Source organism: Ancylobacter sonchi (assembly GCF_018390695.1).
Taxonomy (GTDB): Bacteria; Pseudomonadota; Alphaproteobacteria; order Rhizobiales; family Xanthobacteraceae; genus Ancylobacter; species Ancylobacter sonchi.
Map to the genome: position 1 here is coordinate 1 of NZ_JAHBGF010000011.1, position 55,971 is coordinate 55,971.

48 protein-coding genes, 1 tRNA gene and 1 pseudogene (1 of these 50 only partly in view) are annotated in these 55,971 nt (G+C 68.4%); 24 read left to right on the top strand and 26 right to left on the bottom strand.

Going from position 1 to position 55,971, the window contains the following annotated elements; translation table 11 throughout:
• From KHC28_RS03465 to KHC28_RS03480, 4 genes and pseudogenes are all read right to left on the bottom strand, one after another.
• Positions 1-167: pseudogene (locus KHC28_RS03465) on the bottom strand (NAD(P)(+) transhydrogenase (Re/Si-specific) subunit alpha); the annotation flags it as partial.
• 8 nt (positions 168-175) lie between these two features.
• Entirely contained in the window at positions 176-469 is a 294-nt protein-coding gene (locus KHC28_RS03470; RefSeq protein WP_214006945.1) for an aa3-type cytochrome c oxidase subunit IV, read from the bottom strand.
• A gap of 144 nt (positions 470-613) precedes the next feature.
• Complete coding sequence (locus KHC28_RS03475; protein WP_214006946.1) at positions 614-1,543, bottom strand: heme-dependent oxidative N-demethylase family protein; 930 nt, start codon at positions 1,541-1,543, stop codon at positions 614-616.
• A gap of 150 nt (positions 1,544-1,693) precedes the next feature.
• Positions 1,694-3,535: a M3 family oligoendopeptidase gene (locus KHC28_RS03480; protein ID WP_214006947.1), complete on the bottom strand. Its 1,842-nt coding sequence runs from the start codon at positions 3,533-3,535 to the stop codon at positions 1,694-1,696.
• A gap of 203 nt (positions 3,536-3,738) precedes the next feature.
• On the opposite strand from KHC28_RS03480, the gene KHC28_RS03485 reads away from it, so the two are divergent.
• Positions 3,739-4,506 carry a histidine phosphatase family protein gene (locus tag KHC28_RS03485; protein WP_214006948.1) on the top strand — a complete coding sequence of 256 codons (768 nt, stop codon included), beginning with the start codon at positions 3,739-3,741 and terminating at the stop codon, positions 4,504-4,506.
• A gap of 81 nt (positions 4,507-4,587) precedes the next feature.
• On the opposite strand, the gene KHC28_RS03490 is transcribed toward KHC28_RS03485, so the two are convergent.
• The 3 genes from KHC28_RS03490 to cpdR form a co-directional block, all read right to left on the bottom strand.
• Positions 4,588-4,857 (bottom strand): hypothetical protein, encoded by a 270-nt coding sequence (locus KHC28_RS03490; protein WP_214006949.1) that lies wholly within the window; start codon positions 4,855-4,857, stop codon positions 4,588-4,590.
• A gap of 394 nt (positions 4,858-5,251) precedes the next feature.
• Positions 5,252-5,326: transfer RNA gene (locus KHC28_RS03495), tRNA-Val, on the bottom strand.
• Positions 5,327-5,461: 135 nt separating this feature from the next.
• Positions 5,462-5,821, bottom strand: coding sequence for a cell cycle two-component system response regulator CpdR (cpdR, locus tag KHC28_RS03500; protein WP_214006950.1), 360 nt, complete (start codon positions 5,819-5,821; stop codon positions 5,462-5,464).
• 249 nt (positions 5,822-6,070) lie between these two features.
• Between cpdR and KHC28_RS03505 the strand changes: the two genes are divergently transcribed.
• Both KHC28_RS03505 and hisN read left to right on the top strand, forming a co-directional pair.
• Entirely contained in the window at positions 6,071-6,955 is an 885-nt protein-coding gene (locus KHC28_RS03505; protein ID WP_214006951.1) for an N-formylglutamate amidohydrolase, read from the top strand.
• A gap of 3,301 nt (positions 6,956-10,256) precedes the next feature.
• Positions 10,257-11,042 carry a histidinol-phosphatase gene (gene hisN / locus KHC28_RS03510; protein WP_214006952.1) on the top strand — a complete coding sequence of 262 codons (786 nt, stop codon included), beginning with the start codon at positions 10,257-10,259 and terminating at the stop codon, positions 11,040-11,042.
• Positions 11,043-11,108: 66 nt separating this feature from the next.
• Here hisN and KHC28_RS03515 read toward each other — a convergent pair whose 3' ends face one another.
• Positions 11,109-12,062 (bottom strand): alpha/beta fold hydrolase, encoded by a 954-nt coding sequence (locus KHC28_RS03515; protein WP_214006953.1) that lies wholly within the window; start codon positions 12,060-12,062, stop codon positions 11,109-11,111.
• Positions 12,063-12,193: 131 nt separating this feature from the next.
• Complete coding sequence (locus KHC28_RS03520) at positions 12,194-12,589, bottom strand: hypothetical protein (RefSeq protein WP_246564258.1); 396 nt, start codon at positions 12,587-12,589, stop codon at positions 12,194-12,196.
• A 269-nt stretch (positions 12,590-12,858) separates the two neighbouring features.
• On the opposite strand from KHC28_RS03520, the gene KHC28_RS03525 reads away from it, so the two are divergent.
• Positions 12,859-13,332, top strand: coding sequence for an Hsp20 family protein (locus tag KHC28_RS03525; RefSeq protein WP_214006954.1), 474 nt, complete (start codon positions 12,859-12,861; stop codon positions 13,330-13,332).
• Positions 13,333-13,536: 204 nt separating this feature from the next.
• Here the strand turns inward: KHC28_RS03525 and KHC28_RS03530 are convergent, their stop codons facing one another.
• Complete coding sequence (locus tag KHC28_RS03530) at positions 13,537-14,550, bottom strand: hypothetical protein (protein ID WP_214006955.1); 1,014 nt, start codon at positions 14,548-14,550, stop codon at positions 13,537-13,539.
• A 498-nt stretch (positions 14,551-15,048) separates the two neighbouring features.
• On the opposite strand from KHC28_RS03530, the gene gltB reads away from it, so the two are divergent.
• Both gltB and KHC28_RS03540 read left to right on the top strand, forming a co-directional pair.
• Positions 15,049-19,791, top strand: coding sequence for a glutamate synthase large subunit (gltB, locus tag KHC28_RS03535; protein WP_214006956.1), 4,743 nt, complete (start codon positions 15,049-15,051; stop codon positions 19,789-19,791).
• A gap of 185 nt (positions 19,792-19,976) precedes the next feature.
• Positions 19,977-21,401: a glutamate synthase subunit beta gene (locus KHC28_RS03540; protein ID WP_214006957.1), complete on the top strand. Its 1,425-nt coding sequence runs from the start codon at positions 19,977-19,979 to the stop codon at positions 21,399-21,401.
• A 367-nt stretch (positions 21,402-21,768) separates the two neighbouring features.
• On the opposite strand, the gene KHC28_RS03545 is transcribed toward KHC28_RS03540, so the two are convergent.
• Positions 21,769-22,017, bottom strand: a complete 249-nt coding sequence (locus tag KHC28_RS03545; protein ID WP_214006958.1) for a hypothetical protein — start codon at positions 22,015-22,017, stop codon at positions 21,769-21,771.
• A gap of 3 nt (positions 22,018-22,020) precedes the next feature.
• Here KHC28_RS03545 and KHC28_RS03550 point away from each other — a divergent pair, with 3 nt between their 5' ends.
• Positions 22,021-22,569 (top strand): glycosyltransferase family protein, encoded by a 549-nt coding sequence (locus tag KHC28_RS03550; RefSeq protein ID WP_214006959.1) that lies wholly within the window; start codon positions 22,021-22,023, stop codon positions 22,567-22,569.
• Positions 22,570-22,601: 32 nt separating this feature from the next.
• Here KHC28_RS03550 and KHC28_RS03555 read toward each other — a convergent pair whose 3' ends face one another.
• Together KHC28_RS03555 and KHC28_RS03560 are read right to left on the bottom strand one after the other, a co-directional pair.
• Positions 22,602-23,942 (bottom strand): GAF domain-containing protein, encoded by a 1,341-nt coding sequence (locus KHC28_RS03555; RefSeq protein ID WP_214006960.1) that lies wholly within the window; start codon positions 23,940-23,942, stop codon positions 22,602-22,604.
• On the bottom strand, positions 23,939-24,424 hold the full coding sequence (locus tag KHC28_RS03560) for a hypothetical protein (protein WP_214006961.1): 486 nt from the start codon (positions 24,422-24,424) through the stop codon (positions 23,939-23,941). Before KHC28_RS03560 ends, KHC28_RS03555 begins: the two co-directional genes overlap by 4 nt.
• 184 nt (positions 24,425-24,608) lie before the next feature.
• Between KHC28_RS03560 and KHC28_RS03565 the strand changes: the two genes are divergently transcribed.
• Positions 24,609-25,457 (top strand): arylamine N-acetyltransferase family protein, encoded by an 849-nt coding sequence (locus KHC28_RS03565; RefSeq protein WP_214006962.1) that lies wholly within the window; start codon positions 24,609-24,611, stop codon positions 25,455-25,457.
• Positions 25,458-25,461: 4 nt separating this feature from the next.
• On the opposite strand, the gene KHC28_RS03570 is transcribed toward KHC28_RS03565, so the two are convergent.
• Positions 25,462-26,910, bottom strand: a complete 1,449-nt coding sequence (locus KHC28_RS03570; RefSeq protein ID WP_214006963.1) for an SGNH/GDSL hydrolase family protein — start codon at positions 26,908-26,910, stop codon at positions 25,462-25,464.
• 138 nt (positions 26,911-27,048) lie between these two features.
• Positions 27,049-28,365 carry a lytic murein transglycosylase gene (locus tag KHC28_RS03575; protein WP_246564260.1) on the bottom strand — a complete coding sequence of 439 codons (1,317 nt, stop codon included), beginning with the start codon at positions 28,363-28,365 and terminating at the stop codon, positions 27,049-27,051.
• 318 nt (positions 28,366-28,683) lie between these two features.
• On the opposite strand from KHC28_RS03575, the gene galU reads away from it, so the two are divergent.
• A complete protein-coding gene (gene galU, locus KHC28_RS03580) occupies positions 28,684-29,574 on the top strand; it encodes a UTP--glucose-1-phosphate uridylyltransferase GalU (protein ID WP_214006965.1) in 891 nt (296 codons plus the stop codon).
• 33 nt (positions 29,575-29,607) lie between these two features.
• Here galU and KHC28_RS03585 read toward each other — a convergent pair whose 3' ends face one another.
• The 3 genes from KHC28_RS03585 to clpB all read right to left on the bottom strand — a co-directional run bounded on the left by KHC28_RS03585 (position 29,608) and on the right by clpB (position 33,835).
• Complete coding sequence (locus KHC28_RS03585) at positions 29,608-30,060, bottom strand: NfeD family protein (RefSeq protein ID WP_312893068.1); 453 nt, start codon at positions 30,058-30,060, stop codon at positions 29,608-29,610.
• Between the two features lie 11 nt (positions 30,061-30,071).
• Positions 30,072-31,061 (bottom strand): SPFH domain-containing protein, encoded by a 990-nt coding sequence (locus tag KHC28_RS03590; RefSeq protein WP_376772592.1) that lies wholly within the window; start codon positions 31,059-31,061, stop codon positions 30,072-30,074.
• 158 nt (positions 31,062-31,219) lie between these two features.
• On the bottom strand, positions 31,220-33,835 hold the full coding sequence (gene clpB / locus KHC28_RS03595) for an ATP-dependent chaperone ClpB (RefSeq protein ID WP_214006966.1): 2,616 nt from the start codon (positions 33,833-33,835) through the stop codon (positions 31,220-31,222).
• Positions 33,836-34,104: 269 nt separating this feature from the next.
• Here clpB and KHC28_RS03600 point away from each other — a divergent pair, with 269 nt between their 5' ends.
• The gene (locus KHC28_RS03600; protein WP_214006967.1) at positions 34,105-34,734 is read left to right on the top strand and encodes a hypothetical protein; all 630 of its coding nucleotides are present in this window, start codon (positions 34,105-34,107) and stop codon (positions 34,732-34,734) included.
• A 15-nt stretch (positions 34,735-34,749) separates the two neighbouring features.
• Here the strand turns inward: KHC28_RS03600 and ubiG are convergent, their stop codons facing one another.
• Entirely contained in the window at positions 34,750-35,502 is a 753-nt protein-coding gene (gene ubiG, locus KHC28_RS03605) for a bifunctional 2-polyprenyl-6-hydroxyphenol methylase/3-demethylubiquinol 3-O-methyltransferase UbiG (protein ID WP_214006968.1), read from the bottom strand.
• Positions 35,503-35,691: 189 nt separating this feature from the next.
• On the opposite strand from ubiG, the gene KHC28_RS03610 reads away from it, so the two are divergent.
• The 5 genes from KHC28_RS03610 to KHC28_RS03630 all read left to right on the top strand — a co-directional run bounded on the left by KHC28_RS03610 (position 35,692) and on the right by KHC28_RS03630 (position 42,930).
• Positions 35,692-36,945 (top strand): aspartate kinase, encoded by a 1,254-nt coding sequence (locus tag KHC28_RS03610; RefSeq protein ID WP_214006969.1) that lies wholly within the window; start codon positions 35,692-35,694, stop codon positions 36,943-36,945.
• Positions 36,946-37,042: 97 nt separating this feature from the next.
• Complete coding sequence (gene ptsP, locus KHC28_RS03615; protein WP_214006970.1) at positions 37,043-39,310, top strand: phosphoenolpyruvate--protein phosphotransferase; 2,268 nt, start codon at positions 37,043-37,045, stop codon at positions 39,308-39,310.
• Positions 39,307-40,401 (top strand): peptide chain release factor 1, encoded by a 1,095-nt coding sequence (gene prfA / locus KHC28_RS03620; RefSeq protein WP_214006971.1) that lies wholly within the window; start codon positions 39,307-39,309, stop codon positions 40,399-40,401. Before ptsP ends, prfA begins: the two co-directional genes overlap by 4 nt.
• A gap of 3 nt (positions 40,402-40,404) precedes the next feature.
• Positions 40,405-41,259, top strand: a complete 855-nt coding sequence (prmC, locus tag KHC28_RS03625) for a peptide chain release factor N(5)-glutamine methyltransferase (RefSeq protein ID WP_214006972.1) — start codon at positions 40,405-40,407, stop codon at positions 41,257-41,259.
• Positions 41,260-41,895: 636 nt separating this feature from the next.
• Positions 41,896-42,930 carry a DUF4167 domain-containing protein gene (locus KHC28_RS03630; protein ID WP_246564263.1) on the top strand — a complete coding sequence of 345 codons (1,035 nt, stop codon included), beginning with the start codon at positions 41,896-41,898 and terminating at the stop codon, positions 42,928-42,930.
• A gap of 203 nt (positions 42,931-43,133) precedes the next feature.
• Here KHC28_RS03630 and KHC28_RS03635 read toward each other — a convergent pair whose 3' ends face one another.
• Positions 43,134-43,964: an MOSC domain-containing protein gene (locus KHC28_RS03635; RefSeq protein WP_214006974.1), complete on the bottom strand. Its 831-nt coding sequence runs from the start codon at positions 43,962-43,964 to the stop codon at positions 43,134-43,136.
• A 166-nt stretch (positions 43,965-44,130) separates the two neighbouring features.
• On the opposite strand from KHC28_RS03635, the gene thpR reads away from it, so the two are divergent.
• The 5 genes from thpR (at position 44,131) to KHC28_RS03660 (ending at position 47,217) form a co-directional block, all read left to right on the top strand.
• On the top strand, positions 44,131-44,664 hold the full coding sequence (thpR, locus tag KHC28_RS03640; protein WP_214006975.1) for an RNA 2',3'-cyclic phosphodiesterase: 534 nt from the start codon (positions 44,131-44,133) through the stop codon (positions 44,662-44,664).
• Between the two features lie 93 nt (positions 44,665-44,757).
• Positions 44,758-45,153: a YkvA family protein gene (locus tag KHC28_RS03645; RefSeq protein WP_214006976.1), complete on the top strand. Its 396-nt coding sequence runs from the start codon at positions 44,758-44,760 to the stop codon at positions 45,151-45,153.
• A gap of 220 nt (positions 45,154-45,373) precedes the next feature.
• On the top strand, positions 45,374-45,886 hold the full coding sequence (locus KHC28_RS03650) for an invasion associated locus B family protein (protein ID WP_214006977.1): 513 nt from the start codon (positions 45,374-45,376) through the stop codon (positions 45,884-45,886).
• 111 nt (positions 45,887-45,997) lie between these two features.
• Complete coding sequence (gloB, locus tag KHC28_RS03655; RefSeq protein ID WP_214006978.1) at positions 45,998-46,771, top strand: hydroxyacylglutathione hydrolase; 774 nt, start codon at positions 45,998-46,000, stop codon at positions 46,769-46,771.
• Between the two features lie 17 nt (positions 46,772-46,788).
• Positions 46,789-47,217 (top strand): cupin domain-containing protein, encoded by a 429-nt coding sequence (locus tag KHC28_RS03660; protein ID WP_246564265.1) that lies wholly within the window; start codon positions 46,789-46,791, stop codon positions 47,215-47,217.
• A gap of 12 nt (positions 47,218-47,229) precedes the next feature.
• Here the strand turns inward: KHC28_RS03660 and yddG are convergent, their stop codons facing one another.
• Positions 47,230-48,111, bottom strand: coding sequence for an aromatic amino acid exporter YddG (gene yddG / locus KHC28_RS03665; RefSeq protein ID WP_214006980.1), 882 nt, complete (start codon positions 48,109-48,111; stop codon positions 47,230-47,232).
• 53 nt (positions 48,112-48,164) lie between these two features.
• Between yddG and KHC28_RS03670 the strand changes: the two genes are divergently transcribed.
• Complete coding sequence (locus KHC28_RS03670) at positions 48,165-48,605, top strand: hypothetical protein (protein WP_214006981.1); 441 nt, start codon at positions 48,165-48,167, stop codon at positions 48,603-48,605.
• On the opposite strand, the gene phbB is transcribed toward KHC28_RS03670, so the two are convergent.
• The gene (gene phbB, locus KHC28_RS03675; RefSeq protein WP_214006982.1) at positions 48,580-49,305 is read right to left on the bottom strand and encodes an acetoacetyl-CoA reductase; all 726 of its coding nucleotides are present in this window, start codon (positions 49,303-49,305) and stop codon (positions 48,580-48,582) included. The two genes, KHC28_RS03670 and phbB, sit on opposite strands and share 26 nt — an antisense overlap.
• 188 nt (positions 49,306-49,493) lie before the next feature.
• Positions 49,494-50,672: an acetyl-CoA C-acetyltransferase gene (locus tag KHC28_RS03680; RefSeq protein ID WP_214006983.1), complete on the bottom strand. Its 1,179-nt coding sequence runs from the start codon at positions 50,670-50,672 to the stop codon at positions 49,494-49,496.
• A 235-nt stretch (positions 50,673-50,907) separates the two neighbouring features.
• Here KHC28_RS03680 and phaR point away from each other — a divergent pair, with 235 nt between their 5' ends.
• The gene (phaR, locus tag KHC28_RS03685) at positions 50,908-51,492 is read left to right on the top strand and encodes a polyhydroxyalkanoate synthesis repressor PhaR (protein ID WP_214006984.1); all 585 of its coding nucleotides are present in this window, start codon (positions 50,908-50,910) and stop codon (positions 51,490-51,492) included.
• A gap of 67 nt (positions 51,493-51,559) precedes the next feature.
• Here phaR and KHC28_RS03690 read toward each other — a convergent pair whose 3' ends face one another.
• The 3 genes from KHC28_RS03690 to mtgA all read right to left on the bottom strand — a co-directional run bounded on the left by KHC28_RS03690 (position 51,560) and on the right by mtgA (position 54,549).
• A complete protein-coding gene (locus tag KHC28_RS03690; protein ID WP_246564305.1) occupies positions 51,560-53,260 on the bottom strand; it encodes an EAL domain-containing protein in 1,701 nt (566 codons plus the stop codon).
• 247 nt (positions 53,261-53,507) lie between these two features.
• On the bottom strand, positions 53,508-53,693 hold the full coding sequence (rpmF, locus tag KHC28_RS03695; RefSeq protein WP_018387408.1) for a 50S ribosomal protein L32: 186 nt from the start codon (positions 53,691-53,693) through the stop codon (positions 53,508-53,510).
• A 181-nt stretch (positions 53,694-53,874) separates the two neighbouring features.
• Positions 53,875-54,549 (bottom strand): monofunctional biosynthetic peptidoglycan transglycosylase, encoded by a 675-nt coding sequence (gene mtgA, locus KHC28_RS03700; protein WP_214006986.1) that lies wholly within the window; start codon positions 54,547-54,549, stop codon positions 53,875-53,877.
• Between the two features lie 240 nt (positions 54,550-54,789).
• On the opposite strand from mtgA, the gene KHC28_RS03705 reads away from it, so the two are divergent.
• Both KHC28_RS03705 and KHC28_RS03710 read left to right on the top strand, forming a co-directional pair.
• Positions 54,790-55,719 carry a polyprenyl synthetase family protein gene (locus KHC28_RS03705; RefSeq protein WP_214006987.1) on the top strand — a complete coding sequence of 310 codons (930 nt, stop codon included), beginning with the start codon at positions 54,790-54,792 and terminating at the stop codon, positions 55,717-55,719.
• Positions 55,720-55,815: 96 nt separating this feature from the next.
• A protein-coding gene (locus KHC28_RS03710) for a hypothetical protein (RefSeq protein WP_214006988.1) crosses the window boundary here: on the top strand, positions 55,816-55,971 show its 5' portion. Its footprint extends 114 nt past the window's final position; the window shows 156 of its 270 coding nt (coding positions 1-156); the start codon lies at positions 55,816-55,818; its stop codon lies beyond the right edge, outside the window.

Here is a 55,971-nt window from a genome sequence, read left to right on the forward strand (position 1 = left end):
GAGGCCCCCGCCGCCTCGTACTCCGCGTCCGACACACCCGACGCCAGCCCGGCCCCGGAAGCCACGACGACCTCCCCGCCAAGACCCGTCAGGCGCTTAACCGTGTCAACAGATCCCGATACACGGGGCTCGACGGACAGGTTTTCCTTGAAGACAGCAATACGCATGGCGGCACTCACGAGGTCACGATCAGCAGCAGGACCAGCAGCGCCAGCAGGCCGCCGATGAGGCCCGGCTTGCCCTTCTCCGAGGCGAGGCCGATGGCGGTGGCCGCGATAATGGCCAGCGTCGCCACGGTGAAGATCGCCCAGTGCCCGTTCACGCCGCCGATCGCCAGCGCGACCATGAGGCTGCAGAGCGAGAGCGTGCCGACGAGGGTCAGCTTCACGAAGAAGCCGTAAGTGCCCTCATGCTCGGCATAGTCATTGCCCGTGGCGGTAGCGTATTCCGGCGCTCCGTGGTCAGCCATGCGACCCCCTCCTAATGGATAATGTCAGCCATCGTCCGCTTTAGCGGAACTCGTCCCTTGCGGCAACGCCGGGGAGACCGATGGTCGCGGGCGCGTCAAGGCGTCGCGCGGGAGAATAGCGGCGGGTGGGCCGAACCGCCGGCCTCAGGCCGGCAGCGGCTCGGCCGGCGCCCCGGCAATGGCGGCGAGCGCGGCGGCGATGGCGTCGCGGTGCTCGGTCAGCCCCTTATAGGCGAGCTGCGCCGGATCGAGGCCGAGGATGTGGCCGCGCAGGGAAGCGGCGAGCTCGCGCCCGTCCGGATGGCGGCGGAACGCCTCGAACGGATCGACATGCACGCGCACGGTGAACAGGAGATCGCCGCTCTCCGGCAGCCGCCGCAGCGTCTGGCGCTCGACACGCACGAAGGCGGAGGCATCGAGATGGGCGGGGTCGTCGAACCAGTCGCGCGGGCGCTCCTTGGATTCGGGATGGTGCAGCTCGGCATCGGGATAGATCGACCAGTTCACCCGCCAGACCGGCTGCTCGACCTTGAGGTTGTCGAAGATGCGGTTCATCACCCGCGCCATCTTGTCGGCATAGCCGGGCACGGCGGCATGCAGCCCGTCCAGCGACTGGCCGAACTTCTCCGCCAGCGACCAGGCGGACGGAAAGCACAGCACCGCCGCCACCAGCCGGTAGCCGGCCGGGCCCGGGGTCAGCAGCAGCAGGTCGTCGGAGACGATGCGGCCGGCAATGGCGAAGGGCGGCTCGCTGTCGTCGTCGAGATCGACGGTGACGCCGGCCGGGAGCACCGTGAGGCGGCGGCCATCGAGCCGGTAGCTGTCCGGGAAGCGTTCGAGCAGATGGACGACCAGCAGCTCCAGCGCCTCGCGCTGGGCGGCACGGCTGCCCTCCTCCTCGCGCAGCACCACGTCGCGCTTCTCGGCAAGCAGCTGGGCGCGCTCGGCCAGCGTCTCGGCGAGGCGCGGCTCGGGCTCGATCCATTCGGCGAGATCGAGCGGGGCGAGCGCGATGGAGAACGGCTTGCGGGTGCCGTCGAACGGGGTATGCACGAAGGGGGCGGCGGCGGACATGCGTGGATTCCCGGCAGTGACTGCCGAAAGTTGTCCGCCCGCCGCCGCCCATAGGGCAAGTCCAAAATCGAGGCAGGCTCCGCCCGGAGACAGGCACCGCCCCCTGAAGCCGGGGACGGCGGGCGCCGGGGCGCCCGCGCCGGACGGGCCTCAGCCCTCCATCGCCTCCAGCTCGCCGATCATGCGGTCGATGAGGTTGAGGCCGGTCTGCCAGAAGGCCGGGTCGCGCGCATCGAGGCCGAACGGCTTCAGCAGTTCCGAGTGATGCTTGGTGCCGCCCGCCGCCAGCATGGCGAGATAGCGCTCGGCAAAGCCCTCGGCGGCGTTCTCGTAGACCGCGTAGAGCGAGTTCACCAGGCAATCGCCGAAGGCATAGGCGTAGACGTAGAAGGGCGAGTGGATGAAGTGGCCGATATAGACCCAGTAGTTCTCGTAGCCGGGGCCGAGATGGATGCCCTCGCCGAGGCTGGTGGCCTGCACGTCCATCCAGATCTCGCAGATGCGCTCGGCGGTGAGCTCGCCCGACTTGCGCTCGGTGTGGATGCGCCGCTCGAAGGTGTAGAAGGCGATCTGGCGCACCACCGTGTTGATCATGTCCTCCACCTTGGAGGACAGCATCGCCTTGCGAGCCGCCTTGTCCGGCGCCGCGTCGAGCAGCTTGCGGAAGGTCAGCATCTCGCCGAACACCGAGGCGGTCTCGGCCAGCGTCAGCGGGGTCGGCGCCATCAGCGCGCCGTTCGGGCCGGCCAGCACCTGGTGCACGCCATGGCCGAGCTCATGGGCGAGCGTCATCACGTCGCGCGGCTTGCCCATATAGTTGAGCAGCACATAGGGATGCACCGAGGGCACGGTCGGGTGCGCGAAGGCGCCGGTCGCCTTGCCCGGCCGCACGCCGGCGTCGATCCAGCTCTTGTCGAAGAAGTCGCGGGCGATGTCGGCCATGCGCGGCGAGAAGTCGGAATAGGCGCCGAGCACGGTGTCGCGCGCCTCGGTCCAGGCGATGGCCTTGGTCTCGACCTTGGGCAGCGGCGCGTTGCGGTCCCAGTATTCCAGCTTCTCCTTGCCGAACCACTTGGCCTTCAGCTTGTAGTAGCGGTGCGACAGGCGCGGATAGGCCTCGTGCACCGAGGACACCAGCGCATCGACCACCTCGCGCTCGACGCGGTTCGCCAGATGGCGGCTGTCGGCGATGTCCTGGAACCCCCGCCAGCGGTCGGAAATATCCTTGTCCTTGGCGAGCGTGTTGGTGATCAGGGTGAACAGCCGCAGATTCTCGCTGAATACCTTGGCGAGCGCATCGGCACCGGCCTTGCGCTTCTTCTGGTCGGTCTCGGCGAGATAGTTCAGCGTCGGCTCCAGCGGCAGGCTCTTGCCGTCCACCTCAAAGCGCAGCCCAGCGATGGTCTCGTCGAACAGCCGGTTCCAGGAGCCGCGCGAGGTGACGCCCTTCTCGTGGAACAGCTGCTCGATGCGGTCCTCGAGCTGGTAGGGCTTGTCGGCCCGCACATCGTCGATCCACGGCCGGTAATAGCCGAAGGCGGGATCGGCGAGCGCCGCTTCCATCTTGGCGTCGTCGAGCCGGTTCATCTCCAGCGTGAAGAACAGCAGATGGGTGGAAGCCTCGGTGAGCTTCTCCTGCACGTCGCCATAGAACTTGGCGCGCACCGGATCGGTGGTGTCGCCGGAATAGACCAGGCCGGCATAGGAATAGAGCCGGCCCAGCAGTTCCTCGACGCCCTCGTAGCGCTTCAGCGCCTTGGCCATCTCGCCACCGGCGTCGGCGCCGTCGAGCAGGCCTTCCAGCCGCCCCTTATAGGCCTCCTCGAAGGCAGCGCACTCGGTGCGGGCGCGTTCGAGATCGGCCTTGATCTCGGGGGAGTCCATGCCCGGATAGAGATCCGACAGGTCCCATTGCGGCAGCTTGCCGAGCGCGGCGGCGCCCACTTCCGACGCGGGGGACAGGGCGGGAAGACGATTCTGACGGGGGAACATGACGACTCCGGCGGGAGAGGGGTCTGCGGGACAGGCGAAAAGGCGGGTCGGCGCGCCGTCGGATCGGCGGAAGGCAACGCCTCAGGCGCACAGTGATATCGTGCGGGAGACCGGCGGATCAATGCACCGCGCACAGGCTCTTGATCGCACCCGTCGGCCGCCCCATGGTGAGCGGACACCGCTTCTCTTTCGCGAGCTCCGCCATGGCGATCCGTGCCACCGCCCTCCTCCTCGCGCTGGCCGCGCTGATCCTGCCGGCGGTGCCGGCCGCCGAGGCGGCGCCGAAGCGCCTCGTCATCGTGCGCCATGGCGAGAAGGCCGGCCCGCTCGCGCTGTGCAGCGTCGGCAAGGAACGGGCGCAGGCGCTGGCGGCGCAATATCTCTCGCCGACCAGCCCGATGAGCCTGATCGCCAGGGACCCGCCGGCGGCGATCCTGGTGATGACGCTGCACACGCTGGAGACCGCCCGGCCGATCCTGAAGGCCTGGAACATGCGGCCGCTGGCACCGGCGATCGCCTATGTGCCGATCAAGAACAACCGTCACTTCAACGCCAAGCTCAACAAGGTGAACCGGGACGTGGTGGCGGACCTGATGGACAATCCGCGCTGGCACGGCCGGACGGTGCTGATGGTGTGGGAGCATTTCCACATCGCCAGCGCCGCGCTGGAGGCCGAGTTCCCCGGCGAGCAGGCGACGCTGCGGCAATTGCTGCGGCTGGCGGAGATCCCGCCCTGGAAGATCGTCGACGCGCCCAACGGACGGCCGACCCTGCTGCCGGGCGGGGTGCCGGATACCTGGCCGGATTCCAACTTCAACTTCTTCTGGGTGCTCGACTATGACCGCGACGATGCGCGGGTGCCGGCGCGGCTGACGGTGATACGGCAGAATTTCCAGCCGCCTTTCGCCGCCCTGCCCTCAAACGACTGGGGAGCGAAGGAGAAGCTGCCCGCCGGTTCCGGCTGCACCTGATCCCTCGCTCCCCCTCGCGCACGCAGGGGAGCACGTGCGCGTTTCGACCTGTATGTTTCAACCTGAGCGCTTGATCGCGCGTCAGTTGAAGGTGCGCTTCAGCTGCTGGCCCGGCGAGTTGGAGCCCTTGTAGAGCGGGGCGAAGATCGGCTCGAACAGGCCATTGTTCCGATTCTGCCGCACCTGCTGGCGGCGCACGCGCTCACGCTCGCGCACCTCCTTCTGCTCGTAGCTGCCGATGGTCGGCAGCGGGCCGGTGGCGGTGGTGGTGGCATGCACCGGCGCAGTAGCGGCGACCGGCAGGGCGATCATGGCAGCGAGAGCAGCAATGCCAAGCTTCTTCGAGATCATCATTACCTCCCGTTGAGTATTGGATTGCACATTCAATGCGGGAGCGACGATTTTGTTTCATCGTCGCGAACGAATTCCGTGACGGCCGTTGCGGAATTCCTTGCCGCGCCGGCTGGAGGCCTCGGCGCGTCACACCCGCGACAGCCCTTCGCCGCAAGGTCGCAGGCTGCGATGCGCTCCGAGCGCACGAATCAGAACCATTTTGCGGGTATTTTACTTGTGACGCCCTGCTTGGCGTTTCTACTTGGATCGCCTTGCGCCGCTGCCCGGCATAACCCCAGCCGCGAAGGACGGCCCGGCCACACCGACATCCGAACGCGCCCAAGCCGCCGACCGCGAAGCGCAGCGGATTTCGACGGCATCAAAACCTGGAAGCGGGATTTTTGGACCGGAATGGTGGGCGCGACAGGGATTGAACCTGTGACCCCCTCGATGTCAACGAGGTGCTCTCCCGCTGAGCTACGCGCCCATTCCGTCCGGGATGCCGGGGCGGCCCGGCGGGCACCCCTATAACCACAAGCCGCGCCCGGCGCAAGCGCCGTGCATCCGGCACACCAACCAGACTGGGGATGACGCCCCCAGACCGGTGGTTAGAATGCCGGCCTCACGCCGCCAGCATCTTGCCGACCTCGTTGACGAGATCGCGCAGGTGGAACGGCTTCGAGAGGATCTTGGCATCCTTCGGCGCCTGGTTGTCGGCATTCAGCGCCACCGCCGCGAAGCCGGTGATGAACATCACCTTGATGTCCGGATCGAGCTCGGTCGCCTTGCGGGCGAGTTCGATGCCGTCCATCTCCGGCATCACGATGTCGGTCAGAAGGAGTTCGAACGGCTCCTCGCGCAGCCGGTCATAGGCCGAGCGGCCATTGTCGAACGACACCACCGAATAACCGGCATTCTGCAGCGCCTTCACCAGAAAGCGGCGCATGTCGTTGTCGTCTTCGGCCAACAGGATCTTCAGCATCGACGTCACCTCGGATTCGGGAGCGTGATGACCAGCCGGAGGCTGCGCCGCCACACCGGAAAACTCCCCGCATGTTTCGCCTAATCGGGTAGCGCGCCGGCTGTTAGCACATCGTGAATCCACGACGCTGTGAACGATACGTGCTTTCCGAAACATTGCCGACCGTTTCACAGTCCTCCCGCGCGTGTTAGACAGATGCGTGACATGCGCGCCGCGGACGGCGCCCCAGAGGAGCCGACGGACGGGCAGATGGCGATCATATCGGAGACGATAGATCCGGCCTTCGAGGTCGTGGAGCCCGACCCCTTCACCGCGCCGCTGCTGTTCAATTCGCCCCATAGCGGCATCATCTATCCGCGCGCTTTCCTCGAGCAGGTGCGGCTCGACATGCCGACGCTGCGCCGCTCCGAAGACTCGCTGGTCGACGAGCTGATTCGCCCGGTCACCGGGCTCGGCATGGGCTTCATGCGGGCGCATTTTCCGCGCTGCTATCTCGACGTGAACCGCGAGCCCTACGAACTGGACCCGCGCATGTTCGACGGCCGGCTGCCGCCCTATGCCAATACGCGCTCCATGCGGGTGTCCGGCGGGCTCGGCACCATCGCCCGCGTGGTGGGCGAGCAGCAGGAAATCTACAGCCGCCGCATCCCCGTCGACGACGCGATGACCCGCATCGAGGCGTTCTACAAGCCCTATCACCGCACCCTGCGCCGGCTGATGGTGCAGATGCAGCGCGGCTTCGGCATCGCTGTGCTGGTCGACTGCCACTCCATGCCCTCGGGCGGCGGCCGCGACGAGCGCTCCCGCGTCGACATGGTAATCGGCGACCGCTACGGCACCAGCTGCGCCGGGGCGATCCCCGAGCGCATCGAAACCGTCCTGCGGCGGCTCGGCTATTCAGTGGTGCGCAACAAGCCCTATGCCGGCGGCTTCATCACCGAGCATTACGGCAACCCGGTCTCCGGCATGCACGCGGTGCAGATCGAGATCAACCGCGCGCTCTACATGGACGAACGCACCTATCAGCGCAGCGAACGCTTCGAAAATGTGCAGCGCGACCTCGTCGCCGTCGCCCGGGCACTGGCCGACATCCCGCATCTGGAACTGGCCCCCGCGCGGGCCGCTGCGGAATAATCGAGCGTTTCCAGTCACTTGCGCAATAGATGACGGATTTTTATCGACCGACGCAAAATGCCGCAGAACAGCCTTGCATTTTGGGAATGAGAGATATACGAATTCTGCACGCTCGGTTCTGACGGAGCGCTTCCCCATCCCGCTGCGGGATTTCGACACCACGACGGCGACGCCGTGGCCCGGGGAACGCGACACAGAAACGGGCAAGCCCTTCTTCCGGGTGTCGCAAGACATCATGCCGAAGGTCTCGACGGGAAACGCAGGACGGTGCAAAGCCGCCACGCCCCGACCGGGAACCGGAGGTACAAAAGAAAGAGGCCGCTCACGCGAACGAGAGCGGCCCAAGTCTAGGGAGGAAACGCCCAAGGAGGGCTGCACGGAGCGACGCCAATCGCTGCGTGCGAGACAGAAGATGGCGGTGCATTGCGGAATAATCAAGGCGGCACGTCCCATTTTCTGGCATACCAGATACAAACAAATGACAGGTGTGGCCGATTTGTCGCGACAGCGATGCGAGCCGGGGGTGTGATGGCCTTCGGAGCGTGATCGACGTCTCGCGTCTCGGGATGACGGCCGGAACGGCGACAAACCGTTCCGGCCTTTTATTTTGACGCGCGGCGGCAGCCGCCCTCGATACCGGTCGGACGGGCGCAGCCGCCGAAGCGCAGCGCCGGATAAACCATTGCAGGGGCTTGGTTTTGCGCATGCCCGGCAGGCGGCTCGCCGATGTCGGGCGAGCATTCCTACCCTTCTTGGTGGGGTCCTGCGGGGAGCCTGCACCGACCTTCCGTTGTCGCGTGCCGACAGGAAAAGGTCGGACGGCCCGACCCAGCCGAACGGGACCGTCGGGGGCGACTGCCGCCGAATCCGCGTAGGCATCCCTTCCGGCCGATGGCGGATCGCACGCCTCGCATAAGCGGATTCGTCGCAGGTCGCGGTGGGGTCGTCAGGGCACGGACAACCACTGGAACAGCCCGACACCAGCTGCTTGAGCCGGAAGCGGCGCCGGAGATTCGGCTCGGGCATGCCGGCTCTCGCCTCGGACGATCGAAGCGATGAGCACGTCGCCGCTCGCCCGCCGTTCCGTTTCGCCGCCCGTACCCGCGCTTCCGCCCGGCTTCAATAATGAGCGCGAGGACTGAGGAACGATGATCCCGGCGCAACGGGCGATGTGGGGCCGCGAAAGAAGGACGGCCGTGAGACATCGTCCGGCCATGACGAGCGATCCGTCCGACGGTCCGGCAGGAAATGCAGCGCAGTCCCCTGCCGGCGACGAAGATCGCAGAAGGCCAAGCATGAAGGGTCGGTGTCGTCCTGCCTTCCTGCCTTTCTGCCTTCCTGTCGTCCCGCCCCGCGCCATTGAGCCGGCCCGCCTCCATCCCATCTTGAAGGAGCGCTATGAGGGAGGCGCCCCTGACACGGATGGCGAGGAAGCACGAGGATGCGGGCGGGGCCGGAGGCCGAAGCGGAGACTGCCACGACAGATTCAAGAGCGCCGCGCTTCTTCGACATGGTCGTGCTTCCAGTCGCCCTGGACGGGCAGAGCCATCAGCGCGCCGCCGATCGTCCTGCCCCTCCGCCTTGCCGCCCGCACCAACCGCCTCACCAGCCCTTTCAACCGCGAGCCATGATGATGGCGATAGCGATGCAGATGTGAGGATGCGAGGTGGCGTCGGCTGTCAAAGCAGGGACCATCGCCGTGGATTCGGTTCGGCCGCCCTCCCCGTTGCCGGATCGACGAGACGATGGGGATTAGGCCGTGCCCCTCCCTACCCTCGCGACCATCCTCACCGATCCGCCTCCACGCGTTATCGAGGATGAGCACGGGACGGCTACGCATGAGCGGCTGGGAAGCGGTTGCGGGCCGCAATGTGCAGCGCCGTCCGGTGAGCCGGCGCTCCGGCGATCCGGAGGAAAGCGTTAGCGGCAGCGCTTGCTCGCCGACAAGACCGCCCCTCTTCCGGAGCGATGACGGCTTGCCCGCCCCTCCTCCACAATCATCCGTTCCAAACCGCCTTATGCACCTGCGCCGGCGCGCAGCGGGGTCGATGCGGGACGGGCGCCGGCCTCGACGAGCAGGGCGATCCGGCGACCGGCAATCCGGCGGGACGCATGAGCGCCAGTCCCCCACGCGGTGACAGGCCGCGAAAGCCCGGCGATGGAGGCTTCGCAACACGCCCTCCCCTCGCGGTCCTTCGTTCCAAACCACTATCGCGGCCGTCGATGACACATCCGGAAAAATGAGGTGGGCGGCGACGCGCGCAGCAAGTGGCAGCAAGGTGGAGAGGAAGGCAGGCAGATCGGACGGGTGCGGGACGGCCGCCAACCGCGACGAGCAATTCGATCCATCCATCCGGCGGGACAACGCGGATCCACCCATGCAGGCGTCCTGCGCTTCGCGGTGGGCACCCGTTCGCGCGCTCCGCGCCCCTCGCTGCACGCATGGCCGGCACCACGTCAAACGGTGCCGTGCGAGGCTGAACGGCAGAATGGGCGGGAAACGCGGCGGGAAGTATACACCGGCAGCGGCCGGCGGCGGGAGCCGACGAGTCCGGCTCGGAACCTTGGCCACACGCGGGCGCAGAAAAAAGAAAGGGCCGCATCCCAAAGGAGCGGCCCAAGTCTAGGGAGGAAACGCCCAAGGAGGGCGACGGCAGCGCAACGCCAATCACGCCGCCGCATTGCAATAATATGCCGGAGACCGGCGCCTGACGCAAGGGGGAAACGAAAGAAACGAAAGCCGACCATCGCATCTCACGCGCAAGTGACGCAAAACGCGCCCGGAGCGCGCCTGCCTGTCGAGCGGTCATCGGAGAGGAAACGGCAGGGTGCCGGGCTGAGGTCGCCCTTGCGGACACCCTGACGGCAGCGGAGGCGGAAAAACACCCATATAGGGAGAAGGTTTCAGAAAATCGTTCTGAATCAAAGCCCTGGACAAAAGAAAGGGGCCGCTCACGTTGCCGGAGCGGCCCAAGTCTAGGGAGGAAACGCCCAAGGAGGGCGACGGAGAGGCAACGCCAATTGCCTCGCCGCACTGCAATAATATGGCAGGTTCACCCTCCGCTGGCAATCGCCGGGCATGCCTAATTGTTGGACTTGCCGGAATGGCAGCCATGCACTGACCGCAGAGCTCAAACCGTATGGCGGAGCCGGCTGCCATGTGCGGCACACATCGTTACCTTCCGTCCGGCCCCGCGACCCGCCCGCCGGTCCCGCCGGGACGATTGCCGGCCGCCACCGCGGTCGATATGGAAGACGCAGCGCCGAGCGGCATCGGCGGCGGCAGAACGGAGTGGGTCGCATGAGCGCCGTGGATTTCGAAGGCTTCGTGCACGAGCTGGCCTCGGTGTCCGGCCAGGTCATCCTGCCGTTCTTCCGCACCGCCCTCGGCGTCGAGGACAAGAAGCCCGGCGCTGCCTTCGATCCGGTGACCGCCGCCGACCGCGCCGCCGAGCAGGCGATGCGCAACCTCATCCGCCAGACCTTCCCGCAGCACGGCGTGCGCGGCGAGGAATATGGCAACGAGAATCTCGATGCCGAGTATATCTGGATCCTCGACCCGATCGACGGCACCAAATCCTTCATCGCCGGCCTGCCGGCCTGGGGCACGCTGATCGGCCTCGCCCGCCACGGCGCGCCGGTCTATGGCATGATGCACCAGCCCTTCGTCGGCGAGCGCTTCTTCGGCGACGGCATGACCGCCCGCTATCGCGGCCCGGCCGGCGCCCGCAGCCTCTCGGTGCGCCCCTGCGCCAGCCTCGGCGAGGCGCTTTTGATGACCACCAGCCCCCGGTTGATGAAGGACGCCGACCGCGCCCGCTACGGCGAGGTGGAACGCCAGGTGCGGCTGCCGCGCTATGGCGGCGACTGCTATGCCTATTGCATGATCGCCGCCGGCCATGTCGACCTCGTCATCGAGACCGAGTTGCAGGACTACGACATCGCGGCGCTGATCCCCATCGTCGAGGGCGCCGGCGGCATCATCACCGATTGGGAAGGCAACCCGGCCACGGGCGGCGGGCGGATCGTCGCCGCCGGCGACCGGCGCGTGCACGAGCAGGCGCTGAAGGTGCTGGCGGAAGGCTGAGGCCCGCGCGCAGGAATTTCCCGCGCCGACATCCAGTGCACCGGGATCCGGCGTACCGGATCCGTCTCAGGCCGCCGCGGCGGCGCTGCCCGGGATGAAGGCGTCGAACGCGGCGAGGAAGGGCTGGCGGAACTCGTCGCGCTCCTGCAGCAGCTCGTGCCGCGCGCCAGGCAGCACGATATGCGTGCCGGCGATGAGGCGGCTGCCCAGCCGCTCGATCGCCGGCGTCGACACCACCTTGTCGGCCCCCGCCCCCACCATCAAAAGCGGCTGGCGGATGAGGCGCGCGGTGGCGGGATCGGTGAGCCGGTCCATCTGCTCGAAGGCCGACTTCACCCAGCCGATGGTCGGCGGGCCGACCCGGAGCACCGGATGCTCGGCGCAGATCGCGTGGTTGCGCGCGAAGCGCACCGAATCCGAGGTCAGCCGGTTGCCCTCGAACACCAGTTCGCCGGCGCGCAGCCGCCCGTTATGCGGGACATAGACGCGCGACAGGCCGGCAGCGTTGAGCACGCGGGCGGTGCGGCGCGCAACCCGGTCATGGCGCACCATGGCGAGGTCGAGCATCGGCGTCGACAGCACCATGCGCTCGAACCAGCGCGTCTCGCGCAGGGTGGATTCCAGCAGGATCGCCGCGCCCATCGAATGGGCAAGCGCGTAATAGGGCGCCGGGCACTGCGGCAGCACGATCTCGCGCATGAAGGCTTCGAGGTCGCGCTGATAATCCGCGAAATGGCCGACATGCCCCTTCATCGGATTGCGCAGCAGCCGCTGCGAGCCGCCCTGGCCGCGCCAGTCCAGCACCGCCACCGCGAAGCCGCGCCCGCGCAGATCCTCGGCGGTCTCGAAATACTTCTCGATCTTCTCGGTGCGCCCCGGAAACACGCACACCGTGCCGCGCGTACGCGCCGCCGGGCGCGGCCAATAGGCATAGCGCAGCGACACGCCGTCGGCGGTGCGCAGCATGCCGCTTTCGGCGCCTTCCGGCACGGGATTGTCGAGGGTGCTGAAGAGTTGCATTTCGGGGTGGAGAAACCTTCGCAGGAAGCAGCAGAGGTGAGTAGCGAAAACCATGCCGAATCACAAGCCGGCAAAGGCTTTCGGCAGGTCTTCGTGACAGTTTCGTGATTGCCTTCCGCAGCGTCTTCCAGTCAGTAACGCTGGTCGCCGAAGCCGATCACCTTCATGCCGCTGATCGCGCCGGAGGCCGCATCGACCACTACCCGCACCCGCTCGCCGCGCGGCCCGTTGGCCTCCAGCAAGATAGTGGGGCCGCGCTGGCGCAGCACCGAGACGTCCGAGAAGCCGCGCGCACGCAGCATCCGCGCCGCCGCCTCGCCGTCGAGCCCGCCGCCGGCCGGCGGCGTTTCATAGGGCGCGTAGGGACCGGGCGGCGGTCCGCCGCGCCCATAGGGCGCCGACCACGGGCCGCCGGACGGCCCGATGGCCTGCGCGATGGTCTGGGCGACGGCCTCGGCCCGCGCGTCGAGCGTCAGCCCCGCCGGCAACGCCAGCAGGATCGCCAACAGCATGCGCAGCATCGCCATCACCGCCTGGCCTCCCGATCCTGACCGCCGGCCACCGCCGCGCGCCTATCCGCTCCGGAAGATAAGAAAGTCGAACTGAATTACCGCCGAGCCATCCGTTCATCCGCCGTTCATCTTCGCGACGGCGGTTTTCGTGCAACCGCCCTTGCGAAACGCTGGGCCTGCCCCATCTCCAGACTGTGCCGGCCATGACGGCGGCACGCAAGCCGGACCCGGCTCAAGCGAGAGGGTCCGCCATCCCTGCATGTCGCTTCACAGGAGGATATGCCATGCGTACGTTCGATCTTTCTCCGCTTTATCGTTCGACCGTCGGCTTCGACCGGCTGTTCTCGCTGCTCGATCAGGTCGGCGGTGTCGATGCCGGCACCTACCCGCCCTATAATATCGAGCGCACCGGCGAGAATGCCTATCGCATCACCGTCGCGGTCGCCGGCTTCACCGACCAGGATCTCAGCATCGACGTGAAGGAGGGCACGCTCTCCATCCGTGGCGAGCGCAAGTCCGACGAGACCGGCAAGTCCGGCGAGGTGCTCTATCAGGGCATCGCCGCGCGCGCCTTCGAGCGCCGCTTCCAGCTCGCCGATCATGTCGAGGTACGTGGTGCCTCGCTGGCCAACGGCCTGCTCCATGTCGACCTCGTGCGCGAGGTCCCCGAGAAGCTGAAGCCCCGCTCGATCGCCATCACCTCCGGCACGGCCGCGCAGGCCGCCCCCAAGGTGATCGACGCCAAGGTCGCCGCGTAACCGGCCCGTCCGCCGCTTCAGCGGCGGACCGCCTCCACGTCAGGCATACCGCCAGGCGCCCCGGCCAACCGGGGCGCCTTTTGTTTTGAGAGTCGCCCGCCCCGGCCAACCGGGGCGCCTTTTATTTTGAAATCCTGGCGCGACACACCGGGGCGCCTTTTGTTTTTGGCGATCCTCGCGGCGCCGGCCTACTGGACCGGCGACCTACTGGATCGGGGGCTTGGGCGTCGGGCGCGGCGGCTCGTTGGCTTCGCGCACCAGCACCGAGGCGGTGCCGGCCGGCACTTCCGCCGCTCCGGCGCCGGCGCCAGTGGACACGCCGGCGCGCGCCTCCAATGCGTTGGGCGCCTTCGGTGCGGCCTCGGGCGATGCGGCGGGCGCATTCGCCGTCGGCGTCGCGGCGGCCGGGGCATTCGCCGCCGGCGCGGCCGTGGCAGGGGTCGCATTAGGCGGGGTCGCCACGCCGGGAATGACCCGCACCGCCGTTTCGCCCGGTTTCACCGCCGCCGGCGCCTCGACGGGCGATGTAGCCGCAGGCGGCACCGCCGCGACGGACGGGTTCGCGGGCGCCGCCGAGGCGCCGCCGCCGGCGGGCCGCGCGGCAGGAGACGTGGCAGGAGACGTGGCCTGCGGGATCGCCGACGGCACCGGATCGACGGCGCGCAACTCGCCGCCCGGCGTCGAGGCCCCGGCCTCCGGCAGGCCGGTGGAGAGCGGCGCGATCGGCGAAGCCGGCAGCGGCGGCTTGCGCGGCGGCAGGACATTGGTGACCGGCAAGGGCGCGCGGCCGACAGCCGGCGGCACCGCAGGGCCGATGGGTCGCATCGACACGATGGTGCCGGTATAGGCGTTCACCCGCACCTGCACGCGGCGCCCCATCGCGTCGGTCGCCTCACTCACATAATATTGTCCGTCGGTGCGCGGGCGCGAGATGTTGCTGAGGCCCATGGAGCCGAGCATCGGCCGCATGTCGGCGCGCGGCATCACCGGCGGGGCATAGGGCGGCACGATCGCCGGGCGGTAGACCGTGCCCGGCGCCGGATAACGCGGCGGCGGCGGCGCATAGCGGGGCGCCGGCACATAGCCGGGCGGCGGCGCGTAGGGCCGGTAATAGACCTGCGCCTGCGCCGGCAGCGCGGCGCCCGCCGCGAACACGGCGGCAAGCACCGGCAGGGCGACGGCGCATCGGACGGATTTCAGGGCGGACAGCTTGGACATCGAAGCCAGTTCCAGACAGATTCTGCTGAAGATCAGCGCTTTACCAACCGTGAACCATGAAAGCCGGGGAATGCGGCGCCGCTGAGACCTCCGCCGGGAGCTGGCGTCGAGAGCTGCCGCCACCGCGCAATCCCCGGCGCCGCTACGGCATCCTGGTATACGAGGCCCGGCAATTGGCTTGCGTCCACCCCGCCCTCCGATTGGCATTGATTGCGCGTTACGGGCCTATTCCGCAACAAGAGATAAAAATGCCGCGCCTAAAGTGTTATCTGCCGCTTGTCCGCGCGCGCGGTTTCTGGCATCTTCGGCATTGATAGGACAACCATACTGTCCTATTAGGCAGATAGGCTGACGCTCTGCACGAGGGAGACATCCTCGCTATGGCACAGTCGATGCTAGCGTAATCTGATGCTGGTGTGCATGCTTGCGGGCGGTGAGCCCGCGGGGCCGGGATGTCTCGGCATACACACCGGCGAGGCGAGCAAACGGGAGGCTCCGATGAGCGAGGAGTTTGGCAAGATGGCCGTGTCGAGTTTCGTTGAGGGTTCGGTCCGTCCGGCCACGACGGACCGTGCCATCGTCAAAAATCCGTCCGTCGGGCGAACCGTGATCGATCCGGGCCTCCCGGCGGCGCAGGGCCTCTACGACCCGCGCAACGAGAAGGATTCGTGCGGCGTCGGCTTCATCGCCGACATCAAGGGCCGCAAGTCGCACCAGATCGTCAAGGACGGGCTGCAGATCCTGCTGAACCTCGAGCATCGTGGTGCCGTGGGCGCGGACCCGCGCGCCGGCGACGGCGCCGGCATGCTGGTGCAGATCCCGCACCGGTTCTTCGCCAAGGAAGCCGCCAAGCTCGGCTTCGCCCTGCCCCAGCCCGGCCACTACGCCGTCGGCCACGTCTTCCTGCCGCGCGATGCGGAAGGCCGTGAGATCGTCCGCGAGACCTTCGAGCGCGTCGTCGTCGAGGAAGGCCAGGTCGTGCTCGGCTGGCGCGACGTGCCGACCGACAACTCGCATCTCGGCCACACCGTGCTGCCGACCGAGCCCGGCCATGTGCAGGTGTTCATCGGCCGCGGCGAGGCGACCGCCAGCGAGGACGATTTCGAGCGCCGGCTGTTCATCCTGCGCAAGGTGGTGTCCAACGCCATCTATGACGCCAAGGACCCGCGCACGGCGGGCTATTACGTCGTGTCGCTGTCCTGCCGCACCATCGTCTACAAGGGCATGTTCAACGCCGACCAGCTCGGCACCTATTACTCCGACTTCCACGACGAGGATTTCGAGAGCGCGGTGGCCCTGGTCCACCAGCGTTTCTCGACCAACACCTTCCCGGCGTGGTCGCTGGCGCATCCCTACCGCATGGTCGCCCATAACGGCGAGATCAACACGCTGCGCGGCAACGTGAACTGGATGGCGGCCCGCCAGGCTTCCGTCGACAGCGAGCTGTTCGGCAACGACATCTCCAAGCTGTGGCCGATCTCCTATGAGGGGCAGTCGGACACCGCCTGCTTCGACAATGCGCTCGAATTCCTCGTGCAGGGCGGCTACGAGCTGCCGCACGCGGCGATGATGCTCGTGCCCGAAGCCTGGGCCGGCAATCCGCTGATGGACGAGGAGCGCCGCGCCTTCTACGAATACCACGCCGCCCTGATGGAGCCGTGGGACGGCCCGGCCGCCATCGTCGCCACCGACGGCCGACAGATCGTTGCCACGCTGGACCGCAACGGCCTGCGGCCGGCGCGCTACATGGTGACCAAGGACGACAAGATCGTCTGTGCCTCGGAAATGGGCGTGCTGACCTTCCCGGAAGAGGAGATCGTCACCAAGTGGCGGCTCCAGCCGGGCAAGATGCTGCTCATCGACCTCGAAGAGGGCCGCCTCGTCCCCGACGACGAGGTGAAGACCGAGATGGCGCGCAAGCACCCCTACAAGGAGTGGCTGAAGCGCACCCAGCTGGTGCTGGAAGAGCTCCGCGCCGTCGAGGCGCGCGAGGTCCGCACCGACGTGTCGCTGCTCGACCGCCAGCAGGCCTTCGGCTATTCGCAGGAAGACCTCAAGCTCCTGATGGCGCCGATGGCGACCACCGGGCAGGAAGCGGTCGGCTCGATGGGCACCGATACGCCGATCTCGCCGCTGTCGAAGAAGTCGAAGTCGCTGTTCACCTATTTCAAGCAGAACTTCGCGCAGGTTACCAACCCGCCGATCGACCCGATCCGCGAGGAGCTCGTCATGAGCCTCGTGTCGTTCATCGGGCCGCGGCCGAACATCTTCGACCTCGAAGGCAATTCGCGCCGCAAGCGGCTCGAGGTGCGCCAGCCGATTCTCACCAATGCCGACCTGGAGAAGATCCGCTCCATCGGCTTCATGGAGGAGCGGTTCGACACCCGCACGCTCGACATCACCTACCCGTCCGACAAGGGCGCGGCGGGGATGGAGGACGCGGTGGAGCGGCTGTGCGAGCGCGCTGAGGCGGCGGTGCATGGCGGCTACAACATCATCATCCTGTCCGACCGTCTCGTCGGGCCGGACCGCATCCCCATACCCTCGCTGCTGGCGACGGCAGCCGTGCACCATCACCTGATCCGCAAGGGCCTGCGCACCGCCGCCGGCCTCGTGGTGGAGACGGGCGAAGCGCGCGAGGTGCATCATTTCGCCTGCCTCGCCGGCTACGGCGCCGAGGCGATCAACCCGTATCTCGCCTTCGAGACGATGATCGACATGCGCGTCGACATCCCCGAGGAGGTCGACGAGTACGAGATCGTCAAGCGCTTCATCAAGTCGATCGACAAGGGGCTGCTGAAGGTGATGTCCAAGATGGGCATCTCCACCTACCAGTCCTATTGCGGCGCGCAGATCTTCGACGCGGTCGGGCTCAACACCGCGCTGGTGGAGAAGTACTTCACCGGCACCGCCTCGACCATCGGCGGCGTCGGCCTCGCCGAGATCGCCGAGGAGACGGCGATGCGCCATCGCGACGCCTTCGGCGACGCGCCGATCTTCCGCAACGCGCTCGATGTCGGCGGCGAATACGCCTACCGCCTGCGCGGCGAGGAGCACGCCTGGGATCCCGAGACCGTCGCGGTGCTGCAGCACGCGGTGCGCGGCAACGCGCAGGACAAGTACCGCGCCTTCGCCAAGCTGGTGAACGAGACCGGCGACAAGACGCTGAACATCCGCTCGCTGTTCCGCATCAAGGAGGCGGCTGAGGTCGGCTATACGCCGGTGCCGCTCGACGAGGTCGAGCCGGCGTCGGAGATCGTCAAGCGCTTCGTCACCGGTGCCATGTCGTTCGGCTCGATCTCGCGCGAGGCGCACACCACGCTCGCCATCGCGATGAACCGCATCGGCGGCAAGTCGAACACCGGCGAAGGCGGCGAGGAGGCCTCGCGCTTCAAGCCGCTGCCGAACGGCGACAGCATGCGCTCGGCGATCAAGCAGGTGGCGTCCGGCCGCTTCGGCGTGACCGCGGACTACCTCGTCAACGCCGACATGATCCAGCTGAAGATGGCGCAGGGTGCCAAGCCCGGCGAAGGCGGACAATTGCCCGGCCACAAGGTCGACGCGGTGATCGCCAAGGTGCGCCACTCGACGCCGGGCGTCGGCCTGATCTCGCCGCCGCCGCACCACGACATCTACTCGATCGAGGATCTGGCGCAGCTGATCTACGACGTGAAGAACGTCAACCCGGCGGCCGACGTGTCGGTGAAGCTGGTCTCGGAAGTCGGGGTGGGCACGGTGGCCGCCGGCGTCGCCAAGGCGCGCGCCGACCACATCACCATCTCCGGCTTCGAGGGCGGCACCGGCGCGTCCCCGCTCACCGCGCTGAAGCATGCCGGCTCCCCCTGGGAGATCGGCCTCGCCGAGGCGCACCAGACGCTGGTGCTGAACAATCTGCGCGGGCGCATCGCCCTGCAGGTCGACGGCGGCCTGCGCACCGGGCGCGACGTGGTGATCGGCGCCATGCTGGGGGCGGACGACTTCGCCTTCTCCACCGCGCCGCTGATCGCGGCCGGCTGCATCATGATGCGCAAGTGCCACCTGAACACCTGCCCGGTCGGCGTCGCCACCCAGGACCCGGTGCTGCGCAAGCGCTTCAAGGGCACGCCGGAGCACGTGATCAACTACTTCTTCTTCGTCGCCGAGGAAGTGCGGGAGATCATGGCCGGGCTGGGGGTGAAGACCTTCAACGAGCTGATCGGCCATTCCGAATGGCTCGACCAGAAGCCGGCGCTCGACCACTGGAAGGCCAAGGGGCTGGACTTCAGCCGCATCTTCGCCAAGCCGCAGGTCGGCCCGGACGTCGCCATCCGCCACAGCGAGAAGCAGAACCACCCGATCCATCACGTGCTCGACCGCACGCTGATCGAGAAGGCGATGCCGGCGATCGAGCATGGCGAGCCGGTGCGCATCGACACGCAGATCAAGAGCATCAACCGCTCGGCCGGCGCCATGCTGTCGGGCGAGGTGGCCAAGCGCTATGGCGAGGCCGGCCTGCCGGACGGCACCATCGATATCCATCTGACCGGCACCGCCGGCCAGGCCTTCGGCGCCTTCCTTGCCGGCGGCGTGTCGATGACGCTGGTCGGCGAAGCCAATGACTATGTCGGCAAGGGCCTGTCGGGCGGCCGCATCGTGGTGCGCCCGCCGGAGAACGCCGCCATCGTGCCGGAGAACTCGATCATCGTCGGCAACACCGTGCTCTACGGCGCTACCGCCGGCGAGGTATATTTCCGCGGCGTGGCCGGCGAACGCTTCGCCGTGCGCAACTCCGGCGCCATCGCGGTGGTCGAGGGCACCGGCGACCATGGCTGCGAGTACATGACCGGCGGCGTGGTGGTGGTGATCGGCCAGACCGGGCGCAACTTCGCGGCCGGCATGTCCGGCGGCGTCGCCTATGTGCTGGACGAGGACGGCAGCTTCAAGAAGCGCTGCAACCTCTCCATGGTGGACCTGGAGCCGGTCGAGGAGGAGGAAGACCTTCTCGAGCGCCTGCACCACCATGGCGGCGACCTGGAGTTCAAGGGCCGCATCGACATCATGGCCGATATGGGCCATGGCGACGAGGAACGCCTGCACCAGCTGATCGCCCAGCACCTGCACCACACCGGCTCGCAGCGCGCCCAGACCATCCTCGACAACTGGGCGGACTATCGCAGCAAGTTCGTGAAGGTGATGCCGGTCGAATATCAGCGGGCGCTGCGCGAAATGGAAAAAGCGCGCGGGCTGCAGGCGGCCGAATAGGCCGTCGCCCCGCGCCCGCCCGAACAAGGCGAGCGCGGGTCGCCCGGAGGTCCGGCATGGATCTCCGGCGCGGCTCGCGACGCGGCCCCCGCGCCGCGTCGTCATTTTCCAAATGGCACAATTGATGTATCTGGCTGCGGAGCTGGAACGCCTCCAGAGTGGCGATGCTCCGACGAGAGGGCGCGATGGGTAAGGTTACCGGGTTTCTCGAAATCGATCGGCGCGAGGCGAAGTATCAGCCGGCGTCCGACCGCATTCGCCATTTCCGCGAATTCACCCTGCCGCTGCCGGATTCGGAAGTCGCCAACCAGGCCTCGCGCTGCATGGATTGCGGCATTCCGTTCTGCCACGGGCCGAACGGCTGCCCGATCCATAACCAGATCCCGGACTGGAACGACCTCGTCTATAACGGCAACTGGGAGGAGGCGACGCGCAACCTCCACTCGACCAACAATTTCCCCGAGTTCACCGGCCGCATCTGCCCCGCCCCCTGCGAGGAAGCCTGCACGCTGAACCTCGAGGACGTGCCGGTCACCATCAAGACCGTCGAGCAGGCCATCGCCGACAAGGCGTGGAAGATGGGCTGGATCCGCCCGGAGCCCGCCGCGCACAAGACCGGCAAGAAGGTCGCCGTCATCGGCTCCGGTCCGGCCGGCATGGCCGCCGCGCAGCAGCTGGCCCGCGCCGGCCACGAGGTGCATGTCTATGAGCGCGAGCCCAAGGCCGGCGGCCTGCTGCGCTACGGCATCCCCGACTTCAAGATGGAGAAGCACTATATCGACCGGCGCGTCACGCAGATGGAAGGCGAAGGCGTCACCTTCCACTATGGCGTGAATGTCGGCGTCAACCGCCCGCTCGACGCGCTGCTGGAGAGCCACGACGCCGTGCTGATGTGCGGCGGCTCCGAGCATCCGCGAGATCCCGCCCTACCTGGCCAGGATCTCGCCGGCGTGCACTACGCCATGCCCTATCTGGTGCAGCAGAACCGTCGCCTCGGCCGCGAGGACGTCTCCGCCGAGGCGCCCATCCTCGCCTCGGGCAAGCATGTCGTGGTCATCGGCGGCGGCGACACCGCGTCCGACTGCGTCGGCACCGCCTTCCGCCAGGGCGCGCTGTCCGTCCACCAGCTCGACATCCGCCCGGTGCCGCCGCTGAAGGAAGACAAGCTGGCGATCTGGCCGTACTGGCCGACCAAGTTCCGCACCTCCTCCTCGCAGGCCGAAGGCGCCGAGCGCGAATTCGCCGCCGCCACGCTCGGCATGGAAGGCAAGAAGGGCCACGTGACCTCGGTGAAGTGCGCCCGCGTCGACGCCAAGCGCCAGCCGATCGCCGGCACCGAATTCCACATCAAGGCCGATCTCGTCTTCATCGCGCTCGGCTTCATCCATCCGGTGCATGAGGGCATGCTGGCGCTCGACGGCTTGTCGCGCGACAAGCGCGGCAATGTCGCCGCCGACGATCAGGACTACGCCACCTCGGTGCCGAAGCTGTTCGCCGCCGGCGACATGCGCCGCGGCCAGTCGCTGGTGGTGTGGGCGATCCGCGAGGGCCGGCAGGCGGCTCGCTCGATCGACACTTTCCTGATGGGCGCCTCGGTCCTGCCGCGCTGACCGGGTGGCGCGACCCGGCACGCCCGACAAGCGGCGTGCCGACATTGCCGGTCGATCGCTGCCGCCGCGAGCGGCGCGCGGCCTTGCCCTGTCGGCGATGCCCGCCTGGCCGATGCCCGGCGTAGCCGACAGCCGGCCCCTCTCCACGCATTGACAACGGACGGACGACGGCGCGGCGGGACTATGCCGCGCTGTCGTTGCTGTCGTTTTCCCTAGCTGCGAAACATCCGATCGATGGACGTGGCGACGCTCGTCATGCTGTAATCGAGATCATAATCGCCAATCTTTTTTGCTACGTCCGATCGCGTTTCGGTGGTTTCTCGATCCCGTTATTTAGGATTTTTGCAATATTTAGGGGCGCTCCGTGTCACCGTCCGTGACTTTCTGGAAGCAAGACGAGGAGATGGGGAATTTCGGAGATTCCCTCACCTTGCTTTACATGGACAGGATTTTCGAAGCGCGAAGCCGCTTCAGTTTCGGATCGGTGTATCTCGTCGGCAGCGTCATCGAGGATCGGCGCATCCGGCGCGCCCTCGCCGATGGATACGAGCAGGGCGACGGCTGCGGCCAGGCGATATTCTGGGGGTGTGGCCGACGTGCGGAACAGCGCCTCCATCCTGTGCTCGCCAACCGCGCGATCATTCTCGGCACCCGCGGCACCCTGACCCGCACGGCCCTGGGCCTGCCCAGGGGCACGCCGCTCGGCGATTCCGCGCTGATCCTGCCGAAATTCTACCGGCCCCATGCCCACCCGGCGACGACCGGCAAGGTGGTGTGGGTGCCGCATATCCACCATCGCGACCCGACGCCGGAGGATCTCGACGGCTGCCCGGACGCCGTCACCCTGCGTCCCGAAATCCCCAATACCGTCGAGGCCTGCGAACGGTTCATCGACGCCATCGTCTCGGCGCGCTTCGTCATGGCCAATGCGATGCACGCCGCGGTGATCGCGCTCGCCTATGGGGTGCCGTTCTGCTTCTGGGGCGGCTACCAGATCGACCTGCCGTTCAAATGGCGCGACCTCACCAGCCCGATGGATTTCCAGATGGAGTTCCAGCCCACATTCGCGGCAGGACAGGCGGAGTTCGACCGGCTGCGCCCGGACAAGGCCTTCCAGGCGTTCAACATCGACCCGCTGCTGAAGATCGCCCCGTTCAAGCTGCGTTGAACTGCCGGACGCCACCGTGACAACCCGCCCGATCAACCGGCCTGCTCGACGAGCGGCGTGCCGGCGACCTCCAGCCGGAGCAGGCCGCGCCCGGCGGGGACGATGCGCAGCGGCGCCTGTTTCTCCTCCAGCCGGCGGCGCAGCAGCAGGAGCCGGGTCTCCAGATTGTCCTTGAGGTCCGGCAGCCTCAGTTCCGGCGCGCGTCGTATGTCGCGATTGGCGAATTCGGTGCGTCCCTCCCGCCGGTAGCCCTCGACCAGCAGCATGAGCAGCCGCCCGGCGACGCCCTTGATGAGATAGGCATCGTCGAGGAACACCGCGTCGTCGAAGCGGTGATGGCGCAGGCGGAACGTGCCACCTCCCGTGGGTATCGGCGCGGAGGTCGATGGCCGCCTCAGTGCGTCCGGCTCCTCGCGCAGGCCGAGGCCGGCGGCGAGCGGCAGCGCGATCAGCGACAGCGCCGCCTCGTGCTCATGCGAGAAGGCGGCCCGCTCCGTCGATTCGGCGAACAGCACGCCGACCAGGCGGCCCTGCCGCAGCAGCGGCACCGCCAGCTGGCTCTGCGGCAGGGGGAGCCCCGGCAGCACGATATGGCGCTCGGCCTCCGCCTGTCCGGCCGACACGGCGGCGACATAGCGCCGGCCCCGGCTCATGTCGGCGATGCGCACCGGACGGCGGGACTCGCCGGCGAGGCCGATCGTGCCCTCGCCCAGCGCCACCTCCGAGCCGACGCCGCCCTGCGGATAGCCCCGGCTCGCCAGCGTCACCAGCCGCTCACCCGCCTCGTCCGGCACGAGCAGCATGGCATGGGCGATGCCGAGCGCCTGCTCCAGCCCCTCCAGCGCCCGGTCGAGCATGGCGCCGGCATCCGGCTCCGCCGCGAGCTCGGCAGCCAACGCGGCAAGCCGCTCCAGCGCGATCGGGCGCGGCGAGGCCGAGGGCGGCATCTCGATCGCCCCCGGCGAGGGAACGGCGGTGATGGCGTGCACGCGATAGACGTCCGCCGAGCGCAGCTTCATTACCCCGCCGAACCCGTCGCGGGTGCTCAGCGCGTCGAGATGCGCCGACATACGCGCGAAGAGCTCGCCGTCGTACTCCTCTCGCACCGGCTCGATGTCGAGGACATACTGGGCGCCGCTGCCGGCATCCACCACCATCAGCGTCGCCCGCCGGCGCCGCGCCACATTGGCAGCGGTCTTGGAGAAGAACTGGTTCGACAGCGCCACATGCGCCTCGTCGACGAAATAGACCTGCGAGAGATAGGACACGTTCGGCACGCCCGCCTCGTCGACGGTGGCGACGATGGAAGGGATGACGCCGTCGAAGCAGGCGCGCAGATCCGACAGCCGCCAGTCACCGCTCCCCGGTGTCATGCCGCGTCTCCAGCCGAGGACGCGCCGGTGAGACGCGAGCCCGCCTGCGGCCCCGGGGTCTGCGTATAGAGCGACAGCGGGCGGTAGGCGACCCGCACGAGATCGCGCTCGGTCAGCCAGGCCGAGATGGGACGCGGCGGCACGCCGAGCGCGCCGAGCCGCGCCGACATGGCGGCGATGTAAGAAAGCGCCCGCGCGCGATCCTCCTCGCCGGCCTCAGCGAGCGCCTCCACCTCGGCCTTGATCTGGTAGCAGCGATAATCCTCCGCCCGCACGAAGGTGATGGCGAGCGGCGCGGCGGTTTCGAGATTGGCGAGCAGGAGCGGCCATTGCGCGCGGGAAACCAGCGTCTCGAAGGCGCCGGCATCGAGACGGCGGGTGCCGACGCCGCGCCCGATGGCGGCGACCATCGCGGCGTCGCGCGAGGCGAGGATCGTCATCACCGCCCCCTCGATGAAGGTCGCGACCTCCGCCTCGATCATGCGCCCTCCCCCGCCCCGGACTACCATCGCGCAGCTTAGGATAGTCTTAGGAGGCCGGCGCACCGCTTAGCAACTATTTAGGAAGCGGCCCGACCGGCATCGACCTATCCCAACGGCATCCGAAACCCGCCCTCGCCCCGGCCCTGCACGCAGGCGGCGAGGCCGCATGCCCGAAGGACACGACATGACCGCCGCTGCCGACACCACCCTCACCCAAGCCGAGCTCGATGCCTATCTCGCCCGCATCGGCCTGCCGCGCCCCGCGACGCCGGACCTCGACGCGCTGCGCGCGCTGCACCTCGCCCATGTGACCAGCTTCACCTGGGAGGCGATCGACGCCTTCATGGGCTGGCCGATCGACGCCTCCCCGCGCTCGGCCTTCGCCAAGATGGTCGGCGGCGGCCCGGCCTACCGCCGCGGCGGCTGGTGCCATGAGATGAACGGCCTGTTCGGCGCCGCGCTGTCGGCACTCGGTTTCCGCGTCACCCGGCTGTGCGGCGGGGTGCGGCGGGTCGATTTCGGCGACCTCGCGGTCGGCAACCACCTGACGGTGCAGGTCGACCTCGACGAACCCTGGCTCGCGGAGGTCGGACTCGGCGACGCGCTGTTCGCGCCGATCCCGATGCGGCCGGGCACGGTGGTGCAGCGCGGGCGGGCCTATGCCATCACCGAGGAGGACGGCGGCTGGCTGCGCTTCCACAATCACGCGCATGGCGCCGCGCCGAGCTTCGACTTCCGCCCCGGCTATGGCGACGAGGCACGCATTGCCGGTGCCCATACCTTCCTGATCACCGACAGCTCGTCGCCCTTCATCGCCAATCTCGTCATCCAGCGGCACGCCCCCGGCCGCACCGAGGGCATCTTCAACCACACGCGCCGCATCCTGACCGACAGCGGCGTGGAGGAACGCCGCATCTCCGGAGCGGACGAGTTCGGCCACCTGCTCGCCGAAGTGTTCCAGCTCGACGTGCCGGACAGCGACGCGATCTGGGCGCGGGTGACGGAGACCAAGCGCGACTGGCTGGCCGCCTGAACCGTCAGGGAGTCGTCGGAGCCGGCGTACCCATGGGGAATGGAGCCGCGGGAGCCGCGGCGGGGACAGCAGCCTCGGCGGGCGCCTTGGGAGCGGCCGCCGGGGCGATGGCGCCGTCCTCGGCGCGCTGCGGCGGCGTCCAGCTGAAATCGTCGGTGCGCCCGCTCACCGCCGGCAGCGGCTCGCCGCGCACCAGGAGCCGCACGGCGCCGTCCTCGGTCTCCGGCGCTGCCACGCCCGGAGGCGGAGGAGCAGCCACTGGTGCCACCGCGCCGGCCAGCGTGCGGGCGCCGACTCCGGCCCCCGCCCCGGTCAGCATGATGATCGACGGCCGCGCCGCCACCGGATCGCCGGGCGCCGGCAATTCCTGATGCTCGAGCCGCGGGCCGAGCTCGCGGTCGACGAAGAAGGCGAGCTTGCGCCCGCCGGCACGGGTGAAGCCGATGCCGTTGGCGGTACGCAAGCGGCGGCGCTGTCCATCCACCGCCGGGCCGGACATCATGAACTTGCCGTTCTCGTCGACGAAGCCGTCCCAGACGTCGACGAAGCTCACCCCCGCCCGCTCGGCATGCTCGGCGAGCAATTCGTTGAGCCGGGCGTTGCGCTCGCTGGCATCGGCATCGTCGACCGGCGGCAGGCCGACCAGCACCACCGGGCGGCCCTGCAGCTTCAGGCCGAGCAGCAGATCGTCAATGCGCCGGCCATAGATGGCCCGCCAGCGCTCGTCGAACAATTCCGCACTGCCGGCGCCGTCGCGGATCGGCGCAAGGTCGGCGCTGCCGGCGAAGATCACCACCGCGCTCGGCGCCTCCGAGGCGACCAGCGTGCGCCCGCCATTGATCCAGTCATAGGAGCTGCCCGGCGCGAAGCCGGAGCCGGCTTCGGCATGGCCAACCACCGCAAGGTCCTCGCGGTCGGCGGCGAAGGCGTCGGCGAGCCCCTGCGCCAGCGTCTCGGCATATTCGTCGCCGAGCACCAGCACCAGCCCCTTCAGTTCCTCGCCGCGCTCCTCCCGCGCCTTGGCGGCGCTGGCATAGACCGTCCCGCGCGGCTCGGCGGGGGTCTCGACCGCCGGCCGCGACGGCGCGGCGACGGCAGGAGGTGGCGGCATCAAGTCACGCGGTCGGCCCGGCGCATAGCGCGGCTCGTCCGGTGGCTGGAACAAGTCGATGAAGGGCTGGAACGGATTCCAGACACGCGGCTGCTGCGGTGGCGGCGCCTGGCGCTGCGGGGCGGCCTGCGGCTGGCGGCGCGGCTGCTGCGCCGGTCGCGCCCGCTGCGGCTGTTGCTGCTGAGGGGGCGCGGCGCGCGAGGGTTGGCCGACATCGGCGGGCGGGCGGAACCAGTCCGCCTGCGCCAGCGCCGGCGCCTCGGGAACAACGAGCATCAGCAGACCGAGCGCCGTGCCGGCGAACAGCACCCGCGCGGAAGGCGCGCCGCCCTCCGGTCCCATCCGCCGTCTCTGCCCCGTCCGGTCCGTGAGATCCATCGTCCGCAAGCGGTGAACCAATATCGCGGCGGTTTCAAGCCTCATCGGCCGGCATCGCGGCGACGGCGACCGATGAGGCGGGCACGGCGCGAGGTCCGCACGCTAGTTGCGCAGCCGGTCCAGCACGTCGCCGGTGGGATGTCCGTCGGGCAGCATGCCGACGCTGACCTGGAACTCGCGCACGGCGATGCGGGTCTTCTGCCCCATGGTGCCGTCGGCCGAACCGGGATCGAAGCCGCGCGAGGCAAGGCGCTGCTGTAGCTCGGAACGCTCGGCGCGCGACAGCATCCGCATGTCCTCCGGCCACGGCGTGACGAACGGCCCACCGCCGCGAATGCGGTCGGCGAGATGGCCGATGGCGAGCGCATAGGCGTCGGCCGGGTTGTAGGACAGGATGGCGCGGAAATTGTCGGTCATCAGGAAGGCCGGGCCATTGGCGCCGGAGGGCAGCAGCAGATAGGCCGTGGCCTCGCCATTCGGGAACGCCTGGCCGCTCGCCCGCGTCACGCCCAGCGCCGCCCATTCGCGCAGCGGCTTGCGGATGCTCTTGTCGGCGAGCAGGTAGTCGAAATTGCGCGGGGCGACCACCTCGTAGCCCCAGCTCATGCCCGGCTTCCAGCCGCCGCGCTTCAGCTTGTTGGCGGTGGAACCCATGGCATCGGCAACGGAATCGACGACGTTGCGATGGCCGTCGCCGTCGAAGTCGATGGCGTCGCGCTGGAAGGCGGTCGGCATGAACTGGGTGAGGCCGAAGGCGCCGGCCCAGGAGCCGCGCAGATGGCTCTCGGGAATGTCGCCGCGATCGACGATGCGCAGGGCGGCGACGAATTCGTCGCGGAAATAGGCCTGGCGGCGGCCGACGCAGGCGAGCGTCGCGGTGGCCTGGATCACCGGATAGGAGCCGCGCGCCCCGCCATAATTGGTCTCGATGCCCCAGATCGCCGCCACCACATAGGGATCGACGCCATAGGTGCGCTCGACCGCCTGGAAGACGGCGGCGTTCTCCGCCATAGCCTGCCGGCCCTTCTGGATACGGGTCTCGGAGACCAGCATCTCGACATACTCGCCGGGCGTGCGGGAAAATTCCGGCTGGGTCTCCAGCTTCTTCATGATCGACATGTCCGGGGTGAGCCCGGCGGTGAGGCGACGGAAGCCGGCGGCCGACACCCCGGCCTGGCGGGCCTTGGGTTCCAGCGACGCGATGCAGCGGCTGAAATTCGCCTCCGCCGCACGCAGCGCGGCCGGCTGCATGTCGGGATGCGACGAGCCGGTCGGCTGTGCCGGCGCCGAGGCGATGCGCGGCGGCGGCGGTGCCGCCCGCGCCGGCATGGGCGGGGGCCCGGAGGTGGCGACGGTGCCGGTCACGTCCTCCGAGAAGGCGCAGCCCCCGAGCCCGATGGCGAGGACAAAAGCGGCCATCCCGCCCGTTAGGCGGCTGCCGGAAACCGACGCTGTACGCATGTCGAGACCTCTGATACGCAAGTCCGTACCGATTAGGGCCTCGGCATGTTTTACGTGGACTTAACGTCAGTTCGGTTTTTGACATTTCCCAGCGTGAGGGGCGCGATAATACCTCCACGCAACCGATCTCCGCGACGATGCTGCGGTGGAGAAGCCGGAACTGTCACATGATTTTTGTCATTGGCAGGCTTCACACGTTAAGTTGAGGTTCATACGCGCCCACCTAGACCGATCCGGCTCGACCCGCTCATTTTTCAAGAACGGACCCAGTTGCAGATGACCCATATTCGCAAGGCGATCCTTCCCGTTGCCGGTCTCGGCACCCGCTTCCTGCCCGCCACCAAGGCGGTTCCCAAGGAAATGCTCACCGTCGTCGACCGCCCGGTCGTCCAGCATGTCGTCGACGAGGCGCGCGCCGCCGGCATCGAGCACATCGTCTTCGTCACCGGCCGCAACAAGGGCGTGATCGAGGACCATTTCGACCGCCAGTACGAACTCGAGGCCACGCTCTCCGAGCGCGGCAAGCACCAGCTGCTCGACACGCTGCGCGCCGAGACCCTGGGCCCGGGCAAGACCAGCTTCACCCGCCAGCAGCTGCCGCTTGGCCTCGGCCACGCGGTGTGGTGCGCCCGCGACATCATCGGCAACGAGCCTTTCGCGCTGCTGCTGCCGGACATGCTGCACAAGCCGCGCAACGGCAAGAGCTGCCTCGCCCAGATGGTCGAGGCCTATGACAAGGTGGGCGGCGGCAACCACATCGCCGTCTACGAGGTGCCGCACGACCAGACCGACCAGTACGGCATCGTCGGGCAGGGCGACGAGATTTCCGACCGCGTGCACCGCATCGCCAAGATGGTCGAGAAGCCGAAGAAGGAGGTCGCCCCCTCCAACCTCGCCATCTCCGGCCGCTACATCCTGCAGCCGGAGATCTTCGACCTGCTGGAGACCCAGGAACGCGGCGCCGGCGGCGAGATCCAGCTGACCGACTCGATGCTGAAGCTGGCCAAGAAGCAGGACTTCTACAGCGTCACCTTCGACGGCTCGATCTATGATTGCGGCTCGAAGCTCGGCTTCCTGATGGCCAACGTCGCCTATGCGCTGGCCCGACCCGACATCGCCGAGACCTTCCGCCCCGAACTCGACGCGCTGCTCGCCAGCAACGTCTGAGACCGAGGGCCGCCAACACTCGAGGGAGCTGGCTCAGGCCGCCGCTCCCTCGGGACGCACCTTGAGCGTCGCCCCGTCGACGCCGGTGACGATGACCCGCGCCCCGGCCGGGCAATCCTCGCCCACCACGCGCCACACCGTGTCGTCGACCCGCACCTGGCCGACGCCGCCGGCGATCGGCTCGCGCAGCACGAAGGCCCGGCCGATCAGCGCCTCGGTGCGCCGGTTGAGGAACGGCCGGTCGCTCGCCTTCGGCACGCGGGGGAAAAGCCGCCGGCCGAGCAGCAGCATGACGAAGGCCAGCACCACATAGACGGCCACCTGGCCCTGCCAGCCGATCTCGAACAGCGGCACGACCAGCCCGGTCGCCAGCGCCGCCACGCCGAGCCAGATCAACTGGGCGCCCGGCAGCAGCAACTCGCCGAGCAGCAGCAGGCCGGCGACAATGAACCAGATCCAGATACCGATCTCCGCCAGAAGCGTCACCGCCGCCTCCCTCAGGCCGACGGATCGGCCGGCGCGCCGGAGGCCGGACCGGTAGGCCGCATGCGCGGTCGTGCCGGAACGGCCGCCTCGCCGAAGGCGCCACGGGCGATCTCGGCGATGCCGGCCAGCGAGCCGATCACCGCCGTCGCCTCATAGGGCAGGATCAGCGTCTTCTGGTTGGGCGCGGTCGCCATTGCCTCCAGCGCCTTCACATATTTCTCGGCGATGTAATAGTTCAGCGCCGCCGGATCGCCGGACGCCACCGCGGCGGACAGCATCTGCGTCGCCTTGGCGTCGGCCTCGGCGAGGCGCTCACGCGCCTCGGCGTCGCGAAACGCGGCCTCGCGCCGTCCCTCGGCCTGAAGGATCTGGCCCTGTTTCTCGCCTTCGGCGCGCAGGATCTCCGACTGGCGCTGGCCTTCCGCCTCCAGCACCACCGCACGCTTCTCGCGCTCCGCCTTCATCTGCCGCGCCATGGCGGTGACGAGGTCGGCCGGCGGCACGATGTCCTTGATCTCGATGCGGGTGATCTTCACGCCCCAGGGCGCGGCGGCGGCATCGACCACCTTGAGCAGGCGCTCATTGATCTCGTCGCGGTGCGACAGCAGCTGGTCGAGATCCATGGCGCCCATCACGGTGCGGATGTTCGTCGTGGTCAGCGCGAGGATGGCGAGATCCAGCCGGGCGACCTCGTAGCTGGCGCGCGGAGCGTCGAACACCTGGAAGAAGGCGATGCCGTCCACCGCCACCGTGGCGTTGTCGCGGGTGATCACCTCCTGCGTCGGCACGTCGAGCACCTGCTCCATCATGTTCATCCGGGTGCCGATGCGGTCGATGAACGGGATGATGATGTTGAGGCCCGGCGTCAGGCTGCGGGTGTAACGGCCGAATCGTTCCACCGTGTACTGGTAGCCCTGCGGAACGGTCTTCACGCCGGCGAAGATGGTGGCGATCGCCAGCACCAGAAGCACGACGACGAACAGGTTGAGGCCGATCAACATGGGGCACTCCGCGGGCGCCTGAAAGCGACGCCGGCGGAGTGTGGCGCGCGGCGAGGCCGGCGGCAAGGCGGACCGCTTACGCAGACACCCTCCTGAAATGACGACGGCGCGGCCCTCACCGGGCCGCGCCGCGTATCATCGGGTCGGAGCGACCGCCGTCAGGCGGCCTCCTCCACCGAGGGACGGGTGTCGAACAGGAGTTCGCCCGCCCCACGCTCGACGCTCACCACGTCGCCATCCTTCACCGTGCCGGCGAGGATGCGGCCGGCCAGCGGATCCTGCAGCAGCTTCTGCATCACCCGCTTGAGGGGACGCGCGCCATAGGCCGGGTCGTAGCCCTTCTCGGCGAGGAAGTCCCGCGCCTCGGGGGTCAGCTCCAGCTGGATCTTGCGCTCGTCGAGCAGCTTCTGCAGACGCTTCGCCTGGATATCGACGATGGCACCCATCTGCTCGCGCCGCAGCCGGTGGAACAGCACGATCTCGTCGATGCGGTTGAGGAATTCCGGCCGGAAGTGCCCGCGCACCACGTCCATCACCTCGTCACGCACCGCCTCGGTGTCCTGCCCGTCCGGCTGGCTCACCAGGAACTCGGAACCGAGGTTCGAGGTCATGATGATCAGCGTGTTGCGGAAGTCGACCGTGCGGCCCTGGCCGTCGGTCAGGCGACCATCGTCCAGCACCTGAAGGAGCACGTTGAACACGTCCGGATGCGCTTTCTCCACCTCGTCGAACAGCACGACCTGATAGGGCCGGCGCCGGACGGCTTCGGTGAGGGCGCCGCCCTCCTCATAGCCGACATAGCCGGGAGGCGCGCCGATCAGCCGGGCGACCGCGTGCTTCTCCATGTACTCGGACATGTCGACGCGCACGAGCGCGGTGTCGTCGTCGAACAGGAAGGCCGCCAGCGCCTTGGTCAGCTCGGTCTTGCCGACGCCGGTCGGGCCGAGGAACATGAACGAGCCGATCGGCCGGTTCGGGTCCTGCAGGCCGGCCCGCGCGCGGCGCACCGCCGTCGAGACGGCTTCCACCGCCTCCTTCTGGCCGATGACGCGCTTGGCAAGCTCCTCTTCCATGCGCAGCAGCTTTTCCTTCTCGCCTTCGAGCATCTTGTCGACCGGCACGCCGGTCCAGCGCGACACCACGCCGGCGATGTGATCGGGCGTCACCGCCTCCTCGACCATCGAGCCGGCCTTCACCTCGGCGGCGAGATCCTTGGTCTCGATCTCGGCAAGCTTCTTCTCCAGCGCCGGGATGGTGCCGTAGGCCAGCTCGCCCGCCTTCTGGTACTCGCCATTGCGTTGGGCGATGGCGAGGTCGGCTCTCGCCTTCTCAAGGTCGCTCTTCAGCTTCTGGGCGTCGCCGAGCTTGTCCTTCTCCGCCTTCCAGCGCGAGGTGATCGACGAGGACTGCTCCTCGAGATCGGCGAGTTCCTTCTCCAGCTTCTTCAGCCGGTCCTTCGAGCCGGCGTCGCTCTCCTTCTTGAGCGCCTCCTGCTCGATGCGCAGGCGGACGATCTCGCGGTCGATGCTGTCGAGCTCCTCCGGCTTGCTGTCGACCTGCATGCGCAGGCGCGAGCCGGCCTCGTCGATGAGGTCGATCGCCTTGTCCGGCAGGAAGCGGTCGGTGATGTAGCGGTTCGACAGGGTGGCCGCCGCGACGAGCGCGCTATCGGTGATGCGCACGCCGTGATGCAGCTCGTACTTCTCCTTGATGCCGCGCAGGATGGACACCGTGTCCTCCACCGTCGGCTCGGAGACGAAGACCGGCTGGAAGCGGCGGGCGAGTGCCGGATCCTTCTCGACATGCTTGCGGTACTCGTCGAGCGTGGTGGCGCCGACGCAGTGCAGCTCGCCGCGCGCCAGCGCGGGCTTGAGCAGGTTGGAGGCATCCATCGCCCCGTCCGCCTTGCCGGCGCCGACCAGCGTGTGCATCTCGTCGATGAACAGGACGATGCCGCCCTCGGCCGCCTGCACCTCGGAGAGCACCGCCTTCAGCCGCTCCTCGAACTCGCCGCGATATTTCGCGCCGGCGATCAAGGCACCCATGTCGAGCGCCAAAAGGCTCTTGTCCTTCAGGCTCTCCGGCACGTCGCCATCGACAATGCGCAGAGCGAGGCCCTCGACGATGGCGGTCTTGCCGACGCCGGGCTCGCCGATAAGCACCGGGTTGTTCTTGGTGCGCCGCGCCAGCACCTGGATGGTGCGGCGGATTTCCTCGTCACGGCCGATCACCGGGTCGAGCTTGCCCTCGCGGGCGTCCTTGGTGAGGTCGCGGGAGTATTTTTTCAGCGCGTCATAGGCGTTCTCGGCGGTGGCGCTGTCCGCGGTGCGGCCCTTGCGCAGCACCTCGATGGCGGCGTTGATCTTCTGCGGGCTCGCACCCGATTTGTTGAGGATCTTGCCGGCCTCGCTGTCCTTCTCCAGCGCGAGCGCCAGCAGCAGCCGCTCGACGGTGACATAGCCGTCGCCGGCCTTCTTCGCCGCCTTCTCGGCGGCGTCGAAGACCCGCGCGGTCGCCGGCGCGAGATAGACCTGCCCGGCGCCGGAACCCTGTACCTTGGGCAGCTTGTTCAAGGCGGCTTCGGTGTCGGCGAGCACCATGCGCGCATCGCCGCCGGCGCGCTGGATCAGCCCGGCGCACAGCCCCTCGGGATCGTCGAGCAGCACCTTGAGCAGATGCTCGGAGGTGAACTGCTGATGGCCCTCGCGAAGGGCAAGCGACTGGGCAGACTGGATAAAACCGCGCGCGCGCTCGGTATAGGTCTCGAAATTCATAGGTCTTTGCCTCCTGGCCCCCCGTTCGTCTCGGAAGCACGAACGGCTCATGCGGGACGGCGGCGCCCGTATCCCGGCCGCCGCGACGGACCCCGATCAGGCAGCCCGCCCGACCTCATGTAGTGTGGCAGATGGGCAACGGAAGGGGGGCCGCGACCAGAAAATACCGATCCGCGCCGACGCCCGGCAAGGCACGGCCGAGGGCGCCGTTCTGCGCTATAATGGGCATGTCGGGTGGCGCTCGGCCGCCCGCAACATGGGAGGCCGTCATGGCTTTCGACGCCCGTGAACACCCGGCCCGCAAAGAGGCAGTCGGCCTCTTCGGCTCTGCCCAGGACCTGGAGCGCGCCGTCAAGGATCTGGAGACCGCCGGCTTCGACCGCAGCGAACTCAGCATCCTCGCCAGCGAAGAGACCGTCCGGCGTCGGCTCGGCCGCGACTGGCTGGCGACCGGCGAGCTGGCGGACCCGTTCGCCGTGCCGCGCGCCTCCCACGAGGAGAGCGAATCGCTGGCCGAGGCGCGGGGCGGCATCGTCGCGGCCGCCGCCCATGTGCCGGCGACGATCGGCGGCGTCATCACCGCCGCCAGCGGCGGCGTCACGCTGGCCATCGTCGCCGTCGCCCTCGCCTCCTGCGGCGTCGGCGGGGCGGTCGGGTTGTGGCTGGCGCGGCTGTTCGGCCGCGAGCACTCCGCCGCGATGACCGGGCACCTGCGCGATGGCGGCCTGCTGCTCTGGGTCTATGCCCGCGACACCACGCACGAGGCGCGGGCGCTCGGCATATTGCGAGCCGCCGGCGCTACCGCGGTGTACCTGCACACCCTGCCGCCGCCGCCGGCTCCGAGCGAGGCGGAAAGCTTCGTGCCGATCACCCGGCCGGAGAACCGCATCGTCTATTGAGAGCGGCGCGACAGGCTAGGCCGGCCGCTCGGCCAGCATCATGTAGTTGACGCCGAGATCGCGCGACCGGCGCCATTCGCCGAGGAGCGGATTGAACACCACCCCCTCGCGGTCGGTCACCGCGAGGCCGCCGGCACTCATCGCCGCCGCAAGTTCCTCCGGCGTGACGAAGCGCTTCCAGTCATGCGTGCCCTTGGGCAGCCAGCCGAGCACATATTCGGCGCCGACAATGGCGAGGGCGAAGCTGCGGCCGGTGCGGTTCAGCGTCGCCGCGCACATCAGACCGCCCGGCTTCACCATCGCCGCCGCGCTGTTCACGAACAGCCCGACATCGGCGACATGCTCGACGACCTCCATCGCCAGCACGACGTCGAAGCGCTCGCCCGCCTCGGCCAGCGCTTCGGCGGTGGTGGCGCGGTACTCGACCGGCGCGCCGCTCTGCTCGGCGTGCAGCGAGGCGACGCGCACATTGCGCTCGGCCGGATCGATGCCGACCACGCTCGCCCCCATCCGCGCCAGCGGCTCGCACAAGAGGCCGCCGCCGCAGCCGATGTCGAGCAGGCGTAGCCCCTCGAGCGGGCGCATGGCGCGGGGGTCGCGGCCGTAATGGGCGACGATCTTCTCGCGCAGATAGGCGAGCCGTACCGGATTGAACTTGTGGAGAACCCCCATCTTGCCGCGCGGATTCCACCATTCGGCGGCGAGCGCGGCGAAGCGCTCCACTTCGCGAGGATCGACGGTGGTGGCGGTGTCGGCGGTCTCGGTCATCAGGCGCTCTCAGGTCCATCGGGCGGAACCGGCCGCGATACGTCGCAGCCGGGAAGAATTCCAAGCTCGCGCTCCCCTGCGCGCAGGCGTTGCGGGCGGGGCACGAGGTGGATATGTATACGCGCCTTTTCGGCCGGGGGATGCCTCCCTCGCGCCCGACATAAGAACAAAGCGGTACGGTTTCTTCCCATGGCACGTCTGGTGATGAAGTTCGGCGGCACGTCCGTCGCGAACATTGAGCGCATCAAGAACGTCGCCCGCCACGTCAAACGCGAGATCGAGGCCGGGCACGAGGTCGCGGTTGTGGTCTCCGCGATGTCCGGCAAGACCAACGAGTTGGTCGCCTGGTGCCGCGAGGCGGCGACGCTGTATGATTCGCGCGAATACGACGCCATCGTCGCCTCCGGCGAGCAGGTGACGTCCGGTCTGTTGGCCGTCGCGCTGCAGGACATGGGCATTCCGGCCCGTTCCTGGCAGGGCTGGCAGCTGCCGATCTCCACCGATGACGCGCATGGCTCGGCCCGCATCCTGTCGGTGAACGGCGACGAGATCGTCCGCCGATTCGGCGCCGGCCGCGAAGTGGCCGTCATCGCCGGCTTCCAGGGCATCCACGAGCCGACCGGGCGCATCACCACGCTGGGGCGCGGCGGCTCGGACACCAGCGCGGTGGCGGTCGCCGCCGCCATCAAGGCCGATCGCTGCGACATCTACACCGATGTCGACGGCGTCTACACGACCGACCCGCGCATCGTCCCCAAGGCCAAGCGCCTCGACAAGGTGGCCTTCGAGGAGATGCTGGAAATGGCGTCGCTGGGCGCCAAGGTGCTGCAGGTGCGCTCGGTCGAGATGGCCATGGTGCACAAGGTGCGCACCTTCGTGCGCTCCAGCTTCACCGACCCGGACGCTCCGGAACTCAAGACCGCCGGCGACCCGCCGGGCACCCTGATTTGCGACGAGGAGGAAATCGTGGAGAGTGAAGTCGTCACCGGCATCGCCTTCGCGCGCGACGAAGCCCAGGTGAGCATCCGCCGCGTGCCGGACAAGCCGGGCATCGCCGCCAACGTCTTCGTGCCGCTGGCCGACGCCAACATCAATGTCGACATGATCGTGCAGAACGTGTCGGCGGAAGGCTTCACCGACATCACCTTCACCGTGCCGACCGCCGATTTCGAGCGCGCCAAGGCGACGCTCGCCCCGGTGAAGTCGGAAATCGGCTTCGGCACCATCGAGGGCGCCACCGATGTGGTGAAAATCTCGATCATCGGCATCGGCATGCGCTCACATGCCGGTGTGGCGGCCCGCGCCTTCAAGGCGCTGTCCGAGCGCGGCATCAACATCCGTGCCATCTCCACTTCCGAGATCAAGATCTCGGTACTGATCGATGCGGCCTATACCGAACTTGCCGTGCGGACGCTGCATTCGGTATACGGGCTCGACGCCTGACGGCATCATTTCGGCGGCGCGGCCTTCGCCGCGCCGATTCTTCGACAGATCCGGGCCTCGGACAATTCCGAGACGGACCGGAATCCAGGGACGGCCGATGCGTAGCGCGCTCGGTGGTCCGCGCGTGCTGCTGCGCCGCCTGCGCGAAGTGATGGCGGAGCCGGTCAGCGCGCAGGACCGCCTCGACAAGATCGTGGTCCTGATCGCGGCCAACATGGTGGCCGAGGTCTGCTCGGTCTATGTGCTGAGAGTCGACGGCACGCTGGAGCTCTACGCCACCGAGGGCCTCAACCGCAGCGCCGTGCATCTCACGGTGATGCGCATCGACGAAGGCCTCGTCGGCACCGTCGCCCGCGAGGCCGAGCCGATCAGCCTCTCCAACGCGCAGGCGCATCCGGCCTTCTCCTACCGGCCGGAGACGGGCGAGGAGATCTACCACTCGTTCCTCGGCGTGCCGATCCTGCGGGCCGGCAACACGCTCGGCGTGCTGGTGGTGCAGAATCGCGCCCATCGCTCCTACACAGAGGAAGAGATCGAGGCGCTGCAGACCACCGCCATGGTGCTCGCCGAGATCATCGCCTCCGGCGAGCTCACCGCCCTCGCCTTGCCCGGCGCCGAACCCGCCGCCCGCCGGCCGCTGCACCTCACCGGCAGCGCGCTCTCCGAGGGCATCGGCCTCGGCCATGTGGTGCTGCACGAGCCGCGCATCGAGGTGACCAAGGTCATCGCCGACGACGTCCCGGGCGAACTCGACCGACTCGACCACGCGGTCGAGACACTGCGCGCCTCCATCGACACCATGCTGGAGGACGAGGGCGTCGCCCGCGTCGGCGAGCACCGGGAGATCCTCGAAGCCTATCGGATGTTCGCCCACGACCGCGGGTGGATCAACCGCATGCGCGAGGCGGTGATGACCGGCCTCACGGCGGAAGGCGCGGTCGAGCGCGTGCAGTCGGACACTCGCGCGCGCATGCTGCGCATGACCGACCCGTATCTGCGCGAGCGGATGCACGATCTCGACGACCTCGCCAACCGGCTGCTGCGCCAGCTCACCGGCCGCGCCGGCGGGCCGGAGAAGATGGCGCTGCCCGACAATGCGATCATCGTCGCCCGCAACATGAGCCCGGCGGCGCTGCTCGACTACGACCGCACCCGCATTCGCGGCCTGGTTCTGGAAGAGGGCGCGGCGACCAGCCACCTCACCATCGTGGCGCGCGCGCTCAACATCGCGGCGGTCGGGCATATCGAGAACATCGTCGGCCTGGTCGATGCCGGCGACCCGGTGATCGTCGATGGCGTCTCCGGCGAGGTGCATGTGCGCCCGCCCACCGATGTCGAGGGCGTCTATGTCGAGAAGGTGCGGTTCCGCGCCAAGCGGCTGGAGCAATATGCCGCGCTGCGCGACGTGCCGACCGTCACCCGCGACGGCGTCGCCATTGACCTGCACCTGAATGCCGGCCTGCTGGTCGACCTGCCGCATATCGACGAGACCGGGGCGTCGGGCATCGGCCTGTTCCGCACCGAATTGCAGTTCATGATCGCCTCGGCCTTCCCGCGCACCAATGAGCAGCTCAAGCTCTACCGCGCGGTGCTCGATGCGGCCGACGGCCGGCCGGTGGTGTTCCGCACCCTCGACATCGGCGGCGACAAGGTGCTGCCCTATATGCGGGCGATCGAGGAGGAGAACCCGGCGCTGGGCTGGCGGGCGATCCGCCTCGGCCTCGACCGGCCCGGCCTGCTGCGCAGCCAGGTGCGCGCCCTCCTGCGCGCCGCCAACGGCCGCGAGCTCCGGCTGATCTTCCCGATGGTGGCGGCGGTGGAGGAATTCGACCGTGCCCGCCACATCGTCGAGCGCGAGCTCACGCATCTGCGCCGCCACGGCCACGGCCTGCCCGAGCGGGTGCTGGTCGGGGTGATGCTGGAAGTGCCCTCGCTGCTGTTCCAGCTCGACGCGCTGTTCGAGCGCATCGACTTCGCCTCGGTCGGCTCCAACGACCTGGTGCAGTTCCTGTTCGCCGCCGACCGCGGCAATCCGCGCGTCGCCGACCGCTTCGACCCGCTCTCCCCGGCGGCGCTCAATGCGCTGAAGACCATAGCCGACGCCGCCGAGCGGCACGGCAAATCGGTGACGCTGTGCGGCGAGCTCGCCTCGCGGCCGCTGGAGGCACTGGCGCTCGCCGCCATCGGCTATCGCAAATTGTCGCTGTCGCCGGCCGCCTATGGCCCGGTGAAGGCGATGTTCCTTGATCTCGACCTCGGCGCCGTCGCCCGGCTGGTCGAGCCGCTGCTGAAGAGCGAGGCGCATATTGCGAGCCTGCGCCCGCATCTGAAAGCCTTCGCCGAAACCACCGGCCTGCCCCTGTGACCACCACTCTCCCCGACGCCCGGCTCGACCAGCTTCTCGCCCGTCACGCCGAAATCGAACACGCGCTCTCCGCCAGCCCGGAGGCGGACGCCTATGTGCGGCTGTCGCGCGAGTTCGCGGACCTCTCGCCGCTGATCGAGCGGGTGAAGGCGCTGCGTGCCGCCGAGCGCGAGCTCGCCGATGCGCGCCACCTCGCCGAGGACGCCGCCGGCGACCGCGAAATGGCCGAGCTCGCCGCCGCCGAGGCCGCCGAGCTGGAGGAGAAGGTCGAGACGCTCGCCCACGACGTGCGCCTCGCTTTGCTGCCCAAGGACGCCATGGATGAGCGCGGCGTCATCCTGGAAGTGCGCGCCGGCACCGGCGGCGACGAGGCGGCCCTGTTCGCCGGCGACCTGTTCCGCATGTATGAGCGCTTCGCGGCGCTGAACGGCTGGTCGGTCGAGGTTATGTCCACCAGCGAGGGCACCGCCGGCGGCTACAAGGAAATCGTCGCCGCCATTCACGGGCGCGGCGCCTATGCCAAGTTGAAGTTCGAATCCGGCGTGCACCGCGTGCAGCGGGTGCCGGAGACCGAGGGCTCGGGGCGCATCCACACCTCGGCCGCCACCGTGGCGGTGCTGCCCGAGGTCGAGGAGGTCGACATCGCCATCGACGAGGGCGACCTGCGCATTGATGTGTTCCGCGCCTCCGGCGCCGGCGGACAGCACGTCAACAAGACCGAATCGGCGGTGCGCATCACCCATATCCCGACCGGCACCGTCGTCGCCGTGCAGGACGAGCGCTCGCAGCACAAGAACAAGGCGCGCGCCATGGGCATGCTGCGCGCCCGCATCTACGAGGCCGAGCGCGAGAAGCGCGACACCGCCCGTGCCAGCGAGCGCAAGCTGCAGGTCGGCTCCGGCGACCGCTCGGAGCGCATCCGCACCTACAACTTCCCGCAGGGCCGGGTGACCGACCACCGCATCGGCCTCACCCTGTACAAGCTGCCGGAGATCGTCGCCGGCGACGCGCTGGGCGATCTCGTCGACGCGCTGGTGACCGAATATCAGGCGGCGCTGCTGGCCGAGGCCGAATCGGCCGGCTGGAACTAGCCAATGACGACCACCCGAGCCTCGCTGATCCGCGAGATCGCCGGGCTGCTCGCCGGTGCCGGCCTCGACGAGCCGGTGCGCGAGGCCCGGCTGCTGCTGCGCCAGACGCTTGGCCTCGGCGATGTCGAGCTGATCGCCCGCGGCGACGCAGCCGTCGAGGCGCGCGAGGCGGAACGGCTGCGCGACCTCGCCCGCCGCCGTGCCGCCGGCGAGCCGCTGGCCCGGCTGACCGGCAAGCGCGAATTCTGGAGCCTCGACTTCGCGCTCTCCCCCGAGACGCTGGTGCCGCGCCCGGACACCGAGACGCTGGTGGAAGCCGCCCTCAAAGCCTTTCCCGAGCGGCTCCGGCCGCTGCGCGTGCTCGATCTCGGCACCGGCAGCGGCGCGATCCTCGCCGCCATCCTCTCCGAGCGCCCGAACGCCTTTGGCATCGGCGTCGACCGGGCGGAAGGCGCGGCGCGGCAGGCGCGCGCCAACCTCGCCGCCCTCGGCCTCGGGACGCGCTCGGCGGTGCTCGTCGGCGACTGGGGAAGCGCGCTCGGCGGCCGCTTCGATCTCGTCGTCTCCAACCCGCCCTATATCGAAACCACCGCCATTGCCGGGCTGGAGGTGGACGTGCGCGCCCACGATCCCCATATGGCTCTCGATGGCGGCGAGGATGGGCTGGAGGCCTATCGCGCGATTGCCCTTCAGTTGACTGCCCTATTATTGCCCGGTGGCCGGGCCATCCTCGAACTGGGAGTGGGACAGGAACGGGCGGTGGCGCGGCTGGTCGAGGAGGCCGGGCTCGGCATTGACGGTCCGGCACGTGCCGACCTTGCCGGCATAGCCCGCGCTCTCGTTACCACACCGGCGTGAGATTGCCGGCCCGCAGCAAAAAAGGGCTTGGAACGGACTACCGAACCGATTAGTGTCCGGTCTCAGGAATCGACCTGAGACATCATTCACCGTCAGGATGCAGACTTTGGAACGGCTTGCGCGGCCGGGACGGTCCCCTGATCGGAAGTTCTCCCGCAAGGGAGGCCGATGTCACCTAGGACAGGATTGCTTCAGGCATCTGACCGCGTGAGACCATGCGGCAAGGCGTGAGGCTGACGGTAACGCTCAGGGCGTGCCGGCAGGGTGAAATTGCCACGGCGGCGGCCGGCTCGTCCGGTTGCATCTGGCTCCTGGAAGCGAAAGGCGGGTTTGCCCCACCGTTTCGCACATGTTCCGGGGGCTCTGCCGGGTGATCGACCTCCAGGGTTGTACCGCGCGAGCGGACAGTGTGGCGGGTTTCCGCCGGCCCCGACGCCGAGACGCTCAGGAATTGCCCGGTCGAGATTTTTTCCGAAGGCTGCGCCCGATACCGACGATTGTGACGCAAACGAAGACGATACGGACCCCCGAAGCTAGTTGACCCGCTCGCACACTCCCGGAAACGGCGCTTCGGCCCCTCCCGGCGTGCGGCAGCAGAGACCAGACTCAATGCGAAATAATAACCAGCAGAAGCGTATGCGTAGCCGGAACAACAACAACAACGGCAACCGGCGCGGTCAGAACCCGCTCACCCGGGTCTATGAATCCAACGGACCCGACGTGAAAGTTCGCGGCACCGCCCAGACCATCGCCGAGAAATATCTCCAGCTCGCCCGGGACGCGCAGGCTTCCAGCGACCCGGTGGCGGCGGAGAACTATCTCCAGCACGCCGAGCATTATTTCCGCATCATCGCCGCGGTGCAGGCTCAGTTCGGCGTGCAGGGACAGCCGTTCCAGCGCCCGGACGAGGACGAGGACGAATTCGACTTCGAGGAAACCGGCGAAGCCCAGCCGAACCCGCAGTTCCAGCAGCCGCAGCGCGAGGCCCCGCAGCAGCGCGAGGAAGGTGGACGCGAGCCCAACCGCGACGGCTTCCGCGACCGCGACAACTACAATCGCCGTGACAATCGCGAGAACCGTGACAATCGCGAGAACCGCGACAACCGGGATAATCGCGACAATCGCGACCGTAACCAGGATCGCAATCAGGACCGCAACAACCAGCGCCAGGAACGCGGTCCGCGCGACGACCGCGATCATCGCTCCGACCAGCCGCCGCGGCAGAACCGCTGGGAGCGCGGCGAGCGCCCCTATCGCGAAGGACGCGAGAATTACCGCGACCCGGCCAACCAGCCGCAGCCGACCCTCGGCCCGAATGTCGAGGCCGAGATCGGCCTTCCGGCCTTCATCACCCAGAGCACCGGCCCGGCCCCCGCAGCGGTGACGCCGGCGGTTCCGGCGCCCGCGCCGGTGGTCGAGGTCGTGCCGGAGCCCGTCGCGGTTCAGCCCGAGCCGGCTCCTGCCGCACCGGTCCCCGCTGCGCCGCCCGCGCGCCGGAGCCGCGCCGCTTCTGCCGCCGCCGCCGCCCAGCCGACGCCCCCCGAGACCCCGGCCCCCGAGGCGGAAGCGACCACCGATGACGCCGCCAAGCCGCGCACCCGTCGCCGGCGCTATCGCCGCACCGATGCGGAAGGCGAGACCCCGGCGGAGCCCGCCGAAGCCGGCGAGTGAGCCGACCCGCGGCCGGAAGATCGGCCTGACTATTCCTGCAGCCCGGCCTCGTGCCGGGCTGTTGCGTTTCTGGATGGACTGCGAGGAACTGCCGAGCCGTCCGTCGGCGTTGGGCATGCCGAGGCGCCCTCGGCTCGAAGCCGACGTCGAAAGCAGGTCGGGAAGGTGCCGCGATGCAGACGCGGCGGGCCGGAACGGTGCCGCTAGAGCCGCAGGCGCACCGCGTCGCCTTCAGCGATCGCACCACCGGACACCACTTCGGCGAAGATGCCGCAATGATTGTGCCCGAGACGGCGCATCAGCGTGCCGGGAATGTCGAGATCGCGCACCGCAGTGACCGGATCGACATTGGTGGCCGCGCATCGCACGATGGTTTCGGTGATCTTCAGCCGCACCTGCTCGCCGATCTCGATGGTGTGCCCCACCAGATCCATCTCCTCCCACGGCTCCATGCCCGCGAGATAGAGATTGGCACGGAAGCGCAGCGGATCCACAGGCTTGCCGGTCATCGCCTCCAGCGCCTGGCAGCTGGCGAGGTTGATCAGCGAGACGTAGCCCTCGGTAGTGTCGACGAAACGGAAGCCTTCCGGCGCCGCCAGCACCTTCGGCGCGCCACGCAGCTCGTAGCGGGCATAGCGCTGGAAGAACAATTCGATCGCCGCCCGCCCCTCCTCGGTGGAGAGGTCGCCGCGCGCCACCTCACTGCCCTCATGGCGGATGGAGAGCGTGGTGGCGGCATCTTCGTAATGCGCCTCGAGAGCGGCGAGCCGCTCGTTGCGCATCAGCATCAGGAACTTGATCTTCGGCTGGAAGGCCGGCGCCTCGGCAAGGAACCCCGATGGACCGTTCTCGATGGCGAACAGCCGGTCGCCGGGGAAATAGCCTCCGGCGGCCAGCTCGGCGACGTCGAGCCGTTCCGGGGTCAAACCCTTCACCGGATAGCGGTAGATCGACGCGACCGAAGCGAACGCAATCGGCCCCTCCGGCAGTTCGGAAGGAGCGGCGGAGTCGGGGTCGACGAACGATTCGGTCATGGCGGTTCACCATACAGGCTTCGCATCGGGCCGTCAGCTTCGCCGAGGATTGTGACTGACATGCTGCCGTCATATCCATCGCTGCCCTATTTTTATGCTTTTCCTCGGATAGCGAATCCGTATCAAATCGTTGCTGATAATCCCGAGGCTAACAGGGAGGCCGGCTATGCCGCGACTCTTCACCGCCCTCGAAATTCCGGCCCATGTCGCCGGCACGCTGTCGATGCTGCGCGGCGGCCTGCCGGGAGCGCGATGGATCGACCCGGAATTTTATCATGTCACCCTGCGCTTCATCGGCGACGTCGACCACGCGGTGGCGCGCGACGCGGCGGCGGCGCTCGACGAGGTCGACCGCTTCGGCTTCGACCTCACGCTCGACGGCGTCGACCAGTTCGGCAACAACAAGCCGCGCGCCATCTTCGCCGCGGTGAAGACCAATAGCGCGCTCACCGAATTGCAGGCCGAGCACGAGCGGCTGATGAAGCGCATCGGCCTGCCGCCCGAGGGACGCAATTTCCGCCCGCACGTTACCCTCGCCCGGCTGCGCGACGCGGCACCGCGGCAGGTGGCGGACTATCTGTCGCTGCGCGGCTATTTCCGCTCGCCGACCTTCGAGGTGTCGCGCTTCGTGCTGTATTCCTCGCGCGATTCGGTGGGCGGCGGCCCCTATCGCGTCGAAGCGGCCTATCCGTTGATGTAGAGCGCTGCCACGCGGCCGGTTTCGCCTTGCGCCGGACATATTGCGGATGAGGATGAGCGGGGCCATCTCATGGCCATGACGCACGAGGGTCAGATGACCGCCCGCCCCGCCGACGGTTTCGCCGACGATTTCGACTTCAGCGATGCCCAGCGCTTCACCGGTGACGACGAGGCGGGCAACGAGACGCGGGTACGCGCCGGCTTCTGGCGCAAGCTTGCCGGCGTCGCCACCCGCATCCCCTTCGCCGCCGATGCGGCCGCCGCCTATTATTGCGCGCTCGATCGCGACACGCCGGTGAAGGTGCGGGCGGTGCTGTTCGGCTCGCTCGCCTATTTCCTGCTGCCCACGGACGCGGTTCCCGACATCCTGCCCGTGCTCGGCTTCAGCGACGACGCCGCCGTGCTCGCCACCGCGCTCAACCTGCTCGCTGCCCACATCACGCCGGCCCATCGCGAGGCCGCTCGACGGGCGCTCGAGCGAATCACATGAGAGTGAAGGCTTTCCACGGTTTCCACTCGCCGCCGTAAGGCTTCATTTACCTCCCCGATAAAATCACTCGAAGATGAGCCCAATTCTCCGGCAAAGCGGTCACATCCCGGTCGGGAGGGTTCACAGCCGTCCGAGGGGCAGATATCCCTTTAGCGGTCTGAACGGAGCATCGAGCGGAGCCGCATCCGCGGCGGAAGCATAAACACAGGAGCGATCGACGATGGCACGACGCATGGCGCGCGCGGCACTCGCCGGCCTGGCACTGGTACTCATCGGAACGGCGGGCGCCGAAGCGGCGCCGAAGCTGGTCGGTCAGTTCGGCGACTGGGGCGTTTATCTGGACGATAGCGGCAGTGGCAAGATCTGCTACGCGCTCTCCCAGCCGAAGACGCGTGCACCCGCGGGCCTGAGCCGCGATCCCGCCTATTTCTTCGTGAGCACCCGCACCGCCGAGAACGTGAAGAACGAGATCAGCGTTGTCATGGGCTTCCCGCTCAAGGAGGGCTCGGACGCCACCCTCACCATCGGCCCGGCCTCCTTCGACCTCTATACGCGCGGCTCCGGCGCCTGGGTGCGCAACGTCGCCGAGGAGAACCGCCTGCTCGACGCCATGAAGCGCGGCAAGGACGTGGTGGTGAAGAGTTCCTCGGTGCGTGGCAACGTCACCACCGACACCTATTCGCTGAGCGGCATCTCGGCGGCCGTGGATCGCGCCGCGCAGGAATGCCGCTGAGCCGGCTCTCGTATCGCCCGGCACTGTCCCGATGACGCTGCCGGGCGACACGCCCTCCCCGTCCGAGGACGCCGTCCGCCCCCCAATCGGGAACGCCCGCCGAGGAACCCAATGCCGGTCGAGCTTCGCCTGATCCCCTGCCTCGCCGACAATTACGCCGTGCTGCTGCGCGACCCGGTGACGGAGGCGACCGCGGTCGTCGACGTGCCGGAAGTGGCGCCGGTGCTCGCCGCGCTGGAGCGCGAGAACTGGACGCTGACGCATATCCTCGTCACCCATCACCACACCGACCACATTGCCGGGGTCGAGGCGCTGAAAGCCCGCTACGGGGCGACGGTGATCGGCCCCAAGGCCGAGCGCGACACCATTCCCGGCCTGGATTTCGCGGTGGTGGACGGCGATCCGGTGGCGGTGGGCAACCTCGTCGGCCGGGTGCTGGAGACGCCCGGCCACACCAAGGGCCACATCGTCTTCCTGTTCGAGGGCGAGAGGCTGCTGTTCAGCGGCGACACCCTGTTCGTCATGGGCTGCGGGCGCCCCTTCGAATGCGATCCGCCGGTGCTGTGGAACTCGCTGCTGCGGCTGCGGGCGCTGCCGGACGACATCGCGGTCTATTGCGGGCACGAATACACCGTCTCCAACGGTCGTTTCGCGGTGCATGTCGATCCCGACAATGCCGCCTCGCGCGAGGCCCTCGCGCAGGCCGAGGCTCTGCGCGCCGAGGACAAGCCGACGCTGCCGACCAGCATCGGCGTGGAAAAGGCGAGCAACCCGTTCCTGCGCGCCGACGATCCCGAGCTAGCGGTGAAGCTCGGCCTGCCCGACGCCGACCCGGCGGCGGTGTTTACCGAACTGCGCGAACTCAAGAGCCGGTTCCGGGGCTGACGGCGATGGCGGCGCCCATGCTTCAAGCTGCCGACATCATCGCCCGGCTCGGCCTCCTCCCCCATCCGGAGGGCGGGCATTTCCGCGAGACCTTCCGCGACCCACACCGGCTGGAGGATGGCCGCTCGGCCTCCACCGCCATCTATTTCCTGCTGGCCGCCGGTGAAGTCTCGCACTGGCACCGGGTCGACGCCGTGGAGATCTGGCATTGGCATGCCGGGGCGCCGCTCCGGCTTTCGCTGGCGGCGACCGATGCCGGACCGGTGGAGGCTCTGCCGCTCGGCCCCGACCTCGCCGCCGGCGAAGAGCCCCAGCGCGTGGTACCACGCGGCGTCTGGCAGGCGGCGGAAAGCCTCGGCGACTGGACATTGGTCGGTTGCACGGTGGCGCCGGGTTTCGAGTTTGCCGGCTTCGAACTCGCACCGCCCGGCTGGCAGCCGGGCTGACCTCTCCGGCAATCAGCGGCGCGCCAGCAATGTCGCCACGCCGGCGCCGCCGACGATGAGCGCGCAGGCGCCGGCCAGCGCCCAGCTGGCGCTGGCGAAGCCGGTGGCGACCAGCAGCAGCGTCGACAGCACCGGCGCCGCATAGGAGGCGACGCCGAGCAGCCTGATGTCGCCGCGCTTCATGCCGATATCCCAGGTGTAGAAGGCGATGCCGACCGGCCCGATGCCGAGCGCCACGATCGCCAGCCATTCCGTCGCGCCCGACGGCCAGATCGACGGCTCGAAGAGGAGATGGCAGGGCACCGACAACGCCGCCGTCGCCAGGCAGAAGCCGGCCACCGCCTCGGTCGGCACCTTGGCGAAGCGGCGCGCCAGCACCGAATAGCTCGACCAGATCACCGCGCACAGCGCCGCCGCCGCATAGCCGGGCACGTATTCCGGCGAGAAGCCGAAGCCACCGGCACGGGCGCCGAGCAGCAGGATCGTGCCGGCCAGCCCCATCAATGCGCCGATGACGTGGGCGGGGCGCAGGCGCTCGCCCGGCAAAGCCGCCGACATCAGCACGATCAGCAGCGGCCAGAGATAGGCGATCAGCCCGGCCTCGGCCGGCGGCGCCAGCTTCAGCGCCGAGAAATAGAAGAAGTGATAGCCGAACAGCCCGCCGACGCCATGCAGCCAGACCGGCCAGGGCTGGCGCAGCGCCGCCAGCCCGACGCCGCGCACCATCGCCGCGACCAGCCCGACCGCGCCGCCGATCGCGAAGGTCAGCGCGGTGAGCAGGAAGGGCGGCACCGCGCCGGTCGCCGAGGTGGCGAGCGCCAGCGTCGCCCAGAGCAGGATAGCGGACAGGCCGATGAGCGTGGCGGCGGAGCGCGAAATCGAAGCGGACGACATCGGAGCGGGGGAACTCGAAGCGGATATGGGGGCACCTGAAGCGGAAGCCCCTTATGACCGTCGTCCACCGCGCCGCCAAGCCCTTCCTTCCGAGGCCCCCGGAGTGGGCGTCCCCTCCCCCACTCCACCGGATCGAGGCGACGGAAATGGACCTCGGGTCCTTCGCGCAGGCTCGCGACAGCCTCCGACGGCAAGGCGCGGCGATGAACGTCGCCCATTCCGTCGTCGTCTTCAGCGCATTCTCATCCGGCAGCCGTGCCGGCGTCGGCATCGCCGCAGACGGGGGTCAGAATCGACGAGGCGTCGTGGAACGCTCACGCCAATGGCCCGCCATCGTCGCCAAGCTCGAAATCGACGCCGGCGAACGGGAGTCCGATGGCCGGAACGGCGCGGGCGCCCGCCTCAAGGGCGAGCCCGGCACCGCCACCGGCAAGGTCCTCAACGCCGGACCGAACGGAGCCTCACGGCTCAGATCATGTACTGGCCGCCATTGACGGTCAGCGTCGAGCCGGTGATGAACGCCGCCTGGTCGGCCGCGAGGAACACCACGCAACGGGCTATCTCCTCCGGCTCGCCGAGCCGGCCGACCGGAATGTGCGGCAGCACCTTCTTCTCGATCACTTCCTGCGGCACCGCCTTCACCATCTCGGTGGCGATGTAGCCGGGGCAGATCGCGTTTACCGTCACGCCCTTATTGGCGTTTTCCTGCGCCAGCGCCTTGGTGAAGCCGAGATCGCCGGACTTGGCGGCGGCATAGTTGGCCTGCCCCATCTGGCCCTTCTGGCCGTTGATGGAGGAGATGTTGACGATACGGCCGAAATTGCGCTCGCGCATGCCCTCGATGACCTGCCTGGACATGTTGAACAGCGAGTTCAGATTGGTGTTGATCACCGCGTACCACTGCTCGGCGGTCATCTTGTGCAGCATGCCGTCGCGGGTGATGCCGGCATTGTTGACCAGCACGTCGACCGGCCCGACTTCCGCCACCACCTTGGCGACGCCGGCCTTGCAGGCCTCGAAATCCGACACGTCCCATTTGAAGGCGGGAATGCCGGTCGCGGCGGTAAACGCGGCGGCGGCCTCCTCGTTGCCGGCATAGTTGGCGGCGACCTTGTAGCCGGCTGCCTTCAACGCTTCGCAGACCGCCGCACCGATTCCGCGGGTGCCGCCGGTGACCAACGCAACGCGACTCATCTGTCTCCCCCTCTTGGTTTCCGTCCCGGAACCTGCGACGGCTTGTACGTCGTTTTTGTCGATCGACAAGCGACCCAGATGCTTGCCCGACCTCTATTTCCGCATGGCTGGCCGTCCCAATCCAGCCCGTCCTGGCTGATCCGGCTGCCGAGGGCCGGCGACGGGGGTACGCCGCCGGCTAGCGAGCGTCAGTCGCGCTCGATGCACATCGCAATGCCCATGCCGCCGCCGATGCACAGCGTGGCGAGCGCCTTCTTGGCATCGCGCTTCTGCATCTCGTAGAGCAGCGTGGTGAGGATGCGCGCGCCGGAGGCGCCGATCGGGTGGCCGATGGCGATGGCGCCGCCATTGACGTTCACCTTCGAGGTGTCCCAGCCGAGGTCCTTGTTCACCGCGCAGGCCTGGGCGGCGAAGGCCTCGTTGGCCTCGACGAGGTCGAGATCGGCCACCGTCCAGCCCGCCTTTTCCAGCGCGCGGCGCGACGCCGGGATCGGGCCCGAGCCCATGATCGCCGGATCAACGCCCGCCTGCGCCCAGGAAACGATGCGGCCGATCGGCTTGGCGCCCCGCGCCGCAGCGGTCTCTGCGCTCATCAGCACGATGGCGGCGGCGCCGTCATTGATGCCCGAGGCGTTGCCGGCGGTGACGGTGCCGTCCTTGGAGAAGGCCGGGCGCAGCTTGGTCATCGAATCGATGGTGGCGCCGTGGCGGGGATATTCGTCGTCCGCCACCACGATGTCGCCCTTGCGGGTCGAGATGGTGACCGGGACGATCTCGTCCTTGAAGCGGCCGGCCTTCTGCGCCGCCTCGGCCTTGTTCTGCGAGGCGACGGCAAACGCGTCCTGCTGCTCGCGGGTGATCTGCCACTGGCGCGCCACGTTCTCGGCGGTGGTGCCCATGTGGTAGCCGTTGAAGGCGTCCCACAGGCCGTCCTTGATCATGGTGTCGACCATTTCGAGCGACCCCATCTTGGTGCCGTTGCGCAGATTGGCGCAGTGCGGGGCCTGGCTCATCGATTCCTGGCCGCCGGCGACGACGATGTCGCTGTCGCCATTGGCGATCGCCTGGAAGCCGAGCGCCACGGCGCGCAGGCCCGAGCCGCACAGCTGGTTCACGCCCCAGGCCGGGCTCTCCACCGGGATGCCGGCGGCCACCGACGCCTGGCGCGCCGGGTTCTGGCCGGCGCCGGCGGTGAGGATCTGGCCCATGATGGTTTCGCTCACCTCGCCGGGCGCGACGCCGGCCCGCTCCAGCGCCGCGGTGATGGCGATCTTGCCGAGTTCATGTGCCGGCAGGGAGGAAAGCGCTCCGTTGAACGCGCCGACGGGCGTGCGTGCGGCGCCGACGATGACGATGCCGTCCTTCATGTGTGAACGTCCTCCGATAGGAAGCAGAGTGGGCACGGGTGGGAGCCCCGCGCAGGGCTGGAACCAATGTAGGGATATCGTGGTGACGTCGTATGACGCATGTCAATGCCCGCCCGGAGGCCATCCCTGTTATACCAGACGTTGCAGGGGGCTACCTCCGCCGATAATCCTGTAGCTCTCAGTTCGGAAACGCCCTAGAGTTTTTAAGCGGAAATCAACAAGGCAAGCGGATCCTATGGCCAAGTCCAACGAACCCGTGACCATCAAGAAATACGCCAACCGCCGGCTCTACAACACCGGAACGAGCACCTACGTCACGCTCGAAGATCTGGCCCTGATGGTGAAGAACGGCGAGGATTTCGTCGTCTACGACGCCAAATCCGGCGAAGACATCACTCATTCCGTGCTGACCCAGATCATCTTCGAGCAGGAGGGCAAGGGCCAGAATCTGCTCCCCATCAACTTCCTGCGCCAGATCATCCGTTTCTACGGCGACAGCATGCAGATGCTGGTTCCTCGGTACCTGGACATGTCGATCGAGAATTTCACCCGCGACCAGGAGAAGTTCCGCGAGCAGTTCGCCAAGACCTTCGGCGTGGGCGGCTTCCCCACTGGCGGCTTCGGCGCCATGGAAGAACAGGTGCGGCGCAACATCGACATCTTCGACCGCACCTTCAAGATGTTCCTGCCCAATGCCCGCGAGGAGGCTACCCCCACCGCCCCCGCGACCAAGACCGACGATTTCGATGAGCTGAAGCGGCAGGTCGCCGAGATGCAGAAGCGCCTCGACCGGATCGGCGACACCGAACCGAAGAAATAGATCGGCCGAAGCGACAAACTCGCCGGAGCCATTCCATCGGGATCGCGTGCCGGCCGGCTGCGCGCGATCAGACGCGCAGCGGCTGCGGGGCGGCAAGGCCGATCAGTTCACCCTGCAGATAGGTGCAGCCCCATTCGTCGAGCCGGCGTGCCGTCGGCTCGTCGAGCACCCATTCCGCTACCGTGGTCAGCCCGAGATTGGTGGCGAGTTCGACCAGCGACCGCACGAAATGGCGATCGGGCTCCGACTGGATCAGCCCGCTGACGAAGCTGCCATCGATCTTCAACATGTCGACGCAGAGTTCGCGCAGGCTGCGGAATGAGGTGTAGCCGACGCCGAAATCGTCGATCGCCACCCGGCAGCCAAGCCTGTGCAACCAGTCGATGCGCCGCCGGACATGGCCGATATCGACCAGCCGCGCGCTCTCGGTGATCTCGATGATCAGCCGCTGGCACAGCCCGTCGCCGACATGGCTCTCCATCAGCCCGATCCAGCCGCCATCGTCGAGATTGGGCGGCGAGACATTGACCGACAGCACCAGCTGCGGGTCGTCGGCGAGCGCGGCAAAGGCCAGCTGCAGCGTGCGCCGGTCGATCAGGCCGGTGAGGCCGAAGCGTTCGGCGGTGGGAATCACCGCCGCGCCATTGAGCACATAGCCGTCGCTGCCCCGCACCCGCACCAGCGCTTCGTGAAAGGCGATGCGACGGTCGCGCGACGCCGCCACCGGCTGGAAGGCGAGGCCCACCCGGCCTTCGTCGAGGGCGCGGACGATATTGTCGGCGAACTGGAGATTGGCGCGATGCTCCGCCGCGCGGTCGAAGGCGGGCTGGAAGACGGCGAAGCTGCCGCGGCTGCCATGGCGCGCCTGATACAACGCGTCCTGAACGCGACGGAACACATCGGCGGGGGTTGCCGCCTGCTGCGGCGCGGTCAGCGCACCGGCGGTGACGGCAGCGGCGACCGCACCCTGCTCGGTACGCGGCGGCCGCGCATTCATCGCGTCGACGATGGAACAGACGCGCTCGGCGAGATCCTCGCCCGGAGACAGCCGCAGCAGCAGGCCGAAGCTGCCGACCGAGAACCGGCCCATGGCCTCGCCCTCGGCAAGCTCGCCCCGCAGCCGGCGGCGGAAGATCTCGATCACCTCGTCGACAGTGGCGAATCCATAGTTGTCGTTCAGTCGCGGCAGGTCGTCGATGCCGACCAGCACCACGCCGAAACTGCCGCCGGAGCTCATGGCACCGTCGAGCCAGTCCTTCACCAGCATCGCCAGCGGCCGCCGGCCGGAACCGGCATTGGGCAGAACATGCGCCGGCGCCGCCATGGCCGGCGGCACGGCGCCCGTCTCGTCAGGGGTGATCAGGCCCAGCACGCGGTCCACCCGTCCCTCGGCATCGAAATGGCAGATCCCCCGGTCGACCAGATGCAGGTCGCGCGGCCCCTCATCGCCGTCCACCCGGATGCTGTAGCGTATGTGAAACTGCTGGGGCTCGCCGGCAAGCCCGGCGGAAAGACAGGCCTCCACCGCCTCCGCGCGCCCGCGCCCGCTGCCGGGCAGGACGAGCGCCGCATAGGACCGGCCGCTGGCCAGCTCGCGCTCGACATCGGCGCCGAGAAAGGCTGCCGCCGACGGGCTCCATTGCAGGCGATCATCCGCAAGGCGCCATTCATAGGCGGCGCTGCCGGTGGACTCGTGACGGCGCACGATCTCGTTCAGCGTGGCTATGTCACCGAAATCCGGCACGGTTGCGCCCGCCGCGTCAGACATCAGCACCCGCCGCTCCCATAACCGCCGCCCGCCCCTCGACTTCGCCCCTCGCGCGCAACCGGCACGCGCCCGCCGCCGCCCGAATCGACGCGGCAGCGAATGGTTCTTGAAGACGTGAACGATGCGCCAGCCTCCGGGACGGCGCAAGCCGGCAGAGCTGGCACATGACAAAAAGCGCGGCCGCTGCCGGCCGCGCTTTTCGAATTCTCACATGATGGTCGGCAGGGCGGACGAAGCCGCCCAGCACTCAGGCCTCAGCCTTGACCTTCAGCACCTGCCGGCCCTTGTACATGCCGGTCTTGAGGTCGAGGTGGTGCGGACGGCGCAGCTCGCCGGAATCCTTGTCCTCGATATAGGTCGGCTTGGCGAGGGCATCGGCCGAGCGGCGCATGCCACGACGCGACGGGCTGGTTTTCTTCTTCGGAACGGCCATTGTCTCAACTCCTGTGCCGGCGGTCCTGTCTTGGCTTGCCTCGGGTCTCCGAGGGCGCCGGCGCCGGGTAGCTCGTATTTCGAGTGGCGGCTTATACAGACTCATGCGCGCGAGTGAAAGGGGGGCGGGCCCGAAACTGCAACCTGCGGGCCAAGCTTTTCAAGCCGTCGCCAAGACACGGCTACAATCCGAGGCATTGGGTAAGCTCGGTCCCCTCGCGCGGCAGCCGCGCCTGCAGCCGCGAGGCGAGGCGCGACAGGCCGGGACCGGGCTTGGCGGCGTCGCGCCGATGTGGATTCGGCAGCATCACCGCCAGCAGCGCCGCCTGGCGCGGACTAAGCCGCACCGCCGGGATATTGAAGGCTCGCTGCGCCCCCGCCTCGGCGCCGAACTCGCCGTTCGGCCCCCATTCGGCGATGTTGAGATAGATCTCGATCTGCCGCCGCTTGCTCATGACGGCATTGAGATAGAGCGCCAACGACATCTCCAGCCCCTTGCGGATGAAGCTGCGCCCGTTCCACAGGAACAGGTTCTTGGCGAGCTGCATGGTGATCGTCGAGGCGCCTCGCGCCGGCTCGCCATCCTCGGCGGTGTCCATCACGTTCTGCAGTTCGACAAGATCGATGCCGTTGTGCTGGCAGAAGCGAGCATCCTCGGAGGCCAGAACGCTCCGCACCAGCACCGGCGCGATCGCGTCCAGCGGCACCCAGTTCTGCTCGACCCGCTCGCCGGTCACCCGCCGGGCCAGCATCAGGGTGGAGACCGGATCGACCGCCGTATAGACGAGGCCCAATACCAGCGGCACCAGAACGACGACGAGCGCCGCCTTCCAGATCCATGATACCAGCCGACGCATCCCCGCTCCCTTTGCGTACCGCTCGAAACCTAGAGCCCTTTGCCGTGGGAGGAAACCTCCGAAGCGCGGGAAAGCGTCCTAGTTTCAATAGGCTGGAACGGACGCTCCCCAGCCCCCGCTTTCCCCTGCCCGCAAGGCGCGCGGTTCGCCCCGCCCGGTGGAGCCGCTGCGCCGCACCTGCACCGCTTGACCGCGGCTTCCGGCTCGGGCACGCAACCCCGCATCAGCCGGATGCGCATCATGACCGATACCGACCGCCCCGCCGCAACGCTCGCCGACGCGCTCTCCCGCTGCGCGGAGGCCGTCGCCGCCGAGCTCGAACGGGCGATCGCCCGCGCTCAACCGGTCAGTGACCGCCTCACCCGCGCGATGCGCCACGCCGCGCTGGCCGGCGGCAAGCGGCTGCGGCCGTTCCTGGTGGTCGAGAGCGCGGCGCTGTTCGGCGTACCGATGACGCGAGCGCTGCCGGCTGCCACCGCGCTTGAATGCATCCACTGCTATTCGCTGGTGCATGACGACCTGCCGGCCATGGACGACGACGATCTGCGCCGCGGCCAGCCGACCGTCCACCGCGCCTATGACGAGGCCACCGCCATCCTTGCCGGCGACGGCCTGCTCACCCTCGCCTTTGAACTGCTCGCCGAGCCGGCCGCCGACCCCGACCCGGCGGTGCGAATCGCGCTGGTGGCGGCGCTCGCCCGTGCCGCCGGCGGCGAGGGCATGGTCGGCGGCCAGATGCTGGACCTCGCCGCCGAGGGCCGCTTCGCCGATGCCGGCCGCCCGGCCCCGGACCTCGCCGGCGTCGCCCGCCTGCAGGAACTGAAGACCGGCGCCCTGCTACGCCATGCCTGCGAGGCCGGCGCCCTGCTGGGCCGCGCCTCGCCCGCCGAGACGGCGCAACTTCGCGCCTATTCCCGCGCCATCGGCCGCGCCTTCCAGATCGCCGACGACCTGCTCGACGTCGAGGGCGACGCGGCCGCCGTCGGCAAGGCGGTCGGCAAGGACAGCGCCGCCGGCAAGGCCACCTTCGTCGAGCTGCTCGGCATCGACGGCGCGCGGGCCGAGCTCGCAAAGCTGGTCGAGGATGCCCATACCGCCCTCGCCGGCTTCGGCACACGGGCCACACTTCTCCAGGAAGCGGCACGTTTCATCGCCGAAAGGCGGAATTAATCCTTCCCCCATCTCGACGTGCGCCCGGCTTGTCTCCATCTTGAGGGTGACGTAAGCGTCGCTGAGCGATGCCGGATGCGTCGCCCGGAGGTTCACATGCGTTTCATCCCGCTCGCTCTTGCCCTTGCCGTAGCCGGCTCCGCTTTCGCGGCGCTGCCCGCCGCCGCGCAGGATTCGACCCGGCTCACCATCCGCAAGCTGCCGGAGCGCTCCTATCTCGATCCCGGCCCGAATGTGCGTCCCGGCACCAGC

What these genes read in the sequence shown, in the direction of transcription:
- KHC28_RS03470 (WP_214006945.1), bottom strand. Translation starts at nt 469, where the DNA reads ATGGCTGACCACGGAGCGCCGGAATACGCTACCGCCACGGGCAATGAC.
- KHC28_RS03475 (WP_214006946.1), bottom strand. Translation starts at nt 1,543, where the DNA reads ATGTCCGCCGCCGCCCCCTTCGTGCATACCCCGTTCGACGGCACCCGC.
- KHC28_RS03480 (WP_214006947.1), bottom strand. Translation starts at nt 3,535, where the DNA reads ATGTTCCCCCGTCAGAATCGTCTTCCCGCCCTGTCCCCCGCGTCGGAA.
- KHC28_RS03485 (WP_214006948.1), top strand. Translation starts at nt 3,739, where the DNA reads ATGGCGATCCGTGCCACCGCCCTCCTCCTCGCGCTGGCCGCGCTGATC.
- KHC28_RS03490 (WP_214006949.1), bottom strand. Translation starts at nt 4,857, where the DNA reads ATGATCTCGAAGAAGCTTGGCATTGCTGCTCTCGCTGCCATGATCGCC.
- cpdR (WP_214006950.1), bottom strand. Translation starts at nt 5,821, where the DNA reads ATGCTGAAGATCCTGTTGGCCGAAGACGACAACGACATGCGCCGCTTT.
- KHC28_RS03505 (WP_214006951.1), top strand. Translation starts at nt 6,071, where the DNA reads ATGGCGATCATATCGGAGACGATAGATCCGGCCTTCGAGGTCGTGGAG.
- hisN (WP_214006952.1), top strand. Translation starts at nt 10,257, where the DNA reads ATGAGCGCCGTGGATTTCGAAGGCTTCGTGCACGAGCTGGCCTCGGTG.
- KHC28_RS03515 (WP_214006953.1), bottom strand. Translation starts at nt 12,062, where the DNA reads ATGCAACTCTTCAGCACCCTCGACAATCCCGTGCCGGAAGGCGCCGAA.
- KHC28_RS03520 (WP_246564258.1), bottom strand. Translation starts at nt 12,589, where the DNA reads ATGGCGATGCTGCGCATGCTGTTGGCGATCCTGCTGGCGTTGCCGGCG.
- KHC28_RS03525 (WP_214006954.1), top strand. Translation starts at nt 12,859, where the DNA reads ATGCGTACGTTCGATCTTTCTCCGCTTTATCGTTCGACCGTCGGCTTC.
- KHC28_RS03530 (WP_214006955.1), bottom strand. Translation starts at nt 14,550, where the DNA reads ATGTCCAAGCTGTCCGCCCTGAAATCCGTCCGATGCGCCGTCGCCCTG.
- gltB (WP_214006956.1), top strand. Translation starts at nt 15,049, where the DNA reads ATGAGCGAGGAGTTTGGCAAGATGGCCGTGTCGAGTTTCGTTGAGGGT.
- KHC28_RS03540 (WP_214006957.1), top strand. Translation starts at nt 19,977, where the DNA reads ATGGGTAAGGTTACCGGGTTTCTCGAAATCGATCGGCGCGAGGCGAAG.
- KHC28_RS03545 (WP_214006958.1), bottom strand. Translation starts at nt 22,017, where the DNA reads ATGGAGGCGCTGTTCCGCACGTCGGCCACACCCCCAGAATATCGCCTG.
- KHC28_RS03555 (WP_214006960.1), bottom strand. Translation starts at nt 23,942, where the DNA reads ATGACACCGGGGAGCGGTGACTGGCGGCTGTCGGATCTGCGCGCCTGC.
- KHC28_RS03560 (WP_214006961.1), bottom strand. Translation starts at nt 24,424, where the DNA reads ATGATCGAGGCGGAGGTCGCGACCTTCATCGAGGGGGCGGTGATGACG.
- KHC28_RS03565 (WP_214006962.1), top strand. Translation starts at nt 24,609, where the DNA reads ATGACCGCCGCTGCCGACACCACCCTCACCCAAGCCGAGCTCGATGCC.
- KHC28_RS03570 (WP_214006963.1), bottom strand. Translation starts at nt 26,910, where the DNA reads ATGGGACCGGAGGGCGGCGCGCCTTCCGCGCGGGTGCTGTTCGCCGGC.
- KHC28_RS03575 (WP_246564260.1), bottom strand. Translation starts at nt 28,365, where the DNA reads ATGGCCGCTTTTGTCCTCGCCATCGGGCTCGGGGGCTGCGCCTTCTCG.
- galU (WP_214006965.1), top strand. Translation starts at nt 28,684, where the DNA reads ATGACCCATATTCGCAAGGCGATCCTTCCCGTTGCCGGTCTCGGCACC.
- KHC28_RS03590 (WP_376772592.1), bottom strand. Translation starts at nt 31,061, where the DNA reads ATGTTGATCGGCCTCAACCTGTTCGTCGTCGTGCTTCTGGTGCTGGCG.
- clpB (WP_214006966.1), bottom strand. Translation starts at nt 33,835, where the DNA reads ATGAATTTCGAGACCTATACCGAGCGCGCGCGCGGTTTTATCCAGTCT.
- KHC28_RS03600 (WP_214006967.1), top strand. Translation starts at nt 34,105, where the DNA reads ATGGCTTTCGACGCCCGTGAACACCCGGCCCGCAAAGAGGCAGTCGGC.
- ubiG (WP_214006968.1), bottom strand. Translation starts at nt 35,502, where the DNA reads ATGACCGAGACCGCCGACACCGCCACCACCGTCGATCCTCGCGAAGTG.
- KHC28_RS03610 (WP_214006969.1), top strand. Translation starts at nt 35,692, where the DNA reads ATGGCACGTCTGGTGATGAAGTTCGGCGGCACGTCCGTCGCGAACATT.
- ptsP (WP_214006970.1), top strand. Translation starts at nt 37,043, where the DNA reads ATGCGTAGCGCGCTCGGTGGTCCGCGCGTGCTGCTGCGCCGCCTGCGC.
- prmC (WP_214006972.1), top strand. Translation starts at nt 40,405, where the DNA reads ATGACGACCACCCGAGCCTCGCTGATCCGCGAGATCGCCGGGCTGCTC.
- KHC28_RS03630 (WP_246564263.1), top strand. Translation starts at nt 41,896, where the DNA reads ATGCGTAGCCGGAACAACAACAACAACGGCAACCGGCGCGGTCAGAAC.
- KHC28_RS03635 (WP_214006974.1), bottom strand. Translation starts at nt 43,964, where the DNA reads ATGACCGAATCGTTCGTCGACCCCGACTCCGCCGCTCCTTCCGAACTG.
- thpR (WP_214006975.1), top strand. Translation starts at nt 44,131, where the DNA reads ATGCCGCGACTCTTCACCGCCCTCGAAATTCCGGCCCATGTCGCCGGC.
- KHC28_RS03645 (WP_214006976.1), top strand. Translation starts at nt 44,758, where the DNA reads ATGACCGCCCGCCCCGCCGACGGTTTCGCCGACGATTTCGACTTCAGC.
- KHC28_RS03650 (WP_214006977.1), top strand. Translation starts at nt 45,374, where the DNA reads ATGGCACGACGCATGGCGCGCGCGGCACTCGCCGGCCTGGCACTGGTA.
- gloB (WP_214006978.1), top strand. Translation starts at nt 45,998, where the DNA reads ATGCCGGTCGAGCTTCGCCTGATCCCCTGCCTCGCCGACAATTACGCC.
- KHC28_RS03660 (WP_246564265.1), top strand. Translation starts at nt 46,789, where the DNA reads ATGCTTCAAGCTGCCGACATCATCGCCCGGCTCGGCCTCCTCCCCCAT.
- yddG (WP_214006980.1), bottom strand. Translation starts at nt 48,111, where the DNA reads ATGTCGTCCGCTTCGATTTCGCGCTCCGCCGCCACGCTCATCGGCCTG.
- KHC28_RS03670 (WP_214006981.1), top strand. Translation starts at nt 48,165, where the DNA reads ATGACCGTCGTCCACCGCGCCGCCAAGCCCTTCCTTCCGAGGCCCCCG.
- phbB (WP_214006982.1), bottom strand. Translation starts at nt 49,305, where the DNA reads ATGAGTCGCGTTGCGTTGGTCACCGGCGGCACCCGCGGAATCGGTGCG.
- KHC28_RS03680 (WP_214006983.1), bottom strand. Translation starts at nt 50,672, where the DNA reads ATGAAGGACGGCATCGTCATCGTCGGCGCCGCACGCACGCCCGTCGGC.
- phaR (WP_214006984.1), top strand. Translation starts at nt 50,908, where the DNA reads ATGGCCAAGTCCAACGAACCCGTGACCATCAAGAAATACGCCAACCGC.
- KHC28_RS03690 (WP_246564305.1), bottom strand. Translation starts at nt 53,260, where the DNA reads ATGTCTGACGCGGCGGGCGCAACCGTGCCGGATTTCGGTGACATAGCC.
- rpmF (WP_018387408.1), bottom strand. Translation starts at nt 53,693, where the DNA reads ATGGCCGTTCCGAAGAAGAAAACCAGCCCGTCGCGTCGTGGCATGCGC.
- mtgA (WP_214006986.1), bottom strand. Translation starts at nt 54,549, where the DNA reads ATGCGTCGGCTGGTATCATGGATCTGGAAGGCGGCGCTCGTCGTCGTT.
- KHC28_RS03705 (WP_214006987.1), top strand. Translation starts at nt 54,790, where the DNA reads ATGACCGATACCGACCGCCCCGCCGCAACGCTCGCCGACGCGCTCTCC.